Genomic DNA, 54,870 nt, shown 5'->3' with positions numbered 1-54,870 from the left:
AGGCCAGCAAGCGCGCGGCGATCTCCTCCGGCGCGCAGCCATCCAGCCAGCCCTGCAAGGGCAAGCCGCCGTCGGCCGTCTGCCGGCTCAGTTCCAGCAAGGTCCGGGTCTTGGCGCGGGAGAAACCGGCCTGGCCCAGTTGGTCCGCCTCCAGCTCCGCCAATTGCTCCGGCGACGGATGGCACAGCAGACCGCCGCTGTGGCGCTTGCCGACCAACTGCATCAGCCGACGCCGCAGCGAGATGGCGGCGTGGACGCTGATCTGCTGACCGGTGACGGCCCAGACCAGCGCCTCGAACGGCGTGGTGGTTTGCGGCACGCGCAAGCCGGGACGCGCGGCGATCAGGCCGGCCAGCTGCGGATGGCCGCGATGCGCGCGCTCGAAATCCGCCACCGGCTGCGCCAAGCCCAGCATGCGGCGCGCCATGGCGGTCAAGGCCGCCGCGTCGCCGGCCTGCGGCGAAACGTCCGCGTCCAGCCCCACCCGCACCGCGTCCGCGGCGAACGTCATGCTCAGACAGGCCGGCTCGCCGCGCCACAGCAAGCCCTTGCTCAGGCTCAGCGCCGTCACCCGCTCGGACAGCTCCTGAGCGTCGCGGCGGTGGAAGGCCATGAAGTCGTCCCGGCGAAAATCCGCGGGCAAAGACAGGGATAAAGACAGCGAAACGGAATCGGCCGGTTCAGCCATGGATCAGCGCGCCTTGCGAAAAGTCAGATTGATGCGGCGCCGCCCCAGCAAAGGATGTTCGCCCTCCGCCACCGGCAACACCCCGTGGAAACGCATGCGGTCCGGCCCGCCCCACACCAGCACGTCGCCGTGGCGCAACTCGATGCGGCCGGGACGCTCGGCGCGGCTAAGACCGCCGAACAGGAAAATCGCCGGCAAACCCAGCGACACGGATACGATGGGCGCGCCGAAATCGCGCTCGTCCTTGTCCTGATGCAAGGACATCTTGGCGCCCGGGGCATAGCAGTTGATCAGGCAGGCGTCCGGCGCAAAGCCGGGGAAGCCGGCCTCGGCGGCGGCCTGTTCGGCCAAGACGCGCAACAAGGCCGGCATCGCCGGCCACGGCTGGCCGCTGACGGGATCGCGCTCGGCGTAACGGTAGCCGCGCGCGTCGGACACCCAGCCGCAAGCGCCGCAGCTGGAAGTGGCCACCGACATCGCCCGCCCTCCCGGCGTCTGCATGCCGCGCGGCGGCGCTTGCCGCAGCACGGCTTCCACTTCCGCCAGCAGCGCCGCGTCGATGTCGCTGGCGCGGCGGTGCAATAAGGCGGCGCCGGGCGACAGGCGCTCCAGCCAGCCGCCCTCTTCCGGCGCGAACAGATCCGCCATCGCCGGCCTCAGAACCTGCTCAAAGTCTCGCGAGCAAGAGCGAGACAAGGCGAAAACCGCTGAGAAAGCGGAATGTACATACGGTACATGAGCATTTCGAAGCGGTACTCACCGTGCCAAGTTTCACGATGCGCAGCAGACATTGAACAGGTTCTCAGGCCTCGCCGGCCACCATCATGCTACGCAACAGCACCGAGCCCATCTGCCGGCCGCCGCGCTCCAGCACGTCGTTGCCCACCGCGTCGATCTGCATGAACATCTCGCGCAAATTGCCGGCGATGGTGATTTCCTCCACCGGGTGCACGATCACGCCGCGCTCCACCCAGAAGCCGGCCGCGCCGCGCGAGTAATCGCCGGTGACGGTGTTGACGCCCTGGCCCAGCAGCTCGGTCACCAGCAGGCCGGTGCCCATGGCCTGCAGCAACTCCTCCAGGCTTTCGCCGGTGGAATGCACGACCAGATTATGCGCGCCGCCGGCGTTGCCGGTGGTCTGCATGCCCAGCTTTCGCGCCGAATAGCTGCCCAGCATATAACCCTGCAGCACGCCCTTGTCCACCAGACGGCGCGCCACCGTGGCCACGCCCTCGTTGTCGAAGGCACCGCTGGCCATGCCGCGCAGCAAGAAGGGATCTTCGTCCACGGTGATGTTGGCCGACATCACCGGCTTGCCCAGAGAATCCAGCAGGAAGGACGATTTGCGGTACAGGCTGCCGCCGCTGATGGCGGCCACCAGATGGCTGAGCAGCGAGGCGGCGATCGGCGCTTCGAACACCACCGGATACTGGCCGGTCTTCACCTTGCGCGCGCCCAGCCGCCGCGCCGCGCGCTGGCCGGCCTTGGCGCCGATGGCCTCCGGCGCGTCCAAGTCCTCGCGCCGACGCGCCGACGAATACCAGTAATCGCGCTGCATCGCGCCGCCGTCCTCGGCCACCACCGCCGCGGAAATGCTGTGGCGGCTGCTGGCGTAGCCGCCGATGAAGCCGTGGCTGTTGGCGTAGGCGAAATGGCTGGACTGCGAGGACGCGGTGCCGCCCTCGGAATTGCGGATGCGCGGATCGGCCGCCAACGCGGCGGCCTCGCAGGATTTGGCCAGCTCGATGGCTTCCTCCACCGGCAGCGCCCACGGGTGGTACAAGCTGAGATCGGGAAACTCGGTGGCCATCAATTGGGAATCGGCCAGGCCGGCGCAAGGGTCCTCGGCGGTGTAGCGCGCGATGTCCCGCGCCGCGCGCACGGTGTCCGCCAAAGCCTCTTCGGAAAAATCGGAGGTGCTGGCATGGCCTTTTTTCTGCCCCAGGTAGACGGTCACGCCCACGCCCTTGTCCTGGTTGTACTCGATGGTTTCCACCTCGGACAGGCGCACGCTCACCGTCTGGCCCAGGCCTTCGGAAACGTCGGCCTCGGCGGCGCTGGCGCCCTCGGCCTTGGCCAGTTCGATCACGCGGGAGGCGATGTCCTCCAGCGCGGCTTGGCTGAAACTGAATGTTTTGTCTGCCATAGTGTCTTTCGCAATGGTCGAAACGGCCGGAGGCCTTTTCCGGTATCATACCAGCCTTGAGAAAACCGATTGAGAATTGCCAACGATGACCCATTACCAGAACGACAGCCCGGACGACGGCTACGTCAGCAAATCCCAGCGCAAGCGCGATATGGATGCGCTGCAGGACCTGGGCCGCGAACTGGTGGAGCTGTCCAAGGACACGCTGAAAAAAATGCAGCTGCCGGAAGACTTGCTCACCGCTATTCTGGACTATAAACGCTTTACCGCGCACGGCGCGCTTCGCCGCCAGCTGCAATACATCGGCAAGCTGATGCGCGACGTGGACCCGGAACCGATCCAGCAATACCTGCAAATTCTCAAGGGCGAATCGTCCGAGCACATCGCCTGGCAGCACCTGCTGGAGCGCTGGCGCGAACGGCTGATGGAAGACGACAAGATGCTGGCCAACTTCGTCACCGACTTCCCGGCCGCCGATCCGCAACAGCTGCGCACGCTGATCCGCAACGCGCGCAAGGAAAAACAGGACAACAAACCGCCCAAGTCCTTCCGCCTGCTCTATCAGGCCGTCAAGGACGTGATCCCCGAACCGGGCAAGCCGCGCCTGCACCAGCAGGACCAAGAGGACGACGAGTGATGCTGAAAGTAGGCCTGGTCTCGATCTCCGACCGCGCCAGCAGCGGCGTGTACGAGGACAAGGGCATCCCGGCGCTGCGGGACTGGCTGGCCGCCGCGCTGGCCAGCCCCTTCGCCGTCGTCTCCCGGCTGATCCCGGACGAGCAGCCGCAAATCGAAGCCGCGCTCAAGGCGCTGGTGGACGAGGAAGGCTGCCAGCTGGTGCTGACCACCGGCGGCACCGGCCCGGCGGCGCGCGACGTCACGCCGGAAGCCACGCTGGCGGTGGCGGACCGCGAGATGCCCGGCTTCGGCGAGCAGATGCGCCAGATCAGCCTGCGCTTCGTGCCCACCGCCATCCTGTCCCGCCAGGTGGGCGCGATCCGCAAGCAGGCGCTGATCCTCAACCTGCCCGGCCAGCCCAAGGCGATCAAGGAAACGCTGGAAGGCCTGCGCGGCGCCGACGGCCAGGTGGAAGTGCCCGGCATTTTCGCCGCCGTGCCCTATTGCATAGACTTGCTGGACGGCCCCTATATCGAAACCCATGAGACGGTGGTCAAGGCCTTCCGCCCCAAATCGGCGCAGAAAAAGCCGGACTGAGCCATGGCTTACCAGTCTCCCGCCTGGCTGCGCGGCGGCCACGCCCAAACCATCTGGCCGGCGCTGGCGATCAAGACCCGCCGCCCCGACTACCGCCGCGAACTGTGGGACACGCCGGACGGCGCGCGCATCGCGCTGGACTTCGTGCCCGGACGGCCCGGCGCGCCGCTGGTGGTGCTGTTTCACGGCCTGGAAGGCAGCAGCGACAGCCACTACGCGCGCGCGCTGATGCAAGCGGTGCAGCGGCGCGGCTGGAACGGCGTGGTGCCGCATTTTCGCGGCTGCGGCGGCGTGGACAATCCCTTGCCGCGCGCCTATCACGCCGGCGACGGCGCCGAGGTGCGCTGGATTCTGAGCCGGCTGGCGCAACGCTTCCCCGTTTTGGCCGCCGCCGCGGTGTCCCTGGGCGGCAGCATGCTGCTCAACTATCTGGCGGACGAAGGCGCGCAGGCGCTGCCGCGCGCGGCGGCGGCGGTGTCCGCGCCGCTGGACCTGGTGGCGGCCAGCACCCGGCTGGACCGCGGCCTGGGCAAACTGCTGTACACCCGCATGTTCATGGGCACGCTCAAGCCCAAGGCCTTGGAATCGCTGCAGCGCCATCCCGGCCTGTTCGACGGCGGCAAGCTCAGCCGCGCGCGCACCTTCATCGAGTTCGACGACCTGGTCACCGCGCCCATCCACGGCTTCGGCACCGCGCTCAATTACTGGCGCAGCGCCAGCGCCAAACCGCGGCTGGGCCAGATCGCCCGCCCCACCCTGGTGCTGAACGCGCGCAACGACCCCTTCCTGCCGGAGCAGGCACTGCCGCGCCAGACCGACGTGGCCGCCAGCGTCACCTTGGAGTTCCCCCGCCACGGCGGCCACGTAGGCTTCGCCTCCGGCGCCTTCCCCGGCACACTGGACTGGCTGCCGTCACGCTTGCTGGAATTCTTCGAACCGCATCTGGATTGACTGCGCGGCGCTTTCTGCGCATCTTGACGGCATCCCACCCTCAAGCGAAAGCGCCGCATGGCTTCCGACACCGTCAAGACCTCCGTCCTGCGCAAGACTTATCTGCGCATTCTCGCTCCGCTGTTCATCGCCTCGGTTCTGGCCTTTCTTGACCGGGTCAACGTCAGTTACGCCGCCCTGACCATGAACGCCGACCTCGGCTTCAACGCCAAGGTCTACGGCCTGGCCGCCGGCATCTTCTTCGCCGGCTACGTCCTGTTCGAAGTGCCCGGCGCCATCCTGGCCGAGCGTTGGAGCCCCAGCCGCTGGATCGCCCGCATCCTGTTCTCCTGGGGCGCGGTCAGCATGCTGCTGGGCCTGGTGCAGAACGAGTGGCAGTTCTATGTCCTGCGCTTCTTGCTGGGCGTGTGCGAGGCCAGCTTCTACCCGGTGATCTACGCCTCGGTGATCCCGCGCTGGTTCGTCGCGGACACCCGCGCCCGCGCCATTTCAATCACCCTGTGTTCGCTGCTGGTCTCCGCCATCGTCGGCGCGCCGCTGGCCGGCTGGATGGTGGGCCTGCAGCCCTTCGGCCTCAAGGGCTGGCAAAGCCTGTTCCTGCTGGAAGGCGGCGTCACCGTGCTTTACGGCTTCGCCATACTGCTGTGGCTACGGGACGATCCGGCCCAGGCCGCCTGGCTGAGCGCGGAGGAAAAGCGCTATCTGATCGATACGCTGAAGGCGGAAGCAGCCGCCACGCGTGAACAACAGCCGGCCACGCTGCGCCAGGCGCTGGCGCAGCCGGCGGTGTTGCGGCTGTGCCTGATCTATTTTCTATGGATTACCGGTTTCTGGGGCTTTAGTTTCTGGATGCCCACGGTGATCAAGAACGCCTCCGGCTGGTCGCCGCTGGCCATCGGCCTCGCCTCCGCCGTGCCCATGCTGGCGGCGCTGGCCGCCATGCTGTGGCTGGGCCATTCCTCGTCCCGCCGCGGGGAAAAGCGCTGGCATGTGGCGCTGCCGCTCTTGCTCGCCGCCGCCGGCTTCCTGATCGGCGCTTTGAGCGACAGTATCGCCGTGGCGCTGCTCTCGGTCACCGTCGTCGCCATCGGCGTCTACAGCCCGATGGGCGTGTGGTGGTCCATCCCCACCACGTTTCTGACCGGCACGCTGGCGGCGGGCGCCATCGGCCTGATCAACTCCGTGGGCAATGTCGGCGGCTTCATCGGCCCTTACGCGCTGGGCTTGATCGAGGCCGCCACCGGCAGCCACACCCTGGCTTACTTCTGGCTCAGCGGCTCGCTGCTGCTCAGCGCGCTCTTGGTGCTGGGCTTGAAGCCGCAAGCGCAAACAGCGGACAATTCCAGCCAAGCCGCCGCTTCCGGCGGACGATAGGAAGAACCATGCCGACACGAATCTTCGTCCTCGCTCTCTGCGCTTTTCTGCTCTCCGCTTGCGCCGGCATGGCCGAGCGCCTGCGCGGCTCCCTGGAACCGCCGGCCGAGCGCGGCTACGCCATTCTGTCGCTGACCGGCAAATCCGCCAATCCGGACAGCGCGACGCTGGGGCTGAACATCGCCAACGCCGCCGGCCGCGTCGTGGCGGCCGACAGCGCCAGCCTGCTGACCGACACCGTGTTCGGCGAGCAGGGCAAGTCCATGGCCGAGGGCAAACTGATGCTGTTCACGCTGGAGCCGGGCCAGTATCGGGTGGAGCAAGTCTGGGCCAACTGGCTGGAGGACGGGGCCTGGGGCGTCAGCCGCAAGATGCGCAGCTTCCGCCTGGCCGCGCCGTTTGAGCTGAAACGCGGCGAGACGGTTTATCTGGGCAATGTGGACGTGGAAATGAGCTTCTTGCCGGAAGCGCGGTTGCGCGACGAGTCCGAGCGCGATCTCGCCCACATTCGCCGCATCTGGAAGATCAAGGACGTGTCCGGCATCCAGTTGCAACCGCTGGGGCAAGCACGGCTCTGAGCTTCCGTTCAAATCCTCGAAGCCAGCTCAAAACCCGGCATGGCCGCCGAGAAAGCGAAAGGCTCATACTATGTATGAGCCTTTCTTAAGCCACACTCACCGTATTATGCCCGTCCGCACACGGTAGATCGCGAGCCGGTTCCGAACCCGCTCACTTCTGCCACAGCTTGGCCAGATAGGCCGGCTTCACCGTCGCCGCCGCGAGCGGTACGGCTTCCAGCACCCGGTAGGCGTTCTGTCGGGTGTCGCGCAGCAGCGCGTCCGCGTACGGCGCGCCGTCCAGCTTGCGCAAGGCCGCCACGCGCGGCGCATTGGCCTTGTCGCTGCGATGGGTGACCACGCCTATCTCGTTGCTGGCCAGTTTGACGAAGCTGCCGGGCGGGTACACGCCCAGCTCCTTGATCAGCAAGGCCGCGTGCTGCGGATCGAAATCGCCCAGCTCGCCGCGGTACAAGCTGCCGATCACCAGCGCCGGCAAGGCCGGCTGAGGCTGATGGATGCAGGAACACAACACATCCACCATGTGCAGCAAGGCCGCGTCCGGGTGGATGTCCTCGCCGCGCAGCCCCTGCGGGTAGCCGTCGCCGCCGCGCTGCTCCTGATGGGTCTGCACCAGAAGATGCCAGTGCTCGTCCACCACCCCGGCCTCGCGCAAAATGGCGGAGCCTACGATGGGATGGGCGTAGAGATCGTCGCGCTGCGCGGCGTCCGGCGGGGTCGGCTGCCGCGACAATTGATTCAGCAGGCCGGTGATCGCCAGGTTCATGCTCAGCGCCGCGCCCACCACCGCCTGCAAGCGCGCCTCCTCCATGCCCAGCCGCCGGCCCAGCACCGCCATGATGGCCGCCACGTGCACGCTGTGGGCGCTGCCGATATCGCGATAGGGCGTCAGCAACACGCTGGCCAGCACCCCGTCCGGCTGTTTGCTGGCCAGCCGGATCAACGCGTCCGCCATGTCCGCCAGCCGCCCGGCCAGGCCCGGCACCGCCAAGCCGTGCAATAGCAGGCCCTCGGCGCGGCGGGTCTGGAAGCCCAGTTCCATGATGGGGTTGGGCTGCACCTGGGCCGCGGCCTCTTTTTCGCGCTGCGCCGCGCGCTCCAGCTGTTCGCGCTCCAAGCGCGCCGCCACCTCCTCGCTGTCGCCGTGCGCCAGCGTCACCAGCCGCTCGCGCTGCTCCGGCGTCAGCACGTAATGGCCTTTTTTCAGCAGCAGCAGGCCGTTCTTGGCGTACACGTCGACCGGCAATTGCTGGCCGATGCGCAAGAAGCTGGTGGGCAACTTCACTTTGGAGGAGTCCGGCATAATCTATTTACGTTTCGTTAAGTCATGCTTCAATGGCTGTGAATAATGCCGCATTCCATCGGCCTAAGGAAGCCCCCGCGGTCCCGCTCTCGCGCCGGCTTGCCATGCAATGCCGATGACATTAATCTAGTTGCTTCAATCCTCTTGCCTCGTTGGAGAATGCCGTTATGACAAGCAATCGACGCGTCGACGCTTCGCGCAGGGACTTCTTGAACAGCGCGGTGGGCGTGGGCTTCGCGCTGGCGGTGCAGCCCATCGCCGCCAGCGCCATTCTCACCGACGGCGACGGCCTCAGCGCCGGCGCGGTGGAAATCCCGACCGGGCCGGCCGTCATGCCGGGCTACATGGCCAAGCCCGCCGCGGCCGGCGGACCCTTGCCGGTGGTGCTGGTGGTGCAGGAAATCTTCGGCGTGCACGAGCATATCCGCGATCTGTGCCGGCGGCTGGCCAAGGCCGGCTATCTGGCGGTGGCGCCGGAGCTCTATTTCCGCCAGGGCGACCCGAGCAAGGTCGCCAGCATCGGCGAACTGCTCAGCGGCCTGGTCAGCAAGGTGCCCGACAGCCAGGTGCTGGCCGATCTGGACGCCACGCTGGCCTGGGCCGGCGGCCACGGCGGCGACGTCAAGCGCGCGGCCGTCACCGGCTTTTGCTGGGGCGGACGCCAGGCGTGGCTGTACGCGGCGCACAATCCGGCGCTCAAGGCAGGCGCCGCCTGGTACGGCCGGCTGCAAGGCGAGGCCGGCGCCAACACCCCGCGTCAGCCGCTGGACGTCGTCGCCCAGCTGCATGCGCCGGTGCTCGGGCTTTACGGCGGCCTGGACAAGGGCATTCCGCTGGAATCGGTGGACAAAATGAAGGCCGCTCTGCGCGCCGCCGGCAAGCCCTCCGAAATCGTGGTCTACCCGGAGGCCGACCACGGCTTCAACGCCGACTACCGTCCGACTTACAACGCCGCCGCCGCCGCCGACGCCTGGCGGCGCATGCTGCAATGGTTCAAACAACACGGCGTCTGACACCGGCTACTCTCCCGGCGGCCGTCTGGCGCAGGCCGCCAGCCGCATGCGGATCACCTGATTGAAGCGCGCCAGCCAGTAGGGATCGAACTGGCGCTCCGAGGCGTTGATCTCGGCGATGGCGCGCATCATCGAATGCCGCAAGCCCCGATGCGCGTGCTTCAAGGTCACCGCCTCGAACGCGTCCACCAGGGCCAGGATGCGCGCGCCGCTGCAAATTTCGTCGCCGCGCAAGCCCTGCGGATAACCGCGGCCGTCCGGCATCTCGTGATGCTGGGCCACCATGCGCGCCGCGTCGGCCCAGGCCGGCATCCTCTCCAAAAGGCCCGCAGCCCAACCCGGATGCTCCGCCATCTGGAGGCGCTCGGCCTCGCTCATCCGCCCCACTTTCAACCAGAACGACTCCGGCAACAGCATCATGCCGATATCGTGCATATACACCGCCGCTTCCAGCTGCCTGTCGTCCACCATCCCCGGCGCCTGACGGCTGGCCTCCAGCGCCAATTCCAGATTGCGCTCGGTACGGCCCTGGAACTGCGGCAAACGCTGCTCGAACTGCAGCGCCAATAGCCGGAAAAACGCCAGATCGCCCTGACTGAGCTGCGCGGCGGCGTCCGCCGGCGCATCCGACTCGATCACGTGCAAGGGAATGCCGGTGATCTGCTCCACCAATTGCTGACAACGCTGCAGCAGCTCGCCTACCGGGCACTCCGCCACCTGGTTCAAGGCCCGCATCAGCAAAGGCAGCTGCAGATCGTCCAGCAGCTCGTGGTTATCCAGCGCCTCCAGCGCCAGGCCCAAGCGGTCCATCACCAACAGCATCACATCGCCTATCGAGTCCTCGTAGACCACCTCGCCGCTGCGCAGCCGCTCCAGCAGGCTTTCCAAGGCGTGGACGAAAGGCACCACGAAGCGCACCTGGCACATGCTGGCGTCGCCCTTGATGCTGTGCAGCAAGCGAAACAGCTGATCGATCTGAGCGGCGTCGGTGTCGCCGAAACCCAGCTGGCAAACCAAGTGCTCCACCTGCGGCGCGTAATCGCTCATCACCTCCATGAAATCGTGAAACGCCTCCGGCTCCACAATCTCCAGCGTCAGCTCCTGCTTACCCATGCCCCCTCCCATTTTCAATCGCCCTTCATTCCAGTATATGCAGCATGCGGCAAAGCGTGCGACAGCGGCCTTTCCAAACCGCCACGCGCCGCGCATAATTTGCGCCCCCGGCGCATCGTCCGCTCTTTATGTCCGATATTCCCATGCAAAACCCACTGCAAACGCTGCAACAACACATCGCCTTCATTATTGAAGTGGATAAACTCAAAACGGTGTTGCGCAAAACCAAGGCCGCCCATGTCGACCGCTACGAGAACTCCGCGGAACACAGCTGGCAAATCGCGCTGTTCGCCCTCAATCTGCGCGACTTCGCCGCCGAGCCGGTGGACATCGACAAGGTGGTGCGCATGTTGCTGATTCACGACCTGGGCGAAATCGACACCGGCGACACCATCGTCTACGCCGCGGACGGCTCCGCCGAGCGCGAAGCCGAGGAACTGGCCGCGATGCGCCGCATCCTGGGCCTGCTGCCCCAGCCCATGGCCGCGGAGCTGCTGGCCTTGTGGCAGGAGTTCGAGGCCCGCCAAAGCGCGGAAGCGCGTTTCGCCCGCGCGATAGACCGATTGATGCCCATCTTGCTCAATCTGCAATCCGGCGGCCAAAGCTGGCGCGAAAACGGCGTCGGCAAGCAACAAGTGCTGAGCATGGCGGTGGGCAAAGTGGAGGACGGCTGTCCGCTGGCGGCGGACTGGTTGCGCGTGGAATTGGACCGCGCGGAGCGGGACGGTTACTTCGGCGCCTGAGCCCAAATGGAGAAAACCCGGTAGAAATGCCAGGGGATACTGAAAAAACAGGATAAAAACCCTTTCGGCCATGCAGAAAACGCTTGCCATGTCCCGGAACTATAGGCACTATTCCTGCCGCAGGATGCTCAAGTTGTGGATGTGTTGTTGTCGTAGTGGCATTAAGTCCGTACCTCAGTCGCCATTTCCCTTGAACTTCGTGCCTTTTATTTCAACTGCTCGTTTTGAGGAATTAACAAAATGGCAACCGGTACCGTTAAGTGGTTCAACGACTCCAAAGGTTTTGGCTTTATCACCCCGGATGAAGGCGGCGACGACGTGTTCGCTCACTTCTCCCAGATCAATGCCAAAGGCTTCCGCACCCTGGCTGAAAACCAGCGCGTTAGCTTTGACGTCGTAGACGGCCCGAAAGGCAAACAAGCCTCCAACATCCAGCCCATCTAATCATCGCGATTAGTACAGCTTGATGAAAACCCGGCCTCGCGCCGGGTTTTTTGCATTTACGCTTCAACGCAAGGAATTCCCATGTCCGTCTCCGACGATCACGAACACATCATCGCCGCCACCCGCGACTGGCTGGAAAAAGCGGTGATAGGGCTCAATCTCTGTCCGTTCGCCAAGAGCGTCTACGTGAAGAACCAGGTGCGCTACGTGGTCAGCGACGCCGCCCAGCCGGATCAGTTGGCGCAAGAGCTCGCCTCCGAACTGCGCCTGCTGGCCGACAGCAGCCCGGACGAGATCGACACCACCTTGCTGATCCACCCTCGCGCGCTGCAACGCTTCCTGGATTTCAACGACTTCCTCGACATCGCCGACGCCATCGTCGAAGACATGGGACTGGACGGCGAGCTGCAAGTGGCCAGCTTCCACCCCAAGTTCCAGTTCGATGGCACCGGCATCAACGATATCGAGAACTACACCAATCGCGCGCCCTACCCCACGCTGCACCTGCTGCGCGAAGCCAGCATCGGCCGCGCGGTGGAAGCCTTCCCGCAGGCGGAAGCCATCTATGAAAAGAATATCGAAACGCTGAAACAGCTGGGCCTGGACGGCTGGAAAGCGCTGTTCGCCGGCAAAACGCCGTAAGCGCGGGCTCGCCGCGCATTGCCAAGCCCGTCGCGGGCGTGGTACACCACGGGCATTCCACCTTCTTGGAGTTCAGCCCCCATGTCGCTCAGGCCCTTGCTGCCGCTCGTCGCGCTATTGTTGAGCGCTTGCGCTTTCACCCCGGTGCAGAAGCCCGTCGCCGGCGACGACTTTCGCGGCAACGAGCTGGGGCAGAGCAGCGCCAATCGCATGGCCAACCTGGCCATGCGCGACAATCTCGCCAGCTTGCAAACCCTGCTGGAAAAACTGTACAAGCGCAATCCCAGAGAATGGCGCAAGACCGGCGCGGCCGACTACCCGGCCGCGATGCGCCAGGTCATGAGCTCCATCCGCAACAACGCCCCGCTACCGGCCTTGAACGGCCAGCGCTCGATCGCGGCGATGAGCGCGGCCTTCGACCCCGGCTTTGGCGGCGACCGGGCCGGCGCCTTGATTTACGGCATGGGCTCCATGCTGGTGGACGCCTACGGCGGACGCACCGAGCTGTTCCTGGTGCATGGGCTGGACGCGCAGCAGCTGGCCAACGCCTCGCACAATCTGGAAGTGGCGGCCTGGATGCTGAACAACCGCCAGATCAGCGGCGCGCCGGTCTTGCTATCCAATGAAATCGGCAGCGTGCGCAATCTGTCCTTCGAGCGGGAGTTCGGCAAAATGATGGCCAGGCTGGATTTGCTGGCGGAATTGTCGGACGAGAAACTGCGCCGCAGCGCCATAGACTTCGGTCAATCGCTGATCGCCGGCCCCTTCCTGCAGTTTCTGCCGGTCAGCGCCGTCGCCCAGGCCGCGGCGCCCTGAGAACCCGTTCAAAGTCTCGCGAGCAAAAGCGAGACAAGGCGAAAGCCACTGAGAAAGCGGAATGGACTCATGGCGCATGAGCCTTTCGAAACGGTTTTCAAGGCCCCGTTCCATCCCTCCCGCTACAGCGCGGCAGACATTGAAGCGGTTCCGGGAGTCGGGCTCAGCCCCGACGCTTGCCCACCTTGTCGCGGTAAAAGGCGCGGATGCGCGGCATATCGGCGTCGATATCGCCGCTGGGCGTGAATATGGGGCCGAAGCCGGCCTCCTTGCGGCTGTAATCCAGGTACGCCAAGGCCACCGGCACCTCCGCGCCGCAGGCGATGTGATAAAAGCCGGTCTTCCATTCGGTCACCGCCTTGCGCGTGCCCTCGGGCGGAATCGCCACCACCAGCCGGTCCGAACGCCGGTAAACTTCCACCATCTGCTGCACCAGGGAATTATTCTGATGCCGCTTGACCGGAATGCCGCCCAGCCAGCGCATCACCGGCCCCATCGGCCCGGCGAACAGCGTGTGCTTGCCCATCCAGTAGATCTTGGCCCGCGCGGCGAAGCACACGGCCAGCGTCAGCGGAAAGTCCCAATTGCTGGTATGCGGCGCGCCGATCAGCACGTATTTGTCCAGCTTGGGAAACTCTCCTCGCAGCTTCCAGCCGCTCAGCTTGAGCATGGCGATGGACAAGCAGCGGAACAGCGGCCGGATCACGGGCGTGTCGAAAATGGTGAAATGCATGACGGTCCTGAGCAAGGGCCTCGCCCAGGACGGGGAGCGACAACCGAACAGGCGCCGCCCAGCGTCGGGGCAAGCGCCAACCACGTGGAAAAACGCCGGAATGTACCTGATAAAACTATCCCGGTAAATCCGCATTGCGAAATACAATCAGATCTCGCAAGTCCATGAATTCAAAAAGCAAGCGCCGCGCCGCCTCACTCCGCCAAGGGATGGATGCGGTACACGCAGCGCCGCCCGCCGTCTTCCAGCGCGTGCTCCAGCCGCCGCACTTCCGCGCCCGGCCCCAACACCCGGGCGAACAGCGCCAGCTCGGAGCGGCACAGGCCCTGACATTGGCGCGCCGCCGCGCAGATCGGGCAATGGTTTTCCAGCAGCAACCAGCCGTCGCCGTCCAGGCGCGCCTCCGCCATATAGCCTTCCTGGCTGCGTATCCGCGCCAACGCGGCCACCCGCTCCCCCAGCCCGTCCGCGCCGGACATCGCCAGCCGATATTCCTCCTCCGACTGCGCCTCTCGCCGTTGAATCAAACTCTCTAGGCCGGACTCGCCAAACAGCTCCCTCACCTGCTCCAGCAACTGCAAGGTCAAATCCGCGTGCCGGTCCGGAAAACGGCCATGACCGCTCTCGGTCAAGCGCCAGAGCTGGGCCGGCCGGCCCACGCCCTGAGCCTGGGCCTCCATCCGCGCCAGCCCCTTCTCCTCCAGCGCGAGCAAATGCTTGCGCGCGCCCATGCTGGTCAGCCCCAGCTCCGCCGCCAGCGTCTGAGCCGTCTGAGGCCCCCGCGTTTTCAGCAGATACAGCAGCCGATCCGCGCTATTCATCGCCGCGGTCACCGGGCCTCCTCCGCCTCGCGGATCACGCCTTGCAGCCAGGCGGCGGCCAGGCCGCACGTCAAAGCGCCCAGAACCAGCACCAGACGGGTGTCCAGAATGGTCAGCACGCTGCCCAGCAAGGCCACCAGCACATTGGCCACGCAGAAGATCGTGGTCAGCAGGCCCATCACGCTGCCCTGCCCCAGGCTGGCGAAGCGCTCCGAACACCAGCTGGGCAGGATGGCGTTGTAAATCGCCAGCGGCACGCCCAACAACACAATCAAGCCTATGCCCGGCCAAGGCAGATCCGCCAGCAAGCTCAAACCCAGCAGGCCCAGGGCCACCCAGGCCGCATTGATGCGCGCCAGCTCCAGCGGCGCCCGTTTATGCCCAAGTTTGCCCAGCAAGGCGCTGGCCGAGGTCATCAGCACGCACATCAGCGCCGTCACCACCGCGATGCCGCGGCTGTCCAGCTGCGCGTACTCCACCAGCCACAAGGGGTAGAACTCGTAAAAAGCGTTGACCCCGACGGCGAAGGCCAGCTGCATCCAGAACAGCCGCGCCAGCAAAGGGTCCGCCGACAGCAGACGAAAAGAGTGCTGGCCGCGCATCACCTGCAGCAAGGACTGCTCCTGGTGCATGCGCTCGCCGGTTTCCGGCAGGAAGGCCAGCAGCACCCCCAGGCACAGCAGGATGGCGCCGGCCGCCAGCAGGAAAGGCACCGCCTCGCCCAGCGGCAAGGTCAAACCGCCGATCAGCGGCCCCACCAGCCAGCCGGTGTACAGCACCGCGTTGAGAATGGCGAAGGAACGCGCGCGGTCCAACTGCGGATGCAGATCCGCCACGATGGCGCGCGCCACCGCCACATTGCCCTCGGTCAGGCCGGTAACGAAACGCGCCAGCACGAACAACAGATACCAGCGGCTCCACAAGGCGTACGCCGTCAGCAAATAGCCCAGAAAGGTCAGCAACAAGGTTCCGGTCAGCACCCGCCGCCGTCCCAGCCGGTCCGACAACGCTCCAATCAAGGTGCTGCCCAGCAAAATGCCCAGCGGATTGGCGGCCAGGGCCACGCCCAACAGCAGCTTGGGCGGCAGCCCCAGGAAGTGGTTGAACGCATCCGGCGCGGAGTTCACGAAGATGGGCGCCAGGATGGGATAAGGCATGGCCACGCCGGCCGTGCTCATCAGCGCCACCAGACAGACAGTCAGCAAAATCAGTTTGGGATGGGAAACATTCATGACGCATACCAATGAGACGATAGCCCATGCTAATCTCGCCATCGCAATAAGTAAACAAATTAGTTTACTTAATATCGCGCCGCGTACTGGAAATCATCAATACAGCATATAGAATGCTGTACGTATGGTTACGAAAAGGCGCGCAGAAACAGGAACCAGATGGCATTCCAAGCGTCTCAAACTACACAAGACCTACTTTATGTTTTTGGAGACTTCCATGACTTCGATGACCAGCAAATCCGCCGTTAAAGCCATTGCCGCCAGCCTGATCGCCGTCAGCCTGCTGTCCGGTTGCGCCAATATGTCCAAGCGTCAGCAAAACACCGCCATCGGCGCGGCCGCCGGCGCCGTGCTCGGCTCCGTGCTCACCGGCGGCGACGCCATCGGCACCGTGGGCGGCGCCGCGGTGGGCGGCGTGGTCGGCAATCAGACCGGCAAACGCTAAACCCGCGCCCCCATTCCAAGAGCCAGCCCCGCGCTGGCTCTTTTGTTTTGCCCGCCGCGCCCATATCATCAATACAACAGCACCACGGGCCACGCCATGACCTCCTCCGCACGCATGAATTGGGAACGACTCCTCTCCACCAAACGCTTCAAAGTCATTCAGGGCCACGTCAAGGAAACCCGCACCCCAGCCACCGAAGAAGGCAGCCCGGGCTTGCGCACCGACTTCCACATCGACCACGACCGCGTGGTGTTCTCCAGCGCCTTCCGCCGGCTGGGCCGCAAAACCCAGGTGCACCCGCTGGCGCGCCACGACCACACCCACAACCGCTTAACCCACAGCGTGGAGGTGGCCAGCGTCGGCCGCAGCCTGGGCAACCGCGTCGGCATGATGATGCAGCACGCCCATCTGCTGCCGGACAACTACACGCCGCACGATATCGGCGCCGTGGTGCAAGTGGCCTGCCTGGCTCACGACATCGGCAATCCGCCCTTCGGCCACACCGGCGAATACGCGTTGCGCGACTGGTTCCGCGCCGAACGCAACGCCCACTGGCTGCACGGCCTGGCGCCGGAGGAAATCCGCGACGTGCAGACCTACGAAGGCAACGCCCACGGCCTGCGCATGCTGGCCACGCTGGAAATGTACACCGGCGAAGGCGGCATGCGCCTGACCGCCGCCGCCCTGGGCGCGCTGATCAAATACCCGTGGACATCGGACGCCGAAGCCGCCCAGGCGCGCGACAAATTCAACATCTACCGCACCGAACTGCCCTATTTCCAGCGCGTGGCCTCGGAGCTGGGCCTGCTGCCCAAGGGCGTGATGCAATGGAGCCGCCACCCGCTGTCCTACCTGATGGAGGCCGCCGACGACATCTGCTACGCCATTCTGGACCTGGAAGACGCGGTGGAGATCGGCATCCTGGACTTCAAGGAATTCGAAACCCTGTTCTCCGGCTTCACCGAATACGAACGCATCTGGGACATACAGGACGTGCGTCAGAAATGCGGCACCCTGCGCGGCATCGCCATCGGCCGCTGCGTCAGCGAAGTGGCCGAGAAATTCATGCTGCACCACGACAGCCTGCTGCGCGGCGAATTCCCGGCCAAGGACTTGATCAACCTATGCGGCGCCCAAGTGCAGGACGCGCTGATCCACGCCAAGGAACTGGCCAGCACCCGGGTCTACCGCCACCGCACCAAGCTGGTGACCGAACTCGCCTCCTACCCGTGCATGGCCGGCATCCTGGACGCGCTGATCCCCGCCGCCCACGCCTACGTCAGCAAGGGCGCCGAGCGCCTGAGCCCGCGCGAGCACCTGGCCATGGGCTTGCTGGAACAGCACATCCGCAGTGACGACAGCCTGTATCAGGCCTATATGAAAGTATTGGACTTCGTCGGCGGCATGACCGACAACTACGCCGCCAACCTGGCGCGCGACATTTCCGGCGTGGGCATTCTATAACTCCGCCCCGCCGCAATTCGGCAGTTAAAAAATCAGAAAGACAGGAATGCAGCACACCACCCGTTTTTGCATCGTCCGCCATGGCGAAACCGACTGGAACCGCGAATATCGACTGCAAGGCCACACCGACATCCCCCTCAACCCCACCGGCCAGGAACAGGCGACAAGCCTCAGCCGCGCGCTATGGCCGGGACGCTACGCCTTCGACGCCCTCTACGTCAGCGACCTGACCCGCACCCGCCAGACCGCCGCGCCGCTGCAGGCGCGATTGAATCTGACGCCCACCTTCAGCGCCGAATTGCGCGAGCGCCACATGGGCGTGTTTCAGGGCCTGACCTACGCCGAGGCGGAACACAGCATCCGCGACGACTATCTGCAACTCAAATCCCGCGACCCGGACTACGATCTCAAGGGCGGGGAAAGCCTCAACGCCTTCATGGGCCGCATCCGCGACGGCTTCACCGGCATTGCCCGCCGCCATCTGGGCCAGACCCTGCTGGTGGTCACCCACGGCGGCGTGCTGGAAATGATGTACCGGCTGGCCACCGGCAAGCCGATGTCCGAAGCCCGCGACTTCCCCATCCCCAACGCGGCCTTGAACTGGCTGAGCTATAGCGACGGGCAATGGCGGCTTGAACAATGGGCCGACGAATCCCACCTGGCCGCCGCGCTGGACGAAATTCAATAGCAGGACGGCTGCAACCCCCAAGCGGGGCTCGGCCGGCCGCCAACTACGCCAAGGCCAGCAGAGTGCGCGCGATGGTTTCCGCCGACGGCAATTCCGTTGAGCGCCACACCAAACGGCTCTTCGAATCCACCAGCAAGACCTCCGTGTGGTGCGCGCTCAAATCCGTCCGACGCTGATTGAACGTGGCCAGCATCAAATCCAGGTCGGCTAGCTCGGGGCGGGCCGCCCGCCAGCCTGGTTTAGGCCGAAACCGGGCCAGCCACCGCCGCAGCTGTTCCGGCGAATCGTTCAATGGGTCAAGACTCAACGACAATAACTGTATCCGCGCCCGTTTTGATTCCGGCAGTAAATCCTGCACTTGCCGAAACGTCGCGCCCTGGATCGGGCAGACATTGGAGCAGGCGGTGAAAATCAGCTGAACCGCCGTCACGCGCCGCTGCAACAAAGCGTGAAAGCTGCGCCGTTGACCATCGCTGTCATTCAGCATGAAGTCCGGCAGCGGCAGCGGCGGAGAAATCTCTCCGTGCGCCAGGGCCAGATTTCCGGCCCACGCGGTTTTGGCCAATGCGGCCGGCCCCGCCAGCCATAAAGGCACCAGGCCCGCCAAGCCCATCGCAAACCTCCGCCGTCCCGGATTCAACGGCGCGCCGCCCTTGCCTTGCATGCTAATGCCCCTGTAGAAAAAGCCATAAAGCCCGGCATTCCGCCGCGCTCAGCCGGTAGCGCGGCATATCCGTGCCGATCAGGATATCGGTCGGGTCTTTCCCGCTACGCAACATCTCGCAAAAGCTCTGTTCGGTATACGCCCGCTCCGGCCCCCCGCGCCTGGCGCTGGCCTCCGTCAAGAAGCGCGCGCCCAAATCCGGCGCAAACCGGCCATCCGCCCGCGCCTGATCCTGCAGGCGATGACAGTTGGCGCAACGCGCGTACTCGCTGTCCAAGGGGCGGTTATGGACATACAGCTGGCCGACCAAGGCGGTCTGGCCGTAGAACAGCCGGCCGCCGTCCACAGCCTCCTCGCCGCCGGCCGCGCACGGCGTCCCCCACAGGACAAGCCCGCAGGCGAGCGCGCCCAAGCCGCGTTTAATTGATGGCGATGATGCGAGCGACACTGGGCACCCCTTGCGGACTCATCGCGAACAACATGTAGTAGCCCGGCAAAACCGCGCCGCTATCCGCGGGAATCTGCAGGGAATAACGCATTTCCCCCGCCATCGGCGCGAGTTGCGACACCGACAAAGCGATCCGACGCTGATCGTTGTTGACCGAATGCGTCACCGCGGACAGCCTCATCAAGGCGAACTGGCTCGCCGCCTGCTGCGTTTTGACTTCGATCACGCTCCCCGGCCGCGCCTGCGCCGGCGCGGCGCTAATCACCGGTCGGGCCGCCGGGCTGCCGTCCGCGTTCAACAAATAAGGAGGGGTCAGGATCTCCGCGTTCAAGTGATTTTGCGGGCAGCCGGCGCCGCACAAGCCGCCGCCGCCGACAAACACCCGCCCATCCTGCAACAGGATCGCCGTGCTATGGTAGGTCCGCGGCACCTGCATGGGCTTCAAGGGCTGGAACACCTGTTTCGCCGAACTCCACAGCTCCGGCGTCAGCACCGCATAGGAGTCCGTGAACGGCTGCGGTATCGTCTGTCCGCCCACCACCACCACGTCGCCGTCGGGCAAGGCCACCGCATTGGCGAATGCGCGGCGATAGCTCATTCCAGGCAGCGACTTCACCTTCACCTGGGCCTTGGGTCCGCCGCGGATATCGATCAGATGGGCCGAGTTGCTCGCATAGGTGGTGCCCGTGTTCTGCTGATAAGCCGGCGCGCCGCCCAGCTTCAGAATCAGGCCGGCGTCAAACATCACCGCATTGCCGTTGATGCTGTAAGGATCATTGCCGCGCGTCCCCGCCGAAACGATGCTGCCGGCTCCGCTGGTGCCTATCCAGTTCATCTGAGCGCTGGGGCCGGCATGGAACACCGTCCCGCCGCTGCCGGCGAACAGCCATAAATGGTTGTCGCCGCGGTACACGCTGCCGTTGGCGTCCTGCGGATCGGGGCCGATCACATTGTTTTCCGGCACGCCGGAAAGCACGGTCCAATGACCGTTGCCCCACACCTCCCCGCTGCGGTTGGGCCGGCTCTTGCTGTTGTAGCCGCCGCTCCAGGAACCGCCCAAAGTCAGCACCCGGCCGTCCGACAATACGGTATTGGCCTCATAGCCCCGCGGAATGTTCATATTGCCGCTGGCGCTCCAGCGCTTGGCCGCCCAATCGTATATTTGCGTTTTAGGGCTGCTGGAGCCGCCGTTGATCAGCAGATTGCCGTTGGGCAACATCGACGTGCCGGGGCAGAACAGATTCGCGCCGGTGGTCACCACCGTCAACGGCAGCGGCGCGTTCTTCGCCGCGTCGAACAGCGCGGTATAGGTCTTGCTATTGCCGTTGCCGCTGTCCCCGCTGAAGGCGTCGGGAAAATCCGCGGACCACATCATCAACTTGTTGTCCGGCAGATTGGCGACGCCCACCGGGGTGACCGGCAGAGGAATCACACCGCTCCAGGCGGAGGGAAGCGCCGCGCTTTTGGCGCCGGGATAATCGAACATGAACTGGTCGTTCACCTGCGCCTTGCCCTGGCACGGCCATTGCACCACCTTGGTTCCCTGCGTCGCAACGCCGGAAAAAATATTCACGCACTGGCCGCTGGATGCCGACACGATATGGTAAGTGCCGACATCCACCGGCTGGATTTTCCACTGATCATTGGCCACCGCCACGCTTTGGCATGGCCACTGAATCAGCTGAACGCCCTGGTTTCGGCTTGAAGCCGGCACATTCAAGCACATCTGCGATTTCTGCGAGACGATGTGGTAGAAGCCGTTTGCCAGCGGCACGAAAGTCCATTGCTCATTGCTCCCCGCCGAGCAAGGCCATTGAATGATGCCGGCTCCGGAGCTGGTCGAACCGCCGCCGACATTCAAGCACTGACCGCTATTCACCGCCACGATGCCGGTGGTGGCGGCCGCGCTCACTTCAGGACACAGCAGCCATGACACGCCGAGAACACCGCTCGCCAGCGTCATCAATCCGTTTCCAAGCTTCAACATGAAGTCCCCTTAATAGCCTGTTCAAAGTCCGCTGCGCCCCCCTGGGCGCAACACGGCGAATCCATCTTCAGAGTGCCCCTCCAGCGCCTGTTTATTCCTCGTCTTCAGCCGCAAGACCTTGCCTCGTCTTGCTCGCAGGGCTTTGGACAGGCGCTTATAAATCGCTTGATCCACACACGTCACGGCATGCCAAGATGCCCTCCCGATCCTTTCTCACGGCCGGATCGGCCGGCGCCGGACACTGCCGCCACTCTGATGGCTCGCCCCAACAAAAACAACAAAAATTTACAACAGATAATGATTTTTGTATCAAATACAGTACACCGTCCTGGAGGAAAGACCCAAAATCGCCGAACGCTTGAAAACAAAGGCGCTATTCAGAAGTACTTTTCAATTAAATTAATATATTAATAATAAGACAGGACATGTTCTCCCCCCCTCCCCATGCGGTTGCTGTCATCCGCGGGGCGCCGGCACGACTAAAGGGCAGGACAGGAGCCCGTCACCGCCCTCGCCACCCGCGCCGCAGGCAAGCAAAACCTCAAGGCCGGATGTACCGCAGCCGCGCCCGGCCCTAAAATAGACTTAAACCATCCGCAAAGGAGCACACCATGACCCTGCAAAAAACCGATCAGGAATGGCAAAGACAGCTGACGCCGGAACAATACCGCGTCACCCGCCAGGCCGGCACCGAACACCCGTTCAGCGGCGAACACTATACCCGCACCGAAACCGGCGATTACCACTGCGTCTGCTGCGGCACCCTGCTATTCCACAGCGACGCCAAATACGACCCCGGCTGTGGCTGGCCCAGCTTCTGGGCCGAAGCCGCCGGCGCGCGCATCGCCCGCATCGTCGACACCTCGCACGGCATGGTTCGCACCGAGGTGCGCTGCTCCGAATGCGACGCCCACCTGGGCCATGTGTTTCCGGACGGCCCCGAGCCCAGCGGCGAGCGCTATTGCATCAACTCGGTGGCGCTGGGCTTCACGCCCAAGCCTTGAGCCCGCCCAGGTCTGCCGCTGAACTGAACCCCAAACCAAAAAGGCAGCGCCGCCACGATCCATGGCGACACTGCCTTTTATGACTTTCCCGACTGAGGGCGGGCCTGCCGCCGTTTAACGCTTGCCGGCCGCCTCTTCGCGTCGGCGCTTGGCTTCTTCCAACAGATAGACCTGATAATCGTCCAGATCGCCGTCAAAATCGCTGACGCCGCCGCGCGACACCATCCAGAACTCGTCGCAAACCGCGCGCAGCAGCGCGCGGTCGTGGCTGACCAGCATCACCGAACCCTCGAACTCGTTCAGCGCCACGCTCAAGGCCTCGCGCGTGGCCAGGTCCAGATGGTTGGTCGGCTCGTCCAGCAGCAATAGATTGGGGCGCAGCCAGACTATCATGCACAGCACCAGCCGCGCTTTCTCTCCACCGCTCATGCTGCCCACAGCCTGCTTGACCATGTCGCCGCTGAAGTTGAAGGTGCCGAGGAAATTGCGCAGCCCCTGCTCGCGGCAGTCGTTGGACGGCGGTCGCAGCTGCGCCGGCGTTTCTCGCGCCAAGCGCAGCATATGCTGCAGCGGATCGTCTTCCGGCCGCAATACGTCCAGCTCTTGCTGCGAGAAGTAGCCGATGTTCAAGCCTTTGCCGCGTATGATCTCGCCGCCGGTGGCCGTCAGCGCTTCGGCCACCGTCTTCACCAGCGTGGACTTGCCCTGGCCGTTGGCGCCCAGAATGCCGATGCGCTGCCCGGCCAGCACGGAGCGGTTCACCCCGTTGACGATCACGACGGGCGGCGCGCCTGCCTCCGCTCCCTCCGCCGCCGGATAACCGAACGAGGCCTGAGACATGGTCAGCATCGGGTTGGGCAGGCTGCTCGGCTCCTTGAACTCGAACTGGAAGTCGGCCTCGGTCAGCACCGGCGCGATCTTCTCCATCCGTTCCAGCGCCTTGACGCGGCTTTGCGCCTGCTTGGCCTTGCTGGCCTTGGCCTTGAAGCGGTCGATGAACTTCTGCAGATGCGCCATCTTCTCCTGCTGCTTGGCCAGCACGGCCTGCTGCAAAATCATCTGCTCCGCCCGCATGTCCTCGAACTTGCTGTAGTTGCCGCCATAGCGCACCAGCTTGCCGTGGTCGATGTGCAGGGTGACATTGGTCACCGCGTCCAGGAATTCGCGGTCATGGCTGATCACCACCATGGTGCCGGCGTACTGTTTGAGCCAGGCCTCCAGCCAGACCAAGGCGTCCAGGTCGAGGTGGTTGGTCGGTTCGTCCAAGAGCAATAGATCGGACGGGCACATCAGCGCGCGCGCCAGCTGCAAACGCATGCGCCAGCCGCCGGAAAAACTGTTCACCGGCCGCTGCAATTCGGCCACGCTAAAGCCCAGACCCAGGATCAGCGCCTGCGCCCGCGCGGGAGCGTCATGCTCGCCGGCGTCGTTCAGCGCGGTGTAGGCATGCGCCATGCGCATATAGTCCTCGCCCGCCTCGGCTTCGGCCACTTCGCGCCGCGCCGCCAGCAAGGCGGTATCGCCCTCCACCACGAACTCGGTGGCGGTCTGCGAGGTTTCCGGCATGTCCTGCGCCACCTGCGCCATCCGCCACTGGCTGGGGATGGAGAAATCGCCGCTGTCTTCGTGCAGGCTGCCGTTCAAGACCGCGAACAGCGAAGACTTGCCCGCGCCGTTGCGCCCTACCAGGCCGACCTTTTCACCGGGGTTGATATTGACTGTCGCGCCGTCCAGCAAGACTTTGGTTCCGCGACGCAAAGCCACGTTTTTCAGAATAATCATTGGGAATAGCAGTGTTGCAGAATTTTAGGAAGCAAGAAAACAGCAGCCCGGCGACCACTTGCGTCCCGGCGGAATGCCATGAATAAGCATGCCCGCGGACAAAAGCCGGGGCACGAGGGAGGGATTATACGCAGATGCGCGCTCACGGAGGATAAGCGTCTGCGCCATCTCGGCGAAACGCGGGGCGGCGGGCGCGTTCCAGGAACGGCCCGGCTCCGCCACGCCCGAGCCGTAGGCTCAGGCCTCAGACTTCCCAGTACTCCTTCTGACGCCCCTGCGAGCCGGGGTTCAACTGCTCGCGCAGGCTGCGCAGCTTGTCCGGCTCGCCGCGCACGCGGAACCAGCTGCCCTCTTCCTCCGCGCGTTCTTCCAGCACCTGGCAGTGGCTGTAGATTTCGCCGCGCAGTTGCTGGGCGGACCACGGCAGCAGCAGTTCGCCTTCCTCCAGATCTCTCTGGAAGAAGGCCACGATCAGCGCGCGCAGCGCCGCCACTTCCTCGGGGCGGCGCGCGCTCATCACCACGCAGTCCGGATAGCGTTGCCGCAGCTCGGCGGCCCAGGCCGCCTGCTCGGCCGCGTCGCCGACATGATCTATCTTGTTGAACACCCGGATGCGCGGCACTTCGTCGGCGCCGATTTCCTTCAAGACCTCATCGGTCACTTCCAGCTGACGCTGGAAGCCCGGGTCGCTGGCGTCGATCACATGCAGCAGCAGGGCCGCGTCCAGCGCTTCTTCCAGCGTGGACTTGAACGAGGCCACCAGGCCGTGAGGCAGATTCTTGATGAAGCCCACGGTATCGCTGACCAGCACCCGCGGCACGCTTTCCGGGTAGATGGCGCGCACCGTGGTGTCCAGGGTGGCGAACAGCTTATTGGCCACCAGCACTTCGCTGCCGGTCAAGGCGCGCATCAGCGTGGACTTGCCGGCATTGGTGTAGCCCACCAGCGACACCCCGCCCAGGCCCTGACCCTGGCGCTCCATCCGGCGCGCGCGCTGGGTCTTGCGCTCCAGCTCCATCGCGACGATTTCGCGCTGCAGCTCGGCGATGCGGTCGCGTACCTTGCGACGATCCAGCTCGGTATGCGATTCGCCGGCGCCGCGCCCGCCCATGCCGCTGCGCTGCCGGCCTTGCGGCCCGGCCAGCTTGGCCGCCTCGCGCAAGCGCGGCGCCATATAACCGAGACGGGCGATCTCCACCTGGGCGCGCGCCGCGCGCGAGCGGGCGTTGCGGTGGAAGATCTCCAGAATCACCATGGTGCGGTCCATCACCTCGCAGCCGACGGCCAGCTCCAGATTGCGCGCCTGCGACGGCGAGATTTCGTGGTCCACCAGCAAGGCGTCGATCTCCACCGTGCCGGCGTCCAAGACCGGCGGCGCGTCCTCCAGCTCGTCGTTGCGAAGACCGCGATTGACGAACTGGCTGATTTCCTCCAGCTTGCCCACGCCCATATAGGCGGTGCGGTCGAAGCTGTTACGCTTTTGCACAAAGGTCCGCACCACTTGGAAGCCCAGGGTCTTGGCCAGTTCGCTCAGCTCGGTGAGCGAGGCCTCGAACTCGACATCGCTGACATCGGGCAACTGGACCGAGGCCACCAGGGCGTAGCGGGGTTTCTCTTTGACTTCTGTTTGCATGTGCGTATGACTTTAACTTGATAGCGAGCCCAGATAGTACTCGCAAACGGAACTTCCCGCTGCGCAACGCGCGTTGCGGCGACGCCACGCCCCGCTTGACCCGGCCGCGGGCAGCGTCGATACTCCTGCCGCTTCAAGTCCATCGCCGTCAACGCCAATCCATGTCATTCACCTCACTGGGCCTGTCGCCCGCCCTGGCGCAGGCCGCCAGCGATCAGGGCTACCCGGCCCCCACCGCGGTTCAGCTCGCCGCCGTCCCCGCCGTTTTGCAAGGCCACGACGTGCTGGCCACCGCGCAAACCGGTTCCGGCAAAACCGCGGCCTACTGCCTGCCGCTGTTGCAGCAATGGCTGGCTGGCCGCCAGGTCTCGTCTCGCCAGCCGCAAACGCTGATCCTGCTCCCCACCAGGGAACTGGCGGCGCAAGTGGGCGACGCCCTGCGCCAGCTGGCCCAGGGCCTGCCGCGCCGGCCCAAGATCGCCGTGGTCTTCGGCGGCGTCTCCATCAATCCTCAGATGATGGCCTTGCGCGGCGGCGCCGACATCGTGGCGGCCACGCCCGGCCGGCTGCTGGACCTGCTGGCGCACAATGCGCTGCGGCTCGCCGCCGTCGACACCCTGGTGCTGGACGAGGCCGACCGCCTGCTCGACCTCGGCTTCGCCGACGAACTGGCCAGCGTGCTGGCGCAGCTGCCGCCCTACCGGCAAAACCTGATGTTTTCCGCCACCTTCCCGCCCGTCGTGCGCGCGCTGGCGGAGCAATTGCTGAACCAGCCGCGGCATATCGACATCGCGCCCGGCGACGTCGCCGCGCCGGACATCCGCCAGCGCGTCATCGAGGTGGACGCCGGCCGGCGCACCATGTTGTTGCGCCATCTGCTGCACACCCATGGCTGGGAGCGGGCTCTGGTCTTCGTGGCCAGCCGCCACACCGCAGACCGAGTGGCCGGCAAGCTGCAGGCCGCAGGCGTCCGCGCCGCCGCGCTGCACGGCGATTGCAGCCAGGGACAACGCGGCCAGGTGCTGGCCGACCTCAAGTCCGGCCGTCTGCAAGTCCTGGTGGCCACCGACGTGGCCGCGCGCGGCATCGACATCGCCCGCCTGCCGGTGGTGGTGAACTACGATCTGCCGCGCTCGCCGGTGGACTACACCCACCGCATCGGCCGCACCGGCCGCGCCGGCGCCAGCGGCGAGGCCATCAGCTTCGTCAGCGCCGATTGCGCCGCGCATTTCCAATTGATAGAGAAACGCCAGCGACTGCGGCTGCCGCGCGAACGGATCGCCGGTTTCGAACCCGTCGCCGCCAGCCCGGCCGCGGCCGCGAACGCCGCCACGAACCCGGCGGCCGACAACGGCGGCGTCAAGGGCAAACGCAAGAGCAAGAAGGACAAATTGCGGGAAGCCGCGGCCCAAGCCGAGCAGCGCTGAGCGCCTCGCCGGGCAGAGAGGGATCTAGACGGCAAACAAACAGGGCCGCCCCCAAACGGGAGCGGCCCTGTTTTCGTCCGACGCCGGCCTGACCGGCCATGGCTTGTTCAAAGCCTCGCGACGCGCAACAGAACGTAGCCAGGCTTTTACAAAGCCCCCGGATCAATCTCCGCCACGCTCTCGAACACATAGTCCGGCTGGTAGGGAAACTGCTCCATGGATTCGCGCGACGACACGCCGGACAACACCAGCGCGGTGCCCATGCCGGCTTCTATGCCGCCGACGATGTCGGTGTCCATCCGGTCGCCTATCATCACCGCCTCCTCCGGATGCACGCCCAGCTTGCGGGTGGCCAGCATCATCATCAGCGAGTTCGGCTTGCCCACGATGTAGGGCTTCTTGCCGGTGGCGGCCTCGATGGCGGCCAGCAGCGTGCCGGCGGCCGGCTCGTAGCCGCCGCCCTCTATCGGATCGATCATATCCGGGTTGGTGCCGATGAATTTGGCGCCCTGGTCGATAAAACGCACCGCCTTCTTGATCTGCTCGAAACTGAAGGTCTGGGACTTGGCCACCACCACGTAATCCGGATGGGATTCGGAAATGGAAAACCCCACCTTGTACAGCTCGTTGATCAGGCCCGCGCCGCCCACCACGTAGGCGGTGGGCATGGCCTTGCGCGTCTGGCTGCGCAGAAACATCGCCGTGGCCATCGCGCTGGTGATGAAGTTGTCTTCCGTCACGCCGTTGATGCCCAGGCTCTCCAGCTTCAGCCTCAGATCCAGCGGCGTCTGCTCCGCGTTATTGGTCAGAAACAGGAAGGGCGTGCCGCCCTGCGTCAGGCGGTTGACGAAATCGCGCGCGCCCGGAATCAGTTGCTTGCCCCGATAAATCACTCCGTCCATGTCGGAAATGATGCTTTTGCTCATACGGTCCATCCAAAACTGCAAGTGCCGACTCCGCCGGCACGGTGGCGGGCCGCGGCTCATTCGCCGCAACGGCGACAGCATAGCACGGCGGCGCGGTGGCCGACGCCCTCCTTGCCGCCGAGCGGAAAGACAGCGGCCGGGCGCGCGGCGTCGTCCCAATGGACAGGCGACGCCGCGCCAAGCTATCTGTATGGGATCTTTGCCTGTACCATCGGAGCCAGATGCACGCATGCCCGTCGGGCCGTTCCGCCGGCGGGCTCCTTTCGCAGCAGCGGCCGCGCCGTCCCGGCGCGACCTTTTGCCATCCAGGGAGCGCAGCACGTATGAACATCGACGCCATCCGCGAGCAGGCCTTCGCCATGCCGCTGACCAACCCCGCCTTCCCCCGCGGCCCCTACCGCTTCACCAACCGCGAATTCTTCATCATCACTTATCGCACCGATCCGGCCAAGCTGCGCGAGGCGGTGCCGGAACCGCTGCAGCCGGCCTCGGATCTGGTGAACTTCGAGTTCATCCGCATGCCGGACTCCACCGGCTTTGGCGACTACACCGAAAGCGGCCAGGTGATCCCGGTTCTGCTGGGTGGCGTGGCCGGCAATTACACTCACGCGATGTATCTGAACGACCACCCGCCCATCGCCGGCGGCCGCGAACTGTGGGGCTTTCCCAAGAAGCTGGCCTGCCCGCGGCTGCAAGTGCGCACCGACACCCTGGTGGGCGAACTGGACTACGGCCCGGTGCGGGTGGCCACCGCCACCATGGGCTACAAACATCACGCCCAGGACGCCAGCGCGCTGCAGCGCTCCATGGTCAACACGCCCAACTTCCTCTTGAAGATCATCCCGCATGTGGACGGCAGCGTTCGCATCTGCGAGCTGGTGCGCTTTCACCTCAAGGACGTCACCGTGCACGGCGCCTGGAGCGGGCCGGCGGCGCTGGCGCTGTTTCCCCACGCGCTGGCCCCGGTGGCGGAACTGCCGGTGCTGGAAGTGGTGGAGGCGCGCCACATCGTCGCCGACCTGACCCTGGGTCTGGGCGAAGTGGAATTCGATTACCTGAACTAAGCGCCTGTACTTACAGAACCTGTTCAAAGTCTCGCGAGCAAGGACGAGACGAGGCGGAAACCGGCGCCAAGCCGCTATGCGGCGCACCCCACCCGACGACAAGGAGAGCAGCATGCAATTGAACGGCAAAGTGGCATTGATCACCGGCGCGGCCAGCGGCATAGGCAAAGCCATTGCGGAAACCTACGCCCGCGCCGGCGCGGCGGTGGCCATCGCCGACATCAACCTGACGGCGGCGCAAGCCGCGGCGGAAGAGATCAAGGCCGCCGGCGGCAAGGCGGTGGGCGTGGCGATGGACGTGACCCATGAGGAATCCGTCAACGCCGGCACCCAGGCGGCGGTGGACGCGCTGGGCGGGCTGGACATCCTGATCTCCAACGCCGGCATCCAGATCGTCAACCCGCTGGTGGACTACTCGTTTTCCGACTGGAAGAAGATGCAGGCCATCCACGTGGACGGCGCCTTTCTCACCACCAAGGCCGCGCTGCGCCATATGTATCAGGACAAGCGCGGCGGCACCGTGATCTATATGGGGTCGGTGCACTCCCACGAGGCGTCCAAGCTCAAATCCGCCTACGTCACCGCCAAACACGCGCTGCTGGGCCTGTGCCGGGTGCTGGCCAAGGAAGGCGCGGAATACAATGTGCGCGCCCACGTGATCTGCCCGGGCTTCGTGCGCACGCCGCTGGTGGAGAAGCAGATTCCGGAGCAGGCCAAAGAGCTGGGCATCAGCGAGGAAGAAGTGGTCAAGCGCGTGATGCTGGGCAATACCGTGGACGGAGTGTTCACCACGGTGGAAGACGTGGCCCAGACCGCGCTGTTCCTGGCCGCCTTCCCCAGCGCCGCGCTCACCGGACAATCGGTGATTGTCAGCCACGGCTGGTATATGCAATGACGCCGCCGCACAACCCCGCCTGCCCGCAGAGCGGCGGCCTGTACCAGAGCCGCAGCCTGCCGCCCGGCCACCGCTACCAGGTGCTGGCGCTGGTGCTGCAGGGCGGCGGCGCGCTGGGCTCCTACCAGCCCGGCGTCTACCAGGGCCTGGCCGAGGCCGAGCTGCACCCCAACTGGGTGGCCGGCATTTCCATCGGCGCGCTCAACGCCGCCATCATCGCCGGCAACCCGCCGGAGCGGCGGGTGGAGCAGTTGCGCGCCTTCTGGGACACCATCTGCCGGCCGCCGTTTCTGCCGGCCAGCCCCTTCAGCCAACTGGACACCCACCATTGGCCGGCGGGGCTGAACGGACTGATGGCGAGCTGGGAGGCCTGGCGCGCGCTGACCGAGGGCCAGAACGGCTTCTTCCTGCCGCGCTCGCCCTGGCCAAGCGGCGCGCCCTCGCCCGCCAATTGCAGCCTTTACGACACCTCGCCGCTGAAGAGCACGCTGGAACGTTTCGCCGATTTCGACCGCATCAACGACAGCGATCAGATGCGGGTGTCGGTGGGCGCGGTCAATCTGCGCAGCGGCAACTTCGTCTACTTCGACAATACCCGCCAAAAACTGCGCGCCGAGCATTTCATGGCTTCCGGCGCGCTGCCGCCGGGCTTTCCGGCGGTGGAGATAGACGGCGAGTACTACTGGGACGGCGGCCTGGTGTCCAATACGCCGCTGAAGCAGATACTGAGCACCGAGCCGCGCAAAAACTCGCTGGTGTTCCAGGTGGACCTGTGGAGCGCCAAGGGCGAACCGCCCACGGACATGAAGGCGATCGCGATGCGGCAGAAGGACATCCAGTACTCCAGCCGCACCCGGCAGATCACCGACACGATGAAACGGGAACAGAACTATCGCGGCTTACTGCGGCAGCTGATGGAACTGGTGCCGGAGGCGCAACGCGAACACCCGGCCTACCGCCACGCCCACGAACTGGCCTGCGGCCGGCTGTTGAAGGTGATACACCTGATCTACCAGGACAAGGAGTACGAAGACCACCACAAGGATTATCAATTCGGCGCCCAGACCATGCGCGCGCACTGGGCCAGCGGCTATCAGGACATCCGCCGCACACTACGCCATCCGGACTGGCTGGAGATGCCGTCGCCGGACCGGCCCTTCGTCACCCACGACGTGCATCGCTGAAACGGCAGTCCAGGCGCGGGCGCGCGCTCAGCCTTTCAAGCCGAGGCCGCCCGCCGTCCCAGCGCCAGCCAGTCCTGCACCGCCGGCCGCCGCCATTGGCGCTCGGCGTAGGCGGCCAAACGCGGCGGCAGCGCATCGTCGTATTGCAGCCGTTTCAGCATTAGCGCGAGATCGGTATCGGCCAGACACCAGGCGCCGAACAGCTCGCCGCCGTCGGCCGGCAGCAATTGCTCTGCGGCCGCGATCAGCTTGCCGGCCGCCTGGCGCGCTTCCGGCGCCAGCGTGCCCGCCGCCGGACGCAGAAACACCACCTCGGTGTTGCGGTCTTCCCGCAGCGCCATCAGATCGCTGCGCAGCCAGGCTTGCAGCTGGCGCGCGCGAGCGCGCTGGCGCAAGTCCTGCGGGTATAGCCGCGCGCGTTCGGGATAAGCGTCTTCCAGATATTCGGCAATGGCCGAGGATTCGCTGAGACGGAACTCGCCGTCTTCCAGCATGGGCACGCGGGCGGTCAGCGACTGACGCCGATAGTCGGCCGCCAGATTGGCCTGCGCCTCCAGACTGACGGTCGATAGTTCGAAAGTCAGCCCCTTTTCTTTCAGGGCGACAAAGGCGGACAGCGCGTAAGGGCTGAGAAAACGGGAATCGACATGCAGCAGCATCGGAGCCTCCGGGACGGGGACAATGGACTCCCGATGCTAGCGACATGAGGCGCCGGACGCCAGCGCCAAAACGCGAACACTGCGTTCCGCCGCATCATCAACAGATGCTCAGCCGAACAGTCCGGTGGACAGGTAACGGTCGCCGCGGTCGCAGATGATGGAGACGATGACCGCGTTCTCCAGCTGACGCGACAGGCGCAGCGCCACCGCCAAGGCGCCGCCGGACGAAGGCCCGGCCAGGATGCCCTCCTCGCGCGCCAGTTGCCGCGCCATATCCTCGGCCTCCTGCTGACCGACGTGCTGCAAATCGTCCAGTTGCGAAAAGTCGCAAATCTTGGGCACGTAGGGGTCTTCCCATTTACGGATGCCGGCGATCTGGCTGCCCGGCTCCGGATGCACGCCCACGATCTGGATCGCCGGATTTTGCTGCTTCAGATAGCGGCTGGTGCCCATGACGGTGCCGGTGGTGCCCATGCTGGACACGAAGTGGGTGACGCCGCCCCGGGTGTCATGCCAGATTTCCGGCCCGGTGCTTTCATAGTGGGCCAGCGGATTGTCCGGATTGGAGAATTGATCGAGGATGCGGCCCTGGCCGGCGGCTTCCATCTTGCGCGCCAGGTCGATGGAACCCGGCATGGAGGCTTCCTTGGGGGTCAGGACCACTTCCGCGCCGTAGGCGCGCATCGCCTGCACCCGCTCGGCGCTGGAGTTCTCCGGCATGATGAGGATCATCTTATAGCCCATCATCGCCGCCGCCATCGCCAACGCGATGCCGGTGTTGCCGCTGGTGGGTTCGATCAGCGTATCGCCCGGCTGAATCTCGCCGCGCTCTTCCGCGCGACGGATCATGGACAGCGCCGGCCGGTCTTTGACCGAGCCCGCCGGGTTATTGCCTTCCAGCTTGACCAGCACGATGTTGCTGGTGACGCCGGGCAGGCGCTTGAGTCTGACCAAGGGGGTGTGGCCGACGAAATCTTCCAGATGCTTGTACACGACGCGTTCTCCAACGGGGAACGGCCATTATACCGATTGGCTATCAGCAAAGACGGAATCCTTATGTCTAAGCAAATAACCGTTGCTGCAACTATCTGCCCGCGGACGCTTCCGCCAGTATCGCCAGCAAGTCTTCAGGGAAATAGCGCGCGCCGGACGCGGCCAGTTCCTCCGGCGGCCACCAACGGCCCCGCCCCATCACCCGCCGCTCAAGCTCGGTCCAGCCACCGTCGTCCAGCCTCGCGTGTTCGACGCGGATCAGGAAGAAATGCTCAAGCGCCCGCACCCGTTCTCCGTCCAACAGCGTCAACTCGAATGAGCGGCGGGCCACCGGCGAGCCGGGATCGGCGATAAGGTGACCGGTCTCTTCACGGCATTCGCGCCGGGCCGCGTCCGCCAGGCTTTCGCCGGCTTCGAGTTCGCCGCCCGGCGTGAACCAGTATTCGGCCCGGTCCGCCGGCTGGTAGGGAAAGAGCAGCACCCTGCCCGCCGGGTCCAGCATCAGCAGCCGCGCCGCCTGCCGGACGCGCAGCGTCATTGCTTGATCAGCCAATCCACGTAGCGATCCACGCCCTGCTCGACGTCAAACAGCTCGGCGCCGTAACCGGCGCTGCGCAGTTTGCCGATGTCGGCCTGGGTGAAACTCTGATATTTGCCCTTGAGCGCGTCCGGGAAGTCCACGTATTCGACGATGCCCTGAGCCACCATCTCGTCCAGGCTCAGCGCCGGCTGGCCGTCATGGCGGCGGCAGGCGTTGACAGTGGCCACGGCCACGTCGTTGAACGGCTGCGAGCGGCCGGAACCCAGGTTGAAGATGCCGCTCTTTTCCGGGTGGTCCAGGAAATACAGATTGATCTTGGCCACATCCTCCACCGACACGAAGTCGCGGCTTTGCATGCCGTTGCCCCAGCCGTCCCAGCCGCCGAACAGCTTGACCTTGCCGTGTTCGCGATACTGATTGAAGTGGTGGAAGGCCACCGAGGCCATCCGGCCCTTGTGCTGCTCGCGCGGGCCGTAGACGTTGAAATAGCGGAAGCCCACCGCCTGCGCGCTCAGGCCTTCCTTCATGCGTTGACGCAGCACTTGGTCGAACAGGAATTTGGAATAGCCGTAGACATTGAGCGGGCCTTCGTACTGGCGCTCTTCCTTGAACACGGTGCCCTTGCCGTAGGTGGCGGCGCTGGAGGCGTAGAGGAACTGAATCTCCTCGTGCTGACAGTAGTCGAACAGGGCCAGCGTGTACTGATAGTTGTTATCCATCATGTACTTGCCATCGTGGTTCATGGTGTCGGAACACGCGCCCTGGTGCAGGATGGCGGACAGCTCGCCCTCGAACTCGCCTTCCAGCAGCAAGGCCAGGAAGTCGTGCTTGTCCATATAGTGGGCGATTTCGCAATCCACCAGATTGCGGAACTTGTCGCCACTGGACAGATTGTCCACGGCGATGATGTCGGTGACGCCGCGCTCGTTCAGCGCCTTGACCAGGTTGGAACCAATAAAACCGGCGGCGCCGGTGACGACGATAGTCATGTTTTGCCTTTCCGCCGCCGGCCATCGCCGACGGCGCGAGAATATTGCTGCGTGTTTAAAAACCGGCGCCGGGCTCGGCCAGATAGGCCTTCTCGTCCGGCGTGTCCGCCCGGCCCAGCGCGGCGTTGCGATGCGGGAAGCGTCCGAAGCGGACGATCACGTCCCGGTGGCGGTGCGCGTAATCGATAAAACTCGCCATGGCCGCGTCCTCGGCCATGGTTTCAAACAAGCGCACGGCTTCGTCCTGATCCGCCAGCGACTCGCTGTGCTCGAACGGCAGATAGACGAAGGTGCGGGCGATATGCGGCAGTTGCCGGTCCAGGCCGCGCGCCACCATCTCGCGCGCCAGCGCCAGCGCCTGCCCGTCGGTGGCGAAGGCCTCGGCCGAGCCGCGGAACAGATTGCGCGGGAATTGATCGGTCAGAATCAGCCAGGCCAGGCCGCGGCGAGCGTCGCCGGCCTCCGCCGGCAGTTCCCCGGCGCGCGCCTGTCGCCACGCGTCCAGGAAGCGTTCGCGGATAATGCCGTCGAACACTTCATCCTTCTTGAACCAGGCGCTGCGCGGCACCGACAGGAAACTGTCGTCGCCGCCGCCAAACCAGAACGCCAAGATGGCATCGGTATAGTGCTGCATGTGTTCTCCTTCAGGATCCAGCCTGACTGGACGGGATCACACGGCGAAAAGTTCGCGCTGGCTGCACACCGCGGTGCCCAGCTTGCCCACCACCACGCCGGCGGCAGCGTTGGCGAGACTCATCGCCACCGGCAGCGGCTGGCCGGCGGCCAGCCCCAAGCCCAGCGTGCCGATCACGGTGTCGCCGGCGCCGGACACGTCGTAGACTTCGCGCGCGAAGGTGGGCTGATGTACCACGCCCTCATCGCGGAACAAGGTCATGCCCTCCTCGCTGCGCGTCACCAGCAAGGCGTCCAGCGCCAAGTCCGCACGCAAGGCCTGCGCCTTGGCGGTCAGCTCGCTCTCCGACGCCCAGCGGCCGGCCACCTGGCGGAACTCGCTGCGATTGGGCGTCAACAGCGTGGCGCCGGCGTATTTGCTGTAGTCGTCGCCCTTGGGATCGATCAATACCGGCTTGCCGGCCTGGCGCGCCAGTTCGATCATCTTGCTGACGTGGGTCAGCCCGCCCTTGCCGTAATCGGACAGGATCACCACGTCGTGCTCGGCCAGGATCTGCTGATACTCTTCCAGCTTGCCGGCCAGGATCTCATGGCTGGGCGCGTCCTCGAAGTCGAGGCGGATCAGCTGTTGCTGCCGCGCCACCACGCGCAACTTGATGGTGGTGGCGATGCTGGGGTCGCGCTTCAGCGAGGTGGCGATGCCGTCCGCGGCCAGCAGGCGCTCCAGCGCCGAGGCGGCTTCGTCGTCGCCCACCACCGACAGCAAGGTGGCCTTACCGCCCAGGCCGGCGATATTGCGCGCCACGTTGGCGGCGCCGCCGGCGCGCTCTTCAATGCGCTCGATCTTGGCCACCGGCACCGGCGCTTCCGGCGAAATGCGGGTGGCGTCGCCGAACCAATAACGGTCCAGCATCACATCGCCCACCACCAGGACTTTCGCTTGCGCCAGTTCGGCGGCCAGTTTGGAGCTGTCCAGCCCCAGGTCTTGCATCAGGCCCATGATTATCCTCAGCGGCCGATCGCGAAGTAATCGAAGCCCTGCTCGCGCATCCAGGCCGGATCGTACATATTGCGGCCGTCGAACACCAAGGGCTGCTTCAGCGCTTGCTTGACCGCGTTCAGGTCCGGCGCGCGGAACATCTTCCATTCGGTGACGATCAGCAAGGCGTCGGCCTGCCGCAACGCCGCCATCATGTCGTCGGCGAAGCTCAGGCCGGCGATGTCGCCCATCACCCGTTGCGCTTCATGGATGGCCACCGGATCGAAGGCCACCACTTCCGCGCCGCGGCGGCTCAGTTCTTCCGCGATCACGCGGCTGGGCGCTTCGCGCATATCGTCGGTGTTGGGCTTGAAGGCCAGGCCCCACATCGCGAAGCGGCGGCCGGACAGATCTTGGCCGAAACGCGCCAGCACCTTGTCCACCAGGCGCAGCTTTTGCAGATCGTTGGCCTCTTCCACCGCGCTCAACACGCGCAAGTCATGGCCGTTTTCCTTGGCGGTCTGCACCAGGGCCTTGACGTCCTTGGGGAAGCAGGAACCACCGTAGCCCACACCCGGATACAGGAAGTGATAGCCGATGCGCGGATCCGAGCCCATGCCCAACCGCACCTGCTCGATGTCGGCGCCCAGGCTCTCGGCCAGATTGGCCAGTTCGTTCATGAAGGAGATGCGCGTCGCCAGCATGGCGTTGGCCGCGTACTTGGTCAGTTCGGCGGAGCGCACGTCCATCAGCAGCACGCGCTCGTGATTGCGCTGGAACGGCGCGTACAGCCGGCGCATCATCGCGGCCGCGCGCTCGTCGTCTACGCCGATCACCACGCGGTCCGGGCGCATGAAGTCGTCAATGGCCGCGCCTTCCTTCAGGAATTCCGGGTTGGACACCACGCTGAATTCCAACGCCTCGCCGCGCTCGGCCAGGGTTTCCGCCACCGCCGCCTTGACCAGGTCGGCGGTGCCCACCGGCACCGTGGACTTGTCGACAATGACCTTGTAGTCCGTCATGTGGCGGCCGATATTGCGCGCGGCGGCCAGCACGTATTGCAGGTCGGCGGAGCCGTCCTCGTCCGGCGGAGTGCCGACGGCGATGAACTGCACGTCGCCGAAGGCCACAGACTCGGCGATGTCGGTGGTGAAGCTGAGCCGGCCGGCGGCGACGTTGCGCCGCACCATGTCTTCCAGACCGGGTTCGAAAATCGGAATGCCGCCCTGTTTCAGGATGGCGATCTTATTGGGATCCACATCCAGGCAGCACACGTGATAGCCGGTTTCCGCCAGACACGTGCCGGTCACTAGACCGACATACCCCGTACCGATAACTGTGATTTTCATATTTTATTGAGCCTGATAGTGCTGAATGTCTTGATTGATCGCGCGCAACACGGCCAGCGGGTCGGCGGCGCGGGTGATGGGCCGGCCTATCACCAGATAATCGGAGCCTGCGGCCAGCGCGGTCGTCGGCGTCATCACCCGGCGCTGATCGTCGGCTACGCTGTCCGCCAGGCGGATGCCCGGCGTCACCAGTTTGAATTCGCGGCCCAGCGCGGCTTTCAGTTCGCCGGCTTCCTGGGCCGAACACACCACGCCGTCCAGCCCGCAGTCGCGGGTCAGCGCGGCCAGCCGCAGCACATGCTCTTGCGGCGAAGCGGCGATGCCGATTTCGGCCAGATCCGCCGCTTCCATGCTGGTCAGCACCGTCACCGCGATCAAGAGCGGACGCTGGCTGTACGGCGCCAGCGCCTCGCGCGCGGCCTCCATCATCCGGCGGCCGCCGGAGGCGTGCACATTGACCATCCAGACGCCGGCTTCCGCCGCCGCCTTGCAAGCATGGGCCACGGTATTGGGAATATCGTGGAACTTCAAATCCAGAAACACCTGAAACCCTCTGGCCACCAGACTCTCCACCAGGCTGCGGCCGGAGGAGGTGAACAGCTCCTTGCCCACCTTGAGGCGACACTCGCTCGGGTCCAGGCGGCTGGCGAAGCGCAAGGCGCTGTCCGCGTCGGCAAAGTCCAGGGCCACGACGACGGGCGAAGTCGGCTGCGCCGCGTCGGCTGCGATCAAAGGATTCATGCTTGCTCCATTCTTGCCGCCGACGCTCGCCGACGGCCGGTATTCAAATCAGCGCAGCCGCTCTCTGGCGGCTGCACAACTATCCCTGCGCCCAAGCCGCTGACAACACCTCGCGGAGAAGCAGAGGCAAGGCGCGCAGACGTAAGCAGTACATCTAGGCGTTTTGTCAGCGGCGCTGCTGCTTACTGCGATTCCGTCCGGTTGGCGGTGAAGCCCTCCCACTCGCCGCAGGCCGGGCAATGCCAGAAGAAGGCGCGCGAGCGGAAGTTGCAGCATTTGCAACGGTGCACGCTCAGGCGCTGCGCGTGCTTGAGCACCAAGGCGCGCGCCACTTCCGCGTCCATCCGCCCTTCCGGGCTCAATTCGTCCATCTGCGCCTCGATCAAGCGGTAGACGCCGGACAGGCTGGGACGGGCGTGCACGCCCTCGCGCGCCACTTCCAGCGCTTTTTCTTCGCCCTCGTAAGTGGCGATCTTCTGGTACAGCAGATCGGTCAGTTCCAGCTGCGGGAAAGTCTTCTGATAGCCGCGCAGCAAGGCGATGCCTTCCAGCGGCTTGTCCAGCCGCTCATAGGCGTCGAACAGCCGCTCGGCGGCCATCGACAAGTATTCGTAATTCTGCTTTTCAATGTTCTGCCAGGCCGCAATCGCCGCCTCCACATGACCGCCGGCGAACTCGATGTCTCCGAGGATCAGGCTGGCGCGCACGCACTTGCGGTTGGCCGTGAACGCTTCTTCCACATAGTGGCGCGCTTGTTCGCTATTGGATTTGTACAACTCGCCCTGGGCCAGTTCGCAATAGAACTGCGCCACCTCGTGCTGGAAGGAATGCGCGTCGCTGCGCAACTCCTTGGCGGTGGCGATGGCCTTGTGCCAATCGCGGTCCTGCTGGTAGATGTCCAGCAGCTGACGCCGCGCGGCCAGGCCCATATTGCCGTCCTGCAGCTTGATCAGAATCTCTTCCGCCCGGTCCACCAGACCCGCTTTACGGAAATCCTGGGCCAGTTCGAAGCGCACCGCGTCGCGGTGCTCGGCCGGCAGATCCGGCGCGTCCAGCATGCGCTGATGCAGCCGGATGGCGCGGTCGTTCTCCCCGCGCTTGCGGTAGAGCTTGCCCAAGGTGTGCTGCAACTCCAGCGCCGACCCTTGCTGGCGCGCCACTTCGGCCAGGGCCGAGGCGGCGATATCGGTCTTGTCCTCTACCAGCGCGTCCAGGCCGCGGAAAAATCCGGTCGGCACCGCCTTCGCCTGTTTCAGCACCGTGCGCATGTCCACGCGCGCGGCAAACCAACCCAGGCCGAAAAAGGCCGGAAACAATAGCAACCACCACAAATCCAGTTCCAACAGCAATCCTTTCCGGACAAACAACAACAGCCGCTCCCGGGCGGCATCATCAAGAACGACGGATTCCATCGCGGCGGCGCCTAGGCGCGGCGCCGGCTCGCTCCGCCGCTCGCGCTAGCTCAATCGGCGATCGCGTCGCTGGGGTCGCTGATCACCTTGCTGGCGGGGGGACGGTTGCGCAATTCTTTTTTCAATTGGGACAGCTCTTTCCGGCTGCGCAGATAATAGCCGAGCGTGGCGAGCAGACCGACCAGCGCGCCAACCACGAAAAACAGCAGCAGAAACACAATCAGCGGCGCGGACCAGGACTGGCCGAAGAACAATTTGAATTCAACCGCATGGCTGTTTTGCACGGTGACCGCGATCAGGAATACCAACAGGGCCAATTCAACGATACGAAGCAGGTAACGCATGATCTCGCTCGATTTGTTTGCCGGAGTGCAAGTTTAAACGATAGCCCGGCGCAACCCAAGCTGGAATTTCAGCTGCGCAAAGAAAAAGCGCCGCAAAAAGCGGCGCTTCGGATTCGCTAGACAGGGCTTGAACGCCTAGGCTTCGCTCTGCTCCAACAGGGACAGATCGACGCGTTCGCGCAATTCTTTACCCGCCTTGAAATGCGGCACATATTTCTCAGGAACCGAGACGCTGGTGCCCGACTTGGGGTTGCGGCCAATCCGCGGCGGACGGTAGTTCAAATCGAAACTGCCGAAACCGCGGATTTCAATCCGGTTTCCCTGCGCCAGGTTATTGGCCATCGCATCCAAAATGGTTTTGACGGCCAACTCAGCGTCTTTGTAGACCAACTGAGAATTGCGCTCGGCGAGTCGTTCCGACAGCCTAGCGATCAGCTCAGATTTGGTCATGTCTCAATTACTCGTTAGAGCCGGACAGTTTTGCCTTCAGCAGGGCACCCAGATTGGTGGTGCCAGCGGAAGCGCTGTCAACGGACAGGCTCTTCAGAGCAACGTTGTCTTCCTGAGCGTCTTTAGCCTTGATGGACAGGCTGATGTTGCGGGACTTGCGGTCCACGGCAATGATCACGGCTTCCACTTCTTCGCCGTCCTTCAGAACGGAGCGAGCGTCTTCCACGCGGTCGCGGGACAGTTCGGAAGCGCGCAGGTAGCCTTCAACATCGGTGTCCAGAGTCACGACGGCGCCTTTGGCGTCAACGGACTTCACGGTGCCCTTAACCAGAGCGCCCTTGTCGTTCATCGCAACGAAGTTGTTGAACGGATCGCCTTCCATCTGCTTGATGCCCAGGGAAATGCGCTCTTTCTCAACGTCGATGGACAGAACAACGGCTTCAACCTCGTCGCCCTTCTTGAACTTGCGCACGGCTTCTTCGCCAGCTTCGTTCCAGGACAGGTCGGACAGGTGAACCAGGCCGTCGATGCCGCCCGGCAGGCCAACGAACACGCCGAAGTCGGTGATGGACTTGATCGCGCCCTTCAGCTTGTCGCCTTTGTGGAAGTTGTCGGCAAACTCGTTCCACGGGTTGGCCAGGCACTGCTTCATGCCCAGGGAGATGCGACGACGGTCTTCGTCGATTTCCAGGATCATGACTTCCACTTCGTCGCCAACCTGAACAACCTTGGACGGGTGTACGTTCTTGTTGGTCCAGTCCATTTCGGACACGTGCACCAGGCCTTCGATGCCCTGTTCGATTTCCACGAACGCGCCGTAGTCGGTCAGGTTGGTCACCTTGCCGAACAGACGGGTGCCGGACGGGTAGCGGCGGGACAGGCCCACCCACGGATCTTCGCCCAGTTGCTTCAGACCCAGGGATACGCGGTTCTTCTCTTGGTCGAACTTCAGTACCTTGGCTTCCACTTCGTCGCCCACGGCCAGAACTTCGGACGGGTGCTTCACGCGGCGCCATGCCAGGTCGGTGATGTGCAGCAGGCCATCGATGCCGCCCAGGTCAACGAACGCACCGTAGTCGGTGATGTTCTTGACGATACCCTTGATGATGGCGCCCTCTTTCAGGGTTTCCAGCAGAGCTTTGCGCTCTTCGCCCAGGGTTTCTTCCAGCACGGAACGACGGGACACAACAACGTTGTTGCGCTTGCGATCCAGCTTGATGACCTTGAATTCGATCTGTTTGTTTTCGTACGGGGTGGTGTCTTTCACCGGACGCACGTCAACCAGGGAACCCGGCAGGAAGGCGCGGATGCCGTTGACCATAACGGTCAGGCCGCCTTTGACTTTGCCGCTGATCAGACCGGACAGGATCTTGCCGGTTTCCAGAGCCTCTTCCAGCTCCACCCAAGCGGCCAGGCGCTTGGCTTTTTCGCGGGACAGCTTGGTTTCGCCAAAGCCGTTTTCCAACGCGTCGATGGCGACGGTAACGAAGTCGCCGATGGCCACTTCGACCACGCCTTGGTCGTTCTTGAATTCTTCAGCCGGAATCAGGGACTCGGACTTGAGGCCTGCGTTCACGGTTACAAAGTTGGAATCAACTGCCACCACTTCGGCAGTGATCACCTCGCCCACGCGCATGTCGTGAAGGGTCAGGCTTTCCTCAAACAGCTGAGCGAAGTTTTCCATGGAGAGGGTAGTCATCAAGCGTACTCTCGGTGCGCGCCTTGCGGCGTGCGGGGTTAGGGTTGCACAACGGGTTTATTGCCTTGCAGCATTTTCACCCGACAAAAAAATCATAGGCCGGAGACCTGTCTTTCCTCGAACCAACGTAGAACCTGTGCGACCGCCTGGTCGATGGTCAGCTCCGTGGTGTCGAGCAAAAAGGCGTCCGGCTCCTGGCGCAGCGGCGCTACCGGCCGGGCGGCATCGCGCGCGTCCCGATCGATAATGTCCTGCAGAATCCGTGGGAGATTAGCAGAATCTCCCTTGCCGATCAACTGCTTATAGCGGCGCTCGGCGCGTTCCTCGGCGCTGGCGGTCAAAAACACCTTCAAGGCGGCGGCGGGAAACACCACCGAACCCATGTCGCGGCCGTCCGTCACCAGGCCCGGCAACTGGCAGAAATCGCGTTGGCGCTGCAACAGCGCGGCGCGCACCGCCGGCAGCGCGCCCACCTTGGACGCGCCGATGCCGATTTCCTCGCTGCGTATCGCCGCGCTGGCGTCGTTGCTCTCCAGCCACACCGCCCCGTCGGCGAACTCCACCGGCAAGCCGGAGGCGGCCGCGGCCAGGCCCGGCTCGTCGTCCCAGCCCATATTGTGACGCTGCGCGAACAGCGCCAGCAGCCGGTAGAGCGAGCCCGAATCCAGATAATGAAACCCCAGCCGCGCGGCGACCAGGGCGGCGACGGTGCCCTTGCCCGAGGCGGACGGGCCGTCGATGGCGATGACAGGTGCGGTCATGTACAGACGATGTCCTTGCAGAAATTCGCGCCGGCCGCCGCGACGGGCAACCGGCCAAACCGTCGATTTTATCTCAAAGCCGCGGACCGGCGCAGCAAGATTCTACGACGCGCGCCGCGCCGACGCGCCGCCACGCGGGTTTGCGCAAAGACCTTCCTGGCGGTTACATTGTCCGACGGGCGCCGCGTCGCCCTTCGCCAACCCCAAGAACACAAGATCCCGAACCGCCATGGAACAACTGCATCTCGCCCCCGTCCTCCGCCTGTCCGGCGCCATCAAGCTCCCCGGCTCGAAAAGCATCTCCAACCGCACCCTGCTGCTGGCCGCGCTGGGCAGCGGCAGCACCCTGGTGCGCGATCTGCTGGATTCGGACGACATCCGCCACATGCTGGCGGCGCTGAAGCTGCTGGGCGTGGAGATCGAACAGATAGGCGACAGCCGCGACTTCCGCGTGCAGGGCGTGGGCGGCGAATTTCCGGTTAAAAGCGCAGATCTATTCCTCGGCAACGCCGGCACCGCCTTCCGCCCGCTGACCGCCGCGCTGGCGCTGATGCAGGGCGACTACCAACTCAGCGGCGTGCCGCGCATGCACGAACGGCCGATCGGCGATCTGGTGGACGCGCTGCGCGTGGCCGGCGCCAAGATTCAGTACCAAGGCCAGCCCGGCTACCCGCCGCTGACCATCGCGCCGGCGCAACTGGAGGCCGGCCGGGTCATCCCGGTCAAGGGCAATGTGTCCAGCCAGTTCCTCACCGCCTTGCTGATGGCGCTGCCGCTGACCGGCGAAACCGCGGTCATCGAAGTCAGCGGCGAGCTGATCTCCAAGCCCTATATCGAAATCACCCTCAATCTGATGGCGCGCTTCGGCGTGCGGGTTGAGCGCGACGGCTGGCGCCGCTTCACCATCCCCGGCGGCCAGACTTATATTTCCCCGGGAGAGGTTCACGTGGAAGGCGACGCCTCCAGCGCGTCCTATTTCCTCGCCGCCGGCGCGCTGGCGGGCGGCCCGGTGCGGGTGGAGGGCGTGGGCGCGGACAGCATTCAGGGCGACGTCAAGTTCGCCGACGCGCTGCGCCTGATGGGCGCCGAAGTCAGCATGGGGCCCAATTGGATAGAAGCCCGCGCCAGCCTCCCGCTCAAGGCGATAGACGCCGACTTCAACCACATCCCGGACGCGGCGATGACCTTGGCGGTGGCGGCGCTGGCCGCCGACGGCACCAGCACGCTGCGCAATATCGAAAGCTGGCGCGTCAAGGAAACCGACCGCCTGAGCGCGATGGCCGCCGAGCTGCGCAAGGTCGGCGCCGTGGTGGAAGAAGGCCAGGACTACATCCGCATCACCCCGCCGCCGGCCTTGACGCCGAACGCCGAGATCGACACCTACGACGACCACCGCATGGCGATGTGCTTCTCCCTGATTTCGCTGCTGGGCGCCCCGGTCACCATCAACGACCCCAAATGCGTGGCCAAGACCTTCCCCGATTACTTCGACGCGCTGGCGGCGCTGAGCGCTCAGGCGTAAACCCCGCGGCGCCCCGATCCAGCCCCGCCCCGGCGGGGCTTTGTTTTGCCCGCCGCTTGCGCCCTGCCCACCGATAAAACACAATATATGGATCACAAAAACAGAAAGACGCTAAATAATGGAAAACTTCTTCGCCCTACGCCGCCAATTCATGCAGCAGTTCGACATCCCCAGCCCGACTCAGCCGCAATGGCAGCCGCAGCAGCTGGCGATGTGGGAGACCATGTTGGGCGAAGAGCTGACGGAATTCCAGCAAGCGCTGGCCGACTACAAGCGCCAGGACGGCGATGATGCGGAACGCGCGCGGCGGATGGCGGAGCTGCTGGCCGAGGGCGTGGATGTGCTCAATGTGCTCAGCGGCCTGCTGATGTCGCAAGGCCTGCCGCTGGAAGAGATGACGCGGGAGATCCACGCCGCCAATATGCGCAAATGCGTGGACGGCAAGATTGTGCGCCGCGAGGACGGCAAGGTGCTGAAGCCGGCTGGCTGGCGGCCGGCCGACAAGGAAGGAGTGATACGCCGGGCGCTGGAGTCCTGAGAACCTGTTTACGTTCTGCTGCGCGTCGTGAAACGTGACGCGGCGAGTACCGCTTCGAAATGCTCATGCACCACGTGTACATTCCGCTTTCTCTGCCGCAACGCCTTGTCTCATCTTAGCTCGCGAGATCGTAAACAAGTTCTGAGAGCCCGATAAAGCCCGCCGCGCGTCGGCGGCAACGGCGCTCAGTGATCCCGCCGCGCGAACAGCCGGGCGATGCCGTGGTAATGCGGCTGGCCATGGCCGACATCCAGCGCATACTCCTCTTGATAGGCCAGCAGGCTCAGCGCCGAGAACTGACGGCGCAGCTCTCCCGGCTGGTAGTAATGCTTGACGTAGGAGGCCGTCTCGCTGGCCACCCGGCCCAGGGCGTCGCACCCCGGATCGTCGACCGTGAACACCGATACGAACAGATGGCCGCCCGGCTCCAGCGCGGCGGCCATCTGGCGCGCCAGCGCCTCGCCCTCGTCCACACCCAAATGATCCAACGAAGTATTCGCGACGATCAGCCGGAAACGCCCCGGCTCCAGCTCCAGGCCGGCCAGATCCGCCACCCTGCCGCTCACGTTCAGCCTGCGCTCGTCCGCCGCCTCGCCCAGACTCGCGATCGCCTCCGCCGAACCGTCCACCGCCGTCATCGCGAAGCCCCGCTGAGCCAGAAACAAGGCGTTGCGACCCTGGCCGCAGCCCAGATCCAGGCCGGCTCCGTCGCCCGCCACATGATATTTTTCCAGATACTGGACCAAGGATGGGGACGGTTTGTCCCCGTAGAAGGACGTGCTCGAACGATACACGCCGTCGAAACCCGCTGCTGTCATGATGATGCCCCCGTCTCGGCTGCCCGCCTACGGCCTACCCCGGCCCGGGTGCGTCCCAGGATACCTGTACGATAAGCCACCTACCCTTTTGGACAGCATAGACGATGTCCCCAGCAAGAACATCCCTATCGATTTAGCTATTCATCAAATCATTTGCGGCAGCGCGTGCAAGGACTGCGCCGGCAGCATTTCCAGCAACAGCCAGATCGCGGTTCCCGCCAGCATCGCCGCCATGCCGCAATTGAAAACCCTCAACCGGCGCGGCGACGCCAGGAAGCGGCGCGCAGCCACGCCGGACCCCGCCCACAACGCGATGCACGGCAGGCCGATGACGAAAGTCAGCGCCGCGAACAGCAGACCGGCATGCCAGGCGTTCATCTTGGCCGGCAGAAACACCATCGCGATATTGAAACCCATCAGCCACACCTTGGGATTCAACCAGTTGAACAGCACCCCGCCCCAAAACCCCATAGGCGCGCCGCCGGATTCGCCCGCGGCCGGCGCCGAGCGCGCCATGCCCCAGGACAGCCACAGCAAATACAGGCAGCCGGCCATGGCCAGGTAAATCTGCACCGAAGCGATGACGGCGACCAGGCTGCCCAGGAATACCGTCAACAGGCCTACCTGCACCGACAGGCCCAGCGACATGCCCAGCAAAGCCGGCACCGTGCGGGAAAAACCGTGATTGACCCCGGACGAGGCCAATACCAGATTGTTCGGCCCCGGCGTGATCGACATCACCAACAGATAAGTCACCAACGCAACAAAGTTCATTACCGCTCCAAACCATAGCCAGCGGCCGGACAATCCGGACGCGACATGTTTTCAATGCTGGCCATGATAACGCCGCCGCAACATCGAATACAGATTCAGAAAAATTGAATTGGAACCATAACAGTTTTACAATTTCAAAACTGTTATGGTCGTTTTTGCGGAAAATTGTACCGATGGCGACCCCCACATCTGTCAGCGAGGCCCCCAGCATGAGCGACGAACCCCTCTATCAGCAGTTGGTCAACGAATGGATCACCCTGATCCAGACCGGCGTGGTGCAGCCCGGAGAACGGCTGCCCTCGGTGCGCAAGGCCTGCGAAATGCACAAGGTCAGCCCGTCCACCATCCTGATGACTTACCGCACGCTGGAGGACCGCGGCCTGATCGAGGCGCGGCCGCAATCCGGCTTCTACGTCAAATCCGCCGCCACCCTGCCGCTGCCGCGCATGCGTCGGCAAAGCGCCGCTCACCACGCCGGCGAGGTGGTGGACCAGATCGAAGCGGTGATGACGGCTCAGACGCGGGAGGATTTCATCGACCTGTCCTTGGCCAGCCCGCGCGGCAGCGACTTCTACCCCACCACCCGCTTCAAGCACATCATGGGGCGGCTGCTGCGCCAGCACCCGGAGCTGACCACCGATTACCCGTTTCCGCCCGGCTCGGAACGGCTGCGCCGCCAGATCGCCCAGCGCGCGGTCAGCTGGGGCTGCGTGCTGGCCGCCGAGGACTTGGTGATCACCAACGGCTGCACCGAGGCGCTGCAACTGGCCTTGCGCGCCTGCTGCAAGCCGGGCGACACCGTGGGCCTGGAATCGCCCACTTATTTCGCGCTGCTGCCCACGCTGAAGAACCTGGGCCTGAGCGTGATCGAAATTCCCACCCATCCGGCCAACGGCCTGTCGCTGGACGCGCTGGAACTCTTGCTGTCGGAGAAAAGGCTGAACGCCATCGTGGCCATGCCCACCGTGCACAATCCGCTGGGCTGCACCATGCCGGCCGAGGCCAAGCAAAGGCTGGCGGCGCTGGTCAACGAGCACCAGGTGCCGCTGATCGAGGACGTGCCGCACGCCGATCTGCACTACGACGGCGCCACCCCGGACGCGGTCAAGGCCTATGACCGCGACGGCTGGGTGCTGCTGTGCTCCAGCTACAGCAAGACCTTGGCGCCGGGTTTTCGCATCGGCTGGATCGCGCCCGGGCGCTTCTTGCGGGAAGTGACGCGGCTGAAGTTCGCCAGCTCGCTGGCCCAGCCGCGCTTACTGGAGGAAACGCTGGCGGAATATCTGGAAACCGGCGGCTACGACCACCACCTGCGGCTGATCCGCCGCCACTTCATGAGCCAGATGGAAAGGCTGCGCGGCACCGTCGCCAGCTGCTTCCCGGCTCAGACGCGGGCCACCTCGCCGTCCGGCGGCTGCCTGCTGTGGGTGGAGCTGCCCAGCGGCGTGGACACCATGGCATTGTTCCAGACGGCGCTGGCCGAACGCATCACCATCGCGCCCGGCACGCTGTACTCGGCCAAGGGGCGCTACCGCAATTGCGTGCGGCTGTCCTGCTGCTATCCGTGGAACCCGGCGTACGAACGCGCCTTGCGGCGCGTGGGGGAACTGGCGGGAGAGATGGCCGACTGAATCAGGCCGGACGGCCGCTACGCGGCGGCTGGGCGCGCACCGCGGCGCGCGAAGAGGACGGCGCGGACGACGGCGCCACCGCCGGCGCGTGCTGCGGCGCGGACGCCGGCGGCGTAGCCTGCGACGGCAACGGACCGCCCGGCTCGCGGCCGGCCGGTTCGCGCGCGAACTGAGTATCGTCCGCCTTGCCCGGCGACAGCCAGCGCACCGCGGACAGATCGCCGTCCACCTTGGCCTTGGCCACGTCCTTGCAGGTCAGACACACCGGCACGCCCTTGCGCGCCTTCAAAGCCTGATCCACCCGCGCGCCGAACACCACCGCGGACTTTTGCTTCTGCCAGGCCAGCAGCGTTTCGGCCAGCATCGGGAAGGAAGGATCGTCCTGCTTGTAATGATTACGGTAAGCGGTCAGCCACAGTTCGCCGGCGGCGTCCTGGTTCAGCAACACGGTCTGATAAGCCACCGTGACCGCGTCGCCGCGGCCCACGGTCTTGGACAGCAGCAAGGCGTCGTCGTTTTTCATGCGCACGCAGCCATGGCTGCGGAAACCGGGCACCGAACCAGGCGCGTTGGTGCCGTGAAAGCCCAGGCCCAGCTTGGCCTCGCCGAAACGAATGAAGACCGGCCCCAGCGGGTTCTTGGGCCCCGGCGGCACCACAGTCTGCACTTCCTTGCCGCTGCGGCGCATTTCTTCCTGGATGGAGCGCGGCACATGCCAGACCGGCGCCTTGTAAATGCCGGTAATGTCAAAGCTGCCGATCGGCGTCTGGGTCAGCATCTTGCCCACCGCCACCGGATAGATCTTGGACAGCCTGCCGTCCTGGTACTGGAACAGCCGCGCCTGCGGCAGGTTCAGCACCAAGTGCAGGCCCGCGGGGTTGACCTGCACATCAGGCTCGGGAATCACCGCCGCGCCGACAAACGGCGCCACGCCAAGCCCAAGCCAACCCAACAGCCCAACACATCGCTTCAACATACCGCACCATATCTAAAATCACTATTGTTCGATTCTAACAGAAAGCGTGGGAAAGCAAGATTCTGACTATTACCAAGCCCCTGCCGCCTCCGGGCCGTCGCTAATATTGTCGGTTTTACGCCAGCATAGCCGGCTTGAGCTCAAAACGCAGGCCAATGCGCCAAAACCCAGGCCGCCGCGTACAGGCCCAGGCCGAAACTGGCGTGCGCCGCCAGGCTGCGCCGGCGCGACAGCCATGGCCGCGGCGTTTTCGACGCGAAGAAACCCGCGCCCATCGCCGGCTGCATCAGCAGGAAAGGCGCCGCCGCGCTGGCGAGGCCGAACAAGAGCGCGGGCCCCGGCGTCGGCGCGCGCCACCAAAGCTCGCCGCACGCGGCCAGCAACAACAGCGCGAAGACAACGCCAATCAAATAATGCGCCAGCCAGCCCAGCGCCCGCTCGCCGCGCGCCGGCTCGGCGCGGGCGATGCTTGCGTGGCGGAAGCGGCCGCGCCGCCAATGCGCCATCCAGCGCCCCACCAGCGCGTAATCCAACGACGGCGTGCCAAAGCTCCGCCGCAGCCAGTACGCCCACGCGTCCATCACCGCCGTGGCGCCTACGCCCACCAGCGCGCCGCGCGCCAACCATTCCGTCACCGCCTCCATGCCCTCTCCCCATCAACCATTCAATGCCCACGCCGCGCCCGACGCGACGCCGGCGCTGACAAACGCCGACCAATAGATTATCATTAAATAGATTGATTGAATGATATTTTGAAGGCCGTCCATGACCAGCACTCCTCCGCCCGCTCCGGAACGCTTCGCCGACCTGGCCGACCTAGCTCGCACGCTGAGCCACGCCCACCGACTGTTGCTGCTGGAACACATCGCCCAAAGCGAGCGCCCGGTTGAGCGGCTGGCCGAGCTGGCCGGCCTGTCCATCGCCAACGCCTCGCAACACCTGCAACACCTGAAGCGCGCCGGACTGGTCCTATCTCGCCGCGACGGCAAGCGCGTGATGTACCGGCTGGGCGACGGCCCCATTCTGGCCGTGCTGGACGCGCTGCGCCGTCAGGCCGAGCACCGCCGCGCCGCCGTCCGCGCGCTGCTGGACGACGCCGCCGCCCGGCCCGAGACGCTGGACGGCGTCACGCTGGACGAGCTGCTACGCCGCTTGGGCGACGGCGACCTCATCCTGCTGGATGTGCGGCCGGCGGACGAGTACGCCGCCGGCCATCTGCCCGGCGCGCTCAACCTGCCGCCGGAGCGGTTGGAACACGGCCTGGAACAGCTCAGCGCCGGCGCCGAAATCATCGCCTATTGCCGCGGCCCCTTCTGCGTGCTGTCCACCCAGGCGGTGGCCGCCTTGCGCGCCCGCGGCCTGAACGCCAGGCGGCTGGACAGCGGCTTCCCGCAATGGAAAGCGGCCGGGCTGGAGGTCGAAACCGGCGCGCCGGCCGGCGCGGACAAAAAACCCCTGCGCGTTGCCAGATAATTTGAGAAAATCGCCGCTTTCCGTTTGATTTTCCAAGCAACACCATGACGCACAAACAGACTATCGCTCAGGTCGAGTCGCTGGACCACGAAGGCCGGGGAGTCGCCCACGTCGATGGCAAGACCATCTTCATCGACGGCGCGCTGCCTTATGAAACCGTGGTCTACAGCGCCTATCGCAAGAAGTCTTCCTACGAGAACGCCAACACCAGCCAGGTGCTGAAGGAAAGCTTTCTGCGCACGCAGCCGCGCTGTCCGCATTACGGCACCTGCGGCGGCTGTTCGATGCAGCATGTGGAGTTCTCCGCCCAAGTGGCGGTCAAGCAAAGGGTGCTGGAAGACAATCTGGCCCGCATCGGCCGGGTCAAGCCGCAACAGGTGCTGACGCCCATCGCCGGCCCGGCCTGGCACTACCGCCACCGCGCGCGGATGTCGGCGCGGCTGGTGGAGAAAAAGGGCGGCGTGCTGGTGGGCTTCCACGAGAAGCGCTCCACCTACATCACCGATATGAGCGAGTGCCACATCCTGCCGCGCCATATCTCGGACCTGATCGTGCCGCTGCGCGAGATGATCTACAAGCTGTCGATCAACAACCGCATGCCCCAGGTGGAGCTGGCGGTGGGCGACAAGGTGGACATCCTGGTGTTCCGCAATATGGAAGCCATCAACGACGCCGACCACGCGCTGCTGCGCGCCTTCTCCGACGCCCACGGCAGCAAGGAGCGGCCCTTGCAGATGTGGCTGCAGCCCAAGGGCCCGGACACCTGTTATCCGGTCTACCCGCTGGACGCGCCCAAGCTGACTTACAGCCTGCCGGAATACCGCGTGGAGATGCCCTACTACCCCACCGAGTTCACTCAGGTGAACCCCGAGATCAACGCGGTCATGGTGGCGCGCGCGCTGAAATTCCTGGACCCGCAGCCGGGCGAGCGCATCGCCGACATGTTCTGCGGCATCGGCAACTTCACCCTGCCCATCGCCCGCTCCGGCGCCGAGGTGCACGGCATGGAAGGCAGCCAGCCCCTGGTCAAGCGCGCGGTGGAAAACGCCACCCACAACGGCCTGCAGGACAAGGTCAGCTATGAGATGGCCAATCTGTTCGAAGTCACCGAGGAGTCCTTCGCCGCGCTCGGCCGCTTCGACAAGATGCTGGTGGACCCGCCGCGCGACGGCGCGGTGCAGCTGCTGAAGGCCATCACCGAGGACACCGCGCCCAAACGCATCGTCTACGTGTCCTGTAATCCGGCCACGCTGGCGCGCGACGCCAATGTGCTGGTGCACACCAAGGGCTACACGCTGAAGGCGGCCGGCATCATCAATATGTTCCCGCACACCGCCCATGTGGAATCCGTGGCCTGGTTCGAAAAAACCGGCCCGTGCAAGAGCCGCAGCGAAATCGCCGCGATCGAAGCCGCCGAGGAAGCCGAACGCGAAGCGGTGAAAGCGGCGCAACGCGCCGAGGCGGCGGCGGAAGCCGCCAAGAAGGAGCAGGAGCTGGCTGAAAAGGCCGCGGCCAAGCAGGCCCGCCGCGATTATTATTTCGCCGAACAAGCCCGCCGCGAAGCGGAACAGCAAGCGCAATAGTCCCGCATGCGACAAGCCTCCGGCCATGGCCGGGGGCTTTATTTTTGAGCCGGCCGCGCAGCTTGTTTGATCAAACCGGCTGGTTTGCGACAGCGGATAAGCGCACAGTGGCGGGCGAATGCGTTTTACATGGAATCGGCAATCGCTTCATGTCAAAATTCGCCGTTCGCCAATCAACAACACAAGCACACACAGCGGGCGCGCCCGCCAACATCGCCGCTCCTGCCTGAAGGACGGCCCATCAAGGCAATAGATATGCACATACTTCAATTCGTCTTCGGACTGCTGGTTGTCTTCCTGCTGACCCAAGTGGTGGCGCGCGACCGCAAGAACATCAAGATCCGCTACGTGCTGCAACTGATCGTGGTGGAGATGGCGCTGGCCTACTTCCTGCTGCACTCCAGCTACGGCCTGACCCTGGTGGGCGGCGTGGCCGGCGTGTTCGACAAACTGATGAGCTACGCCGGCGAAGGCACCAACTTCGTGTTCGGCGGCCTGCTCAATCAGGGCGAGTTCAGCTTCTTCCTCAAGGTGCTGATGCCCATCGTCTACATCTCGGTGCTGATCGGCATCCTGCAGCACATCCGCGTGCTGCCCTGGGTGATACGCGGCATCGGCTGGGTGCTGGCCAAGATCAGCGGCATGGGCAAGATCGAGTCCTTCAACGCCGTCGGCTCCATGATCGTGGGCCAGTCCGAGAACTTCATCGCCTACAAGAACATCATCGGCAGCTTCTCGGAAAAGCGCATGTACACGCTGGCCGCCACCGCCATGTCCACGGTGTCCATGTCCATCGTCGGCTCCTATATGCAGATCATCCAGCCGCGTTTCGTGGTCACCGCGCTGATTCTCAATCTGTTCAGCACCTTCGTCATCCTGTCGCTGATCAATCCCTACGACGCCAGCCGCGACGACGATGAACTGATCAGCGCCGAAGCCGCCCACCGCATGTCCTTCTTCGAAATGCTGGGCGACTACATCATGGCCGGCTTCAAGATCGCCGTGATCGTCGGCGCGATGCTGATCGGCTTCATCGCGCTGATCACCACCGTCAACCACCTCTTCGACGCCGTCTTCGGCGTGAACTTCCAGTACGTGCTGGGCTATGTGTTCTATCCCTTCGCCTGGCTGATGGGCATTCCGGCCGCCGACATCATGCCGGCCAGCAGCATCATGGCCACCAAATTGGTGACCAATGAGTTCGTGGCGATGATGGAATTGAAAAAGCTCACCGCCCAGCTGTCGGAATACACCATAGGCGTGATCTCCATCTTCCTGGTGTCCTTCGCCAACTTCAGCTCCATCGGCATCATCGCCGGCGCGGTCAAGGGCCTGGACGAGGAGCGCGGCAATATGGTGTCCCGCTTCGGCCTGAAGCTGGTGTACGGTTCCACCCTGGTCAGCATTCTGTCGGCGCTGATCGGCGGCCTGGTGCTCTAAACCGGCCCCTCCTCCGCCAACAGGCCCGGTCTATGCCGGGCCTGTTTCATTTCCCGCCTCAAGCCACCTTGTCGAGGAAAATCAGCTTGATCGGCTCAGCCAGCAATTCATCGAAGCGCTTTTCGAAGGCCCGGAAGTAAGGCGCGGCCAAATGCTCGTCCAGCGCGGCGCGGCTGACGAAGGCTTCCCGCATGTAAAAACTGCCCGGCTCGTCCGTAAGCTCGAACAGGGTGTAATCGAGGTTGCCCGCTTCGCGGCGAGTGGGCTCGACCAAGGCGGTCAAGGTCTCGCGCAAGGCGTCGCGCTGGCCGGGCTTGGCCTTGAGCACGGCGATGCTGGTCAGGGGTAATGTCGTCATGATGCGGTTCTCCGTTCTTGGGATGATGATGCGGCGGCGGCGCGCTGGCCTACGCCTCAAACCGTCAGTATGAAGACGCCCCGCAAGGCCAAACAGACCGGCCGCGCGCAGACTCTTTCAATCCGGGTTTGAAAACGCCGCGCCACCCGGTGCCGGGCAATAAAAAAACCCGGCGCCAGCCGGGGTTTTCCATCCAGTGTCTCCCGCCCTCACACCTTGGGCCAGGCGATGGGCCGATAATCCGGCAATCCATCCTTGAACGGCGGAATCCGCTCGCCCTCCATCAAGGGACGCACATAGTCGAGGAAGGCCGGCGTCACGCTGAAGCCGTCGGCGCCGATGAATTCCGGCGGCAGCCGCTTCTCCTGATCGCCCACCACCGCCAACGGCACCTCCACCACGTCCCAGCAATAGGGATGGTTCTGGATGCGCTTGATGCCGGCCATCACGCCGCTCTTGCCGGCCAGCAGCCACTCCACCGCCCGCTCGCCCATGATGTAGGCCTGGCGCACATCCATGCTGGACCCCAAATGGCCGCCCGCGCGCTGCAGATAATCCACCTGCGCCACATGCGCGGAAATGCCGCGCTCGCGCAGCAGCAGCTGGGCGATCCAGTGGCCGGCGCCGCCCAGTTGCTCATGGCCGTAGACTTCGGATTTCTTGGCCTCGGCGACGAAGCGGCCGTCGGCGTCGGTAATGCCCTCCGCCACCGCGATCGCGCACTGGCCGAAGCGCGCCAGCCTGTCGTCCACCGCGGCGAGGAAACGCTCGGCGTCGAAAGCCA

The 54,870-nt window shown here is 64.7% G+C and carries 57 protein-coding genes (2 of these 57 only partly in view); 24 read left to right on the top strand and 33 right to left on the bottom strand.

Going from position 1 to position 54,870, the window contains the following annotated elements; genetic code table 11:
- The 3 genes from ACODRW_RS13140 to pmbA form a co-directional block, all read right to left on the bottom strand.
- Positions 1–688, bottom strand: the 5' portion of a protein-coding gene (locus ACODRW_RS13140; protein ID WP_488905914.1) for a DNA-3-methyladenine glycosylase family protein. The gene continues 230 nt to the left of window position 1, outside the view; the window shows 688 of its 918 coding nt (coding positions 1–688); its start codon is at positions 686–688; its stop codon lies off the left edge, out of view.
- 3 nt (positions 689–691) lie between these two features.
- Complete coding sequence (alkB, locus tag ACODRW_RS13135) at positions 692–1,336, bottom strand: DNA oxidative demethylase AlkB (protein ID WP_474453884.1); 645 nt, start codon at positions 1,334–1,336, stop codon at positions 692–694.
- Positions 1,337–1,490: 154 nt separating this feature from the next.
- Positions 1,491–2,834, bottom strand: coding sequence for a metalloprotease PmbA (gene pmbA / locus ACODRW_RS13130; RefSeq protein ID WP_486635459.1), 1,344 nt, complete (start codon positions 2,832–2,834; stop codon positions 1,491–1,493).
- 85 nt (positions 2,835–2,919) lie between these two features.
- Between pmbA and yjgA the strand changes: the two genes are divergently transcribed.
- The 5 genes from yjgA to ACODRW_RS13105 are packed head-to-tail and all read left to right on the top strand — an operon-like array spanning position 2,920 to position 6,952.
- Positions 2,920–3,471, top strand: a complete 552-nt coding sequence (yjgA, locus tag ACODRW_RS13125) for a ribosome biogenesis factor YjgA (protein WP_081545106.1) — start codon at positions 2,920–2,922, stop codon at positions 3,469–3,471.
- On the top strand, positions 3,471–4,049 hold the full coding sequence (gene mog / locus ACODRW_RS13120) for a molybdopterin adenylyltransferase (protein ID WP_107799697.1): 579 nt from the start codon (positions 3,471–3,473) through the stop codon (positions 4,047–4,049). Before yjgA ends, mog begins: the two co-directional genes overlap by 1 nt.
- Before the next feature lie 3 nt (positions 4,050–4,052).
- Positions 4,053–5,000: a YheT family hydrolase gene (locus ACODRW_RS13115; protein WP_107799698.1), complete on the top strand. Its 948-nt coding sequence runs from the start codon at positions 4,053–4,055 to the stop codon at positions 4,998–5,000.
- A 57-nt stretch (positions 5,001–5,057) separates the two neighbouring features.
- Positions 5,058–6,374 (top strand): MFS transporter, encoded by a 1,317-nt coding sequence (locus tag ACODRW_RS13110; protein ID WP_227107679.1) that lies wholly within the window; start codon positions 5,058–5,060, stop codon positions 6,372–6,374.
- Between the two features lie 8 nt (positions 6,375–6,382).
- Positions 6,383–6,952 (top strand): hypothetical protein, encoded by a 570-nt coding sequence (locus ACODRW_RS13105; protein WP_488905913.1) that lies wholly within the window; start codon positions 6,383–6,385, stop codon positions 6,950–6,952.
- Positions 6,953–7,103: 151 nt separating this feature from the next.
- Here the strand turns inward: ACODRW_RS13105 and ACODRW_RS13100 are convergent, their stop codons facing one another.
- Positions 7,104–8,255, bottom strand: coding sequence for an HD-GYP domain-containing protein (locus ACODRW_RS13100; RefSeq protein ID WP_107799701.1), 1,152 nt, complete (start codon positions 8,253–8,255; stop codon positions 7,104–7,106).
- Between the two features lie 167 nt (positions 8,256–8,422).
- Between ACODRW_RS13100 and ACODRW_RS13095 the strand changes: the two genes are divergently transcribed.
- Positions 8,423–9,268 carry a dienelactone hydrolase family protein gene (locus tag ACODRW_RS13095; protein ID WP_227107677.1) on the top strand — a complete coding sequence of 282 codons (846 nt, stop codon included), beginning with the start codon at positions 8,423–8,425 and terminating at the stop codon, positions 9,266–9,268.
- Positions 9,269–9,274: 6 nt separating this feature from the next.
- On the opposite strand, the gene ACODRW_RS13090 is transcribed toward ACODRW_RS13095, so the two are convergent.
- On the bottom strand, positions 9,275–10,381 hold the full coding sequence (locus tag ACODRW_RS13090) for an HD-GYP domain-containing protein (protein WP_158274297.1): 1,107 nt from the start codon (positions 10,379–10,381) through the stop codon (positions 9,275–9,277).
- Positions 10,382–10,524: 143 nt separating this feature from the next.
- Here ACODRW_RS13090 and ACODRW_RS13085 point away from each other — a divergent pair, with 143 nt between their 5' ends.
- The 4 genes from ACODRW_RS13085 (at position 10,525) to ACODRW_RS13070 (ending at position 13,026) form a co-directional block, all read left to right on the top strand.
- Complete coding sequence (locus ACODRW_RS13085) at positions 10,525–11,124, top strand: HD domain-containing protein (RefSeq protein ID WP_488905912.1); 600 nt, start codon at positions 10,525–10,527, stop codon at positions 11,122–11,124.
- Between the two features lie 240 nt (positions 11,125–11,364).
- Positions 11,365–11,568: a cold-shock protein gene (locus ACODRW_RS13080; protein ID WP_019101682.1), complete on the top strand. Its 204-nt coding sequence runs from the start codon at positions 11,365–11,367 to the stop codon at positions 11,566–11,568.
- Positions 11,569–11,649: 81 nt separating this feature from the next.
- Positions 11,650–12,210, top strand: coding sequence for a DUF1415 domain-containing protein (locus ACODRW_RS13075; protein ID WP_227107675.1), 561 nt, complete (start codon positions 11,650–11,652; stop codon positions 12,208–12,210).
- An 81-nt stretch (positions 12,211–12,291) separates the two neighbouring features.
- A complete protein-coding gene (locus ACODRW_RS13070) occupies positions 12,292–13,026 on the top strand; it encodes a hypothetical protein (protein ID WP_488905911.1) in 735 nt (244 codons plus the stop codon).
- 163 nt (positions 13,027–13,189) lie between these two features.
- Here the strand turns inward: ACODRW_RS13070 and ACODRW_RS13065 are convergent, their stop codons facing one another.
- The 3 genes from ACODRW_RS13065 to ACODRW_RS13055 form a co-directional block, all read right to left on the bottom strand.
- Positions 13,190–13,759 (bottom strand): lysophospholipid acyltransferase family protein, encoded by a 570-nt coding sequence (locus tag ACODRW_RS13065; RefSeq protein ID WP_488905910.1) that lies wholly within the window; start codon positions 13,757–13,759, stop codon positions 13,190–13,192.
- A gap of 194 nt (positions 13,760–13,953) precedes the next feature.
- The gene (locus ACODRW_RS13060; protein WP_107799708.1) at positions 13,954–14,580 is read right to left on the bottom strand and encodes a helix-turn-helix transcriptional regulator; all 627 of its coding nucleotides are present in this window, start codon (positions 14,578–14,580) and stop codon (positions 13,954–13,956) included.
- A gap of 8 nt (positions 14,581–14,588) precedes the next feature.
- Entirely contained in the window at positions 14,589–15,812 is a 1,224-nt protein-coding gene (locus ACODRW_RS13055; RefSeq protein WP_486635465.1) for an MFS transporter, read from the bottom strand.
- A gap of 217 nt (positions 15,813–16,029) precedes the next feature.
- Between ACODRW_RS13055 and ACODRW_RS13050 the strand changes: the two genes are divergently transcribed.
- The 3 genes from ACODRW_RS13050 to ACODRW_RS13040 all read left to right on the top strand — a co-directional run bounded on the left by ACODRW_RS13050 (position 16,030) and on the right by ACODRW_RS13040 (position 18,409).
- Positions 16,030–16,257 (top strand): YMGG-like glycine zipper-containing protein, encoded by a 228-nt coding sequence (locus tag ACODRW_RS13050; protein ID WP_081545093.1) that lies wholly within the window; start codon positions 16,030–16,032, stop codon positions 16,255–16,257.
- A gap of 96 nt (positions 16,258–16,353) precedes the next feature.
- Complete coding sequence (locus tag ACODRW_RS13045) at positions 16,354–17,721, top strand: deoxyguanosinetriphosphate triphosphohydrolase (RefSeq protein ID WP_488905909.1); 1,368 nt, start codon at positions 16,354–16,356, stop codon at positions 17,719–17,721.
- A gap of 46 nt (positions 17,722–17,767) precedes the next feature.
- The gene (locus ACODRW_RS13040) at positions 17,768–18,409 is read left to right on the top strand and encodes a histidine phosphatase family protein (RefSeq protein WP_227107671.1); all 642 of its coding nucleotides are present in this window, start codon (positions 17,768–17,770) and stop codon (positions 18,407–18,409) included.
- A gap of 43 nt (positions 18,410–18,452) precedes the next feature.
- On the opposite strand, the gene ACODRW_RS13035 is transcribed toward ACODRW_RS13040, so the two are convergent.
- Genes ACODRW_RS13035 through ACODRW_RS13025 form a run of 3 tightly spaced genes read right to left on the bottom strand, consistent with a single transcriptional unit; the run spans position 18,453 to position 21,508 of the window.
- Positions 18,453–19,073 carry an SCO family protein gene (locus ACODRW_RS13035; RefSeq protein WP_488905908.1) on the bottom strand — a complete coding sequence of 207 codons (621 nt, stop codon included), beginning with the start codon at positions 19,071–19,073 and terminating at the stop codon, positions 18,453–18,455.
- A 1-nt stretch (position 19,074) separates the two neighbouring features.
- Positions 19,075–19,485, bottom strand: coding sequence for a c-type cytochrome (locus ACODRW_RS13030; protein ID WP_488905907.1), 411 nt, complete (start codon positions 19,483–19,485; stop codon positions 19,075–19,077).
- Positions 19,486–19,492: 7 nt separating this feature from the next.
- Positions 19,493–21,508 (bottom strand): RICIN domain-containing protein, encoded by a 2,016-nt coding sequence (locus ACODRW_RS13025; protein ID WP_488905906.1) that lies wholly within the window; start codon positions 21,506–21,508, stop codon positions 19,493–19,495.
- 611 nt (positions 21,509–22,119) lie between these two features.
- Here ACODRW_RS13025 and msrB point away from each other — a divergent pair.
- Positions 22,120–22,512: a peptide-methionine (R)-S-oxide reductase MsrB gene (gene msrB, locus ACODRW_RS13020; protein ID WP_488877286.1), complete on the top strand. Its 393-nt coding sequence runs from the start codon at positions 22,120–22,122 to the stop codon at positions 22,510–22,512.
- Between the two features lie 114 nt (positions 22,513–22,626).
- Here the strand turns inward: msrB and ACODRW_RS13015 are convergent, their stop codons facing one another.
- A complete protein-coding gene (locus ACODRW_RS13015; RefSeq protein ID WP_488905905.1) occupies positions 22,627–24,294 on the bottom strand; it encodes an ABC-F family ATP-binding cassette domain-containing protein in 1,668 nt (555 codons plus the stop codon).
- 244 nt (positions 24,295–24,538) lie between these two features.
- On the bottom strand, positions 24,539–25,927 hold the full coding sequence (gene hflX, locus ACODRW_RS13010; RefSeq protein WP_488877674.1) for a GTPase HflX: 1,389 nt from the start codon (positions 25,925–25,927) through the stop codon (positions 24,539–24,541).
- Positions 25,928–26,088: 161 nt separating this feature from the next.
- Here hflX and ACODRW_RS13005 point away from each other — a divergent pair, with 161 nt between their 5' ends.
- The gene (locus ACODRW_RS13005; RefSeq protein ID WP_488905904.1) at positions 26,089–27,354 is read left to right on the top strand and encodes a DEAD/DEAH box helicase; all 1,266 of its coding nucleotides are present in this window, start codon (positions 26,089–26,091) and stop codon (positions 27,352–27,354) included.
- Positions 27,355–27,500: 146 nt separating this feature from the next.
- On the opposite strand, the gene ACODRW_RS13000 is transcribed toward ACODRW_RS13005, so the two are convergent.
- Entirely contained in the window at positions 27,501–28,280 is a 780-nt protein-coding gene (locus ACODRW_RS13000; protein WP_107799719.1) for an HAD-IIA family hydrolase, read from the bottom strand.
- 323 nt (positions 28,281–28,603) lie between these two features.
- Here ACODRW_RS13000 and ACODRW_RS12995 point away from each other — a divergent pair, with 323 nt between their 5' ends.
- The 3 genes from ACODRW_RS12995 (at position 28,604) to ACODRW_RS12985 (ending at position 31,423) form a co-directional block, all read left to right on the top strand.
- A complete protein-coding gene (locus ACODRW_RS12995; RefSeq protein ID WP_107799720.1) occupies positions 28,604–29,344 on the top strand; it encodes an acetoacetate decarboxylase in 741 nt (246 codons plus the stop codon).
- A gap of 112 nt (positions 29,345–29,456) precedes the next feature.
- Positions 29,457–30,239, top strand: coding sequence for a 3-hydroxybutyrate dehydrogenase (locus tag ACODRW_RS12990; RefSeq protein ID WP_107799721.1), 783 nt, complete (start codon positions 29,457–29,459; stop codon positions 30,237–30,239).
- Positions 30,236–31,423, top strand: a complete 1,188-nt coding sequence (locus ACODRW_RS12985) for a DUF3734 domain-containing protein (RefSeq protein ID WP_488905903.1) — start codon at positions 30,236–30,238, stop codon at positions 31,421–31,423. The genes ACODRW_RS12990 and ACODRW_RS12985 overlap by 4 nt, the downstream gene beginning before the upstream one ends.
- A gap of 35 nt (positions 31,424–31,458) precedes the next feature.
- Here the strand turns inward: ACODRW_RS12985 and yfcF are convergent, their stop codons facing one another.
- The 13 genes from yfcF to cmk form a co-directional block, all read right to left on the bottom strand.
- Positions 31,459–32,082, bottom strand: coding sequence for a glutathione transferase (gene yfcF / locus ACODRW_RS12980; protein WP_235087755.1), 624 nt, complete (start codon positions 32,080–32,082; stop codon positions 31,459–31,461).
- A 108-nt stretch (positions 32,083–32,190) separates the two neighbouring features.
- Positions 32,191–33,075 carry a cysteine synthase CysM gene (cysM, locus tag ACODRW_RS12975; RefSeq protein WP_107799724.1) on the bottom strand — a complete coding sequence of 295 codons (885 nt, stop codon included), beginning with the start codon at positions 33,073–33,075 and terminating at the stop codon, positions 32,191–32,193.
- 91 nt (positions 33,076–33,166) lie between these two features.
- Positions 33,167–33,628, bottom strand: a complete 462-nt coding sequence (locus ACODRW_RS12970; protein WP_488905902.1) for an NUDIX hydrolase — start codon at positions 33,626–33,628, stop codon at positions 33,167–33,169.
- Entirely contained in the window at positions 33,610–34,605 is a 996-nt protein-coding gene (gene rfaD, locus ACODRW_RS12965) for an ADP-glyceromanno-heptose 6-epimerase (RefSeq protein ID WP_488905901.1), read from the bottom strand. Before rfaD ends, ACODRW_RS12970 begins: the two co-directional genes overlap by 19 nt.
- Before the next feature lie 55 nt (positions 34,606–34,660).
- Complete coding sequence (locus ACODRW_RS12960) at positions 34,661–35,239, bottom strand: DUF924 family protein (protein ID WP_488905900.1); 579 nt, start codon at positions 35,237–35,239, stop codon at positions 34,661–34,663.
- A gap of 36 nt (positions 35,240–35,275) precedes the next feature.
- On the bottom strand, positions 35,276–36,238 hold the full coding sequence (gene rfaE1 / locus ACODRW_RS12955; RefSeq protein WP_304502833.1) for a D-glycero-beta-D-manno-heptose-7-phosphate kinase: 963 nt from the start codon (positions 36,236–36,238) through the stop codon (positions 35,276–35,278).
- 8 nt (positions 36,239–36,246) lie between these two features.
- Positions 36,247–37,566, bottom strand: coding sequence for a UDP-glucose dehydrogenase family protein (locus ACODRW_RS12950; RefSeq protein WP_474453926.1), 1,320 nt, complete (start codon positions 37,564–37,566; stop codon positions 36,247–36,249).
- A 3-nt stretch (positions 37,567–37,569) separates the two neighbouring features.
- Positions 37,570–38,307: an orotidine-5'-phosphate decarboxylase gene (pyrF, locus tag ACODRW_RS12945; RefSeq protein ID WP_107799730.1), complete on the bottom strand. Its 738-nt coding sequence runs from the start codon at positions 38,305–38,307 to the stop codon at positions 37,570–37,572.
- A gap of 182 nt (positions 38,308–38,489) precedes the next feature.
- Positions 38,490–39,650, bottom strand: a complete 1,161-nt coding sequence (lapB, locus tag ACODRW_RS12940) for a lipopolysaccharide assembly protein LapB (RefSeq protein WP_199225882.1) — start codon at positions 39,648–39,650, stop codon at positions 38,490–38,492.
- A 119-nt stretch (positions 39,651–39,769) separates the two neighbouring features.
- Positions 39,770–40,063 (bottom strand): LapA family protein, encoded by a 294-nt coding sequence (locus ACODRW_RS12935; protein ID WP_019104285.1) that lies wholly within the window; start codon positions 40,061–40,063, stop codon positions 39,770–39,772.
- Positions 40,064–40,198: 135 nt separating this feature from the next.
- Positions 40,199–40,513 (bottom strand): integration host factor subunit beta, encoded by a 315-nt coding sequence (locus tag ACODRW_RS12930; protein WP_019104286.1) that lies wholly within the window; start codon positions 40,511–40,513, stop codon positions 40,199–40,201.
- Positions 40,514–40,520: 7 nt separating this feature from the next.
- Positions 40,521–42,212 (bottom strand): 30S ribosomal protein S1, encoded by a 1,692-nt coding sequence (gene rpsA / locus ACODRW_RS12925; protein ID WP_085951937.1) that lies wholly within the window; start codon positions 42,210–42,212, stop codon positions 40,521–40,523.
- Positions 42,213–42,304: 92 nt separating this feature from the next.
- A complete protein-coding gene (gene cmk, locus ACODRW_RS12920) occupies positions 42,305–42,973 on the bottom strand; it encodes a (d)CMP kinase (protein ID WP_488905899.1) in 669 nt (222 codons plus the stop codon).
- A gap of 229 nt (positions 42,974–43,202) precedes the next feature.
- Here cmk and aroA point away from each other — a divergent pair, with 229 nt between their 5' ends.
- Positions 43,203–44,495, top strand: a complete 1,293-nt coding sequence (aroA, locus tag ACODRW_RS12915) for a 3-phosphoshikimate 1-carboxyvinyltransferase (protein WP_107799733.1) — start codon at positions 43,203–43,205, stop codon at positions 44,493–44,495.
- Between the two features lie 118 nt (positions 44,496–44,613).
- The gene (locus ACODRW_RS12910) at positions 44,614–45,033 is read left to right on the top strand and encodes a pyrophosphohydrolase domain-containing protein (RefSeq protein ID WP_488905898.1); all 420 of its coding nucleotides are present in this window, start codon (positions 44,614–44,616) and stop codon (positions 45,031–45,033) included.
- A gap of 185 nt (positions 45,034–45,218) precedes the next feature.
- On the opposite strand, the gene ACODRW_RS12905 is transcribed toward ACODRW_RS12910, so the two are convergent.
- Both ACODRW_RS12905 and ACODRW_RS12900 read right to left on the bottom strand, forming a co-directional pair.
- Positions 45,219–45,851 carry a class I SAM-dependent methyltransferase gene (locus tag ACODRW_RS12905; RefSeq protein ID WP_235087748.1) on the bottom strand — a complete coding sequence of 211 codons (633 nt, stop codon included), beginning with the start codon at positions 45,849–45,851 and terminating at the stop codon, positions 45,219–45,221.
- A 144-nt stretch (positions 45,852–45,995) separates the two neighbouring features.
- Positions 45,996–46,625 (bottom strand): LysE family translocator, encoded by a 630-nt coding sequence (locus tag ACODRW_RS12900; protein ID WP_107799736.1) that lies wholly within the window; start codon positions 46,623–46,625, stop codon positions 45,996–45,998.
- Positions 46,626–46,834: 209 nt separating this feature from the next.
- Between ACODRW_RS12900 and ACODRW_RS12895 the strand changes: the two genes are divergently transcribed.
- Positions 46,835–48,256, top strand: coding sequence for an aminotransferase-like domain-containing protein (locus tag ACODRW_RS12895; RefSeq protein ID WP_235087745.1), 1,422 nt, complete (start codon positions 46,835–46,837; stop codon positions 48,254–48,256).
- 1 nt (position 48,257) lies between these two features.
- On the opposite strand, the gene ACODRW_RS12890 is transcribed toward ACODRW_RS12895, so the two are convergent.
- Together ACODRW_RS12890 and ACODRW_RS12885 are read right to left on the bottom strand one after the other, a co-directional pair.
- A complete protein-coding gene (locus ACODRW_RS12890; protein WP_488905897.1) occupies positions 48,258–49,232 on the bottom strand; it encodes a L,D-transpeptidase in 975 nt (324 codons plus the stop codon).
- Between the two features lie 140 nt (positions 49,233–49,372).
- Positions 49,373–49,876, bottom strand: coding sequence for a DUF2938 domain-containing protein (locus ACODRW_RS12885; RefSeq protein ID WP_235087743.1), 504 nt, complete (start codon positions 49,874–49,876; stop codon positions 49,373–49,375).
- Positions 49,877–49,997: 121 nt separating this feature from the next.
- Between ACODRW_RS12885 and ACODRW_RS12880 the strand changes: the two genes are divergently transcribed.
- The 3 genes from ACODRW_RS12880 (at position 49,998) to ACODRW_RS12870 (ending at position 53,728) form a co-directional block, all read left to right on the top strand.
- The gene (locus ACODRW_RS12880) at positions 49,998–50,705 is read left to right on the top strand and encodes an ArsR/SmtB family transcription factor (protein ID WP_488905896.1); all 708 of its coding nucleotides are present in this window, start codon (positions 49,998–50,000) and stop codon (positions 50,703–50,705) included.
- 44 nt (positions 50,706–50,749) lie between these two features.
- Positions 50,750–52,288, top strand: coding sequence for a 23S rRNA (uracil(1939)-C(5))-methyltransferase RlmD (gene rlmD, locus ACODRW_RS12875; protein WP_253315505.1), 1,539 nt, complete (start codon positions 50,750–50,752; stop codon positions 52,286–52,288).
- A gap of 255 nt (positions 52,289–52,543) precedes the next feature.
- Entirely contained in the window at positions 52,544–53,728 is a 1,185-nt protein-coding gene (locus ACODRW_RS12870; RefSeq protein ID WP_107799742.1) for a NupC/NupG family nucleoside CNT transporter, read from the top strand.
- Between the two features lie 58 nt (positions 53,729–53,786).
- On the opposite strand, the gene ACODRW_RS12865 is transcribed toward ACODRW_RS12870, so the two are convergent.
- Together ACODRW_RS12865 and ACODRW_RS12860 are read right to left on the bottom strand one after the other, a co-directional pair.
- Complete coding sequence (locus tag ACODRW_RS12865; protein ID WP_488905895.1) at positions 53,787–54,086, bottom strand: putative quinol monooxygenase; 300 nt, start codon at positions 54,084–54,086, stop codon at positions 53,787–53,789.
- A gap of 209 nt (positions 54,087–54,295) precedes the next feature.
- On the bottom strand, positions 54,296–54,870 hold the 3' portion of the coding sequence (locus ACODRW_RS12860) for a 6-phosphofructokinase (RefSeq protein WP_227104020.1). 643 nt of this gene lie beyond the right edge of the window; 575 of the gene's 1,218 nt are visible here — the last part of the coding sequence; the start codon falls outside the window, past its right edge; it ends in the stop codon at positions 54,296–54,298.

The organism is Chromobacterium sp. FG89 (assembly GCF_057808735.1).
This window is presented reverse-complemented; position numbering and strand designations above follow the sequence as displayed.

What these genes read in the sequence shown, in the direction of transcription:
- alkB (WP_474453884.1), bottom strand. Translation starts at nt 1,336, where the DNA reads ATGGCGGATCTGTTCGCGCCGGAAGAGGGCGGCTGGCTGGAGCGCCTG.
- pmbA (WP_486635459.1), bottom strand. Translation starts at nt 2,834, where the DNA reads ATGGCAGACAAAACATTCAGTTTCAGCCAAGCCGCGCTGGAGGACATC.
- yjgA (WP_081545106.1), top strand. Translation starts at nt 2,920, where the DNA reads ATGACCCATTACCAGAACGACAGCCCGGACGACGGCTACGTCAGCAAA.
- mog (WP_107799697.1), top strand. Translation starts at nt 3,471, where the DNA reads ATGCTGAAAGTAGGCCTGGTCTCGATCTCCGACCGCGCCAGCAGCGGC.
- ACODRW_RS13115 (WP_107799698.1), top strand. Translation starts at nt 4,053, where the DNA reads ATGGCTTACCAGTCTCCCGCCTGGCTGCGCGGCGGCCACGCCCAAACC.
- ACODRW_RS13110 (WP_227107679.1), top strand. Translation starts at nt 5,058, where the DNA reads ATGGCTTCCGACACCGTCAAGACCTCCGTCCTGCGCAAGACTTATCTG.
- ACODRW_RS13105 (WP_488905913.1), top strand. Translation starts at nt 6,383, where the DNA reads ATGCCGACACGAATCTTCGTCCTCGCTCTCTGCGCTTTTCTGCTCTCC.
- ACODRW_RS13100 (WP_107799701.1), bottom strand. Translation starts at nt 8,255, where the DNA reads ATGCCGGACTCCTCCAAAGTGAAGTTGCCCACCAGCTTCTTGCGCATC.
- ACODRW_RS13095 (WP_227107677.1), top strand. Translation starts at nt 8,423, where the DNA reads ATGACAAGCAATCGACGCGTCGACGCTTCGCGCAGGGACTTCTTGAAC.
- ACODRW_RS13090 (WP_158274297.1), bottom strand. Translation starts at nt 10,381, where the DNA reads ATGGGTAAGCAGGAGCTGACGCTGGAGATTGTGGAGCCGGAGGCGTTT.
- ACODRW_RS13085 (WP_488905912.1), top strand. Translation starts at nt 10,525, where the DNA reads ATGCAAAACCCACTGCAAACGCTGCAACAACACATCGCCTTCATTATT.
- ACODRW_RS13080 (WP_019101682.1), top strand. Translation starts at nt 11,365, where the DNA reads ATGGCAACCGGTACCGTTAAGTGGTTCAACGACTCCAAAGGTTTTGGC.
- ACODRW_RS13075 (WP_227107675.1), top strand. Translation starts at nt 11,650, where the DNA reads ATGTCCGTCTCCGACGATCACGAACACATCATCGCCGCCACCCGCGAC.
- ACODRW_RS13070 (WP_488905911.1), top strand. Translation starts at nt 12,292, where the DNA reads ATGTCGCTCAGGCCCTTGCTGCCGCTCGTCGCGCTATTGTTGAGCGCT.
- ACODRW_RS13065 (WP_488905910.1), bottom strand. Translation starts at nt 13,759, where the DNA reads ATGCATTTCACCATTTTCGACACGCCCGTGATCCGGCCGCTGTTCCGC.
- ACODRW_RS13060 (WP_107799708.1), bottom strand. Translation starts at nt 14,580, where the DNA reads ATGAATAGCGCGGATCGGCTGCTGTATCTGCTGAAAACGCGGGGGCCT.
- ACODRW_RS13055 (WP_486635465.1), bottom strand. Translation starts at nt 15,812, where the DNA reads ATGAATGTTTCCCATCCCAAACTGATTTTGCTGACTGTCTGTCTGGTG.
- ACODRW_RS13050 (WP_081545093.1), top strand. Translation starts at nt 16,030, where the DNA reads ATGACTTCGATGACCAGCAAATCCGCCGTTAAAGCCATTGCCGCCAGC.
- ACODRW_RS13045 (WP_488905909.1), top strand. Translation starts at nt 16,354, where the DNA reads ATGACCTCCTCCGCACGCATGAATTGGGAACGACTCCTCTCCACCAAA.
- ACODRW_RS13040 (WP_227107671.1), top strand. Translation starts at nt 17,768, where the DNA reads ATGCAGCACACCACCCGTTTTTGCATCGTCCGCCATGGCGAAACCGAC.
- ACODRW_RS13035 (WP_488905908.1), bottom strand. Translation starts at nt 19,073, where the DNA reads ATGCAAGGCAAGGGCGGCGCGCCGTTGAATCCGGGACGGCGGAGGTTT.
- ACODRW_RS13025 (WP_488905906.1), bottom strand. Translation starts at nt 21,508, where the DNA reads ATGTTGAAGCTTGGAAACGGATTGATGACGCTGGCGAGCGGTGTTCTC.
- msrB (WP_488877286.1), top strand. Translation starts at nt 22,120, where the DNA reads ATGACCCTGCAAAAAACCGATCAGGAATGGCAAAGACAGCTGACGCCG.
- ACODRW_RS13015 (WP_488905905.1), bottom strand. Translation starts at nt 24,294, where the DNA reads ATGATTATTCTGAAAAACGTGGCTTTGCGTCGCGGAACCAAAGTCTTG.
- hflX (WP_488877674.1), bottom strand. Translation starts at nt 25,927, where the DNA reads ATGCAAACAGAAGTCAAAGAGAAACCCCGCTACGCCCTGGTGGCCTCG.
- ACODRW_RS13005 (WP_488905904.1), top strand. Translation starts at nt 26,089, where the DNA reads ATGTCATTCACCTCACTGGGCCTGTCGCCCGCCCTGGCGCAGGCCGCC.
- ACODRW_RS13000 (WP_107799719.1), bottom strand. Translation starts at nt 28,280, where the DNA reads ATGAGCAAAAGCATCATTTCCGACATGGACGGAGTGATTTATCGGGGC.
- ACODRW_RS12995 (WP_107799720.1), top strand. Translation starts at nt 28,604, where the DNA reads ATGAACATCGACGCCATCCGCGAGCAGGCCTTCGCCATGCCGCTGACC.
- ACODRW_RS12990 (WP_107799721.1), top strand. Translation starts at nt 29,457, where the DNA reads ATGCAATTGAACGGCAAAGTGGCATTGATCACCGGCGCGGCCAGCGGC.
- ACODRW_RS12985 (WP_488905903.1), top strand. Translation starts at nt 30,236, where the DNA reads ATGACGCCGCCGCACAACCCCGCCTGCCCGCAGAGCGGCGGCCTGTAC.
- yfcF (WP_235087755.1), bottom strand. Translation starts at nt 32,082, where the DNA reads ATGCTGCTGCATGTCGATTCCCGTTTTCTCAGCCCTTACGCGCTGTCC.
- rfaD (WP_488905901.1), bottom strand. Translation starts at nt 34,605, where the DNA reads ATGACTATCGTCGTCACCGGCGCCGCCGGTTTTATTGGTTCCAACCTG.
- ACODRW_RS12960 (WP_488905900.1), bottom strand. Translation starts at nt 35,239, where the DNA reads ATGCAGCACTATACCGATGCCATCTTGGCGTTCTGGTTTGGCGGCGGC.
- rfaE1 (WP_304502833.1), bottom strand. Translation starts at nt 36,238, where the DNA reads ATGGGCCTGATGCAAGACCTGGGGCTGGACAGCTCCAAACTGGCCGCC.
- ACODRW_RS12950 (WP_474453926.1), bottom strand. Translation starts at nt 37,566, where the DNA reads ATGAAAATCACAGTTATCGGTACGGGGTATGTCGGTCTAGTGACCGGC.
- pyrF (WP_107799730.1), bottom strand. Translation starts at nt 38,307, where the DNA reads ATGAATCCTTTGATCGCAGCCGACGCGGCGCAGCCGACTTCGCCCGTC.
- ACODRW_RS12935 (WP_019104285.1), bottom strand. Translation starts at nt 40,063, where the DNA reads ATGCGTTACCTGCTTCGTATCGTTGAATTGGCCCTGTTGGTATTCCTG.
- ACODRW_RS12930 (WP_019104286.1), bottom strand. Translation starts at nt 40,513, where the DNA reads ATGACCAAATCTGAGCTGATCGCTAGGCTGTCGGAACGACTCGCCGAG.
- rpsA (WP_085951937.1), bottom strand. Translation starts at nt 42,212, where the DNA reads ATGACTACCCTCTCCATGGAAAACTTCGCTCAGCTGTTTGAGGAAAGC.
- cmk (WP_488905899.1), bottom strand. Translation starts at nt 42,973, where the DNA reads ATGACCGCACCTGTCATCGCCATCGACGGCCCGTCCGCCTCGGGCAAG.
- aroA (WP_107799733.1), top strand. Translation starts at nt 43,203, where the DNA reads ATGGAACAACTGCATCTCGCCCCCGTCCTCCGCCTGTCCGGCGCCATC.
- ACODRW_RS12910 (WP_488905898.1), top strand. Translation starts at nt 44,614, where the DNA reads ATGGAAAACTTCTTCGCCCTACGCCGCCAATTCATGCAGCAGTTCGAC.
- ACODRW_RS12905 (WP_235087748.1), bottom strand. Translation starts at nt 45,851, where the DNA reads ATGACAGCAGCGGGTTTCGACGGCGTGTATCGTTCGAGCACGTCCTTC.
- ACODRW_RS12900 (WP_107799736.1), bottom strand. Translation starts at nt 46,625, where the DNA reads ATGAACTTTGTTGCGTTGGTGACTTATCTGTTGGTGATGTCGATCACG.
- ACODRW_RS12895 (WP_235087745.1), top strand. Translation starts at nt 46,835, where the DNA reads ATGAGCGACGAACCCCTCTATCAGCAGTTGGTCAACGAATGGATCACC.
- ACODRW_RS12890 (WP_488905897.1), bottom strand. Translation starts at nt 49,232, where the DNA reads ATGTTGAAGCGATGTGTTGGGCTGTTGGGTTGGCTTGGGCTTGGCGTG.
- ACODRW_RS12885 (WP_235087743.1), bottom strand. Translation starts at nt 49,876, where the DNA reads ATGGAGGCGGTGACGGAATGGTTGGCGCGCGGCGCGCTGGTGGGCGTA.
- ACODRW_RS12880 (WP_488905896.1), top strand. Translation starts at nt 49,998, where the DNA reads ATGACCAGCACTCCTCCGCCCGCTCCGGAACGCTTCGCCGACCTGGCC.
- rlmD (WP_253315505.1), top strand. Translation starts at nt 50,750, where the DNA reads ATGACGCACAAACAGACTATCGCTCAGGTCGAGTCGCTGGACCACGAA.
- ACODRW_RS12870 (WP_107799742.1), top strand. Translation starts at nt 52,544, where the DNA reads ATGCACATACTTCAATTCGTCTTCGGACTGCTGGTTGTCTTCCTGCTG.
- ACODRW_RS12865 (WP_488905895.1), bottom strand. Translation starts at nt 54,086, where the DNA reads ATGACGACATTACCCCTGACCAGCATCGCCGTGCTCAAGGCCAAGCCC.